Genomic DNA, 47,009 nt, shown 5'->3' on the forward strand with positions numbered 1-47,009 from the left:
GAAGTCGACCGAGACGCCCGCCTGTTCGCGCAGCAGCCCGGTGCGGTGCAGCAGGTGGCGGAAGATCTTCTCGCCGTCGCCCGCGGCCCGGGCGGAGGGGATGGCGGGCAGCGCGTGGTTCAGGACGTCGACGACGCGGCGGCGCGGCAGCTCCGAGAGGCCCTCGTCGAGCATGGCGTGGGCGAGCTTGCGCAGGAGCAGTTCGCGGGCGCCTTGCTGGAGCCGTACGTCGTCGGCGTACAGCACGTCCCGTTCGGGGTCGCGGCGCTGCAGGAGCATCTCCAGGGCGGCGTCGTAGAGCTCCTTGCGCCCTTTGGGCAGGGAGCCCGAGCGGTCCCGGTTGAGGGCGCATATGAGGCCGCACATCAAGGGGTTGGTGGCGAGCTGGCGCAGCTCGCGGTAGATCCGTACGGAGTGCAGCAGGCGCTGCTCGTACTCCTTGAGGGATTCGGTGTCCTGGCCCGCGTCGCTCATCGCCGCGGTGTGCCAGTCGCGGATGAAGCGGGTGACCTGGTCGCGGGACATCGGGGCGAGGGACAGCTCGGTGAAGCCCTCTTCGGCGAGGCGTTCCTGGGCGAGCCAGCCGTCCTCCACGGCGGAGGGCCGTGAGGTGACCAGGCAGGCGGTGCCGGAGAAGATGCGCAGGAGGCGGCGGAGCTGGTCGCGCAGGGCGCCGCGGGTCTCCTCCGGGGCCTCGTCGATGCCGTCGACCAGGAGCAGGGCGCGGCCCGCGAGGAGGGTGCGGACGACCCAGCCCTCGGGAGCCTGGCCGGCGAGCGGGTGGCGTACGGCGCGCAGGAAGTCGTCCGGGGCGGGGAAGCCCTCGCGGGCGAAGCGGCGTACGGGAAGGACGAACGGCACGCGGGCGCCCTCGCGGGCGGCGGCGACGGCGAGCCACTGCACGAGGGTCGTCTTGCCGGAGCCCGCGACGCCGCGCAGCAGGACCCGCTCGTGGCCCTCCAGGGCCCGGTCGGCGAGGAGGACGGTGCGCTGCTGCCCGCCGGCTCCCGCCACCGGGCCGCCGCTGTTCTCCTCGGCCTGGAGGCTCAGATAGGTGTCCTCCAGGGGCCAGCGGTCGGGCGCGTGCGCGAAGTCGACGCCGACGATGGTTAGCCAGCCGTGCTGGCGCACCACCTCTTGGGCGTACGCGGCCTCGAAGTCGGCGTCTTCCCGGGAGGGTTCGGGGCGGCGGGCGACGGCCGCCTCCGCGTCGTTGAGGTCGACGAGCTGGCGGATGCGGCTGGCGCGCTCGGGCATGTGCCGCTGGATGTACGGGGAGCGGCGCACGAGGTGGTGCAGGACGTGCAGGCAGACGGCGACGAGCAGTTCGTCGTGGAACCAGGCGGCGTCGGGGGTGAGGCGGCGGTCGGCGCCCTGGACGGCGCCGCGCAGCCGCCGGGCGTAGTCCTGCGGGCCGAGGCGCACGGCGTCGGCGTCGGTGAGGTCGAGTTCGCCGATGGCGAGCAGGGTGCGGGTCAGGACGTCGGCGACCGCGGGGAGCTCGGCGGTGGGCGTGGAGTGCGTCTCCGCGGCGAGCTGGATGAAGTCGGCGGCGGTGCGGTGGACGTCGTCGGGGTCGGCGGTGGCGTCGGGCCCGCGCCAGGTGGTGAGGGCGGCGATCAGGTCGGGGGTGGTGGGCGCCCGGGGCGGGATGCGGAAGAACCGTTGCACGAGGGGCATGGCGAGGGCCGAGGGGGTGCGTACTACGGGCTCCATGGGCATCGGGTCCCTGGGGTCGGGTCTTGCCGTAAGGCCAAGGATAGGTCAAGTGGCCTGCGTCCCAGGGGTGTTGAGGCGTACGCCGGACGGAATCCGCTCGGCTGTGCCCGCGCCGACCGCCACGTCCAGATCCACGTCGGTGAGGCGCGGGAAGGCCGAGAGCCAGGCGAGGCCCTCGACCGGGTGGGGTGCGTCCAGGGAGAGCCGGGTGAGCTGCTCCGGCACGATGAGTTCCGTCAGGTCCTCGACGCGGTAGGGGCCGACGACCTTGATGGTCGGCCAGCCGCCGATGGCGCGGAGGGCTCGAAGGTCGTCGGGGCCGTGCACGGGGATCATGGGCCGCTGGGACAGATGCGTGAGGATTTCCCGTACGTAGAGCTCGCGGTCGAAGGCCCCCCACTGCTGTGCCAGGGTCAGCTGGACCAGACGGGAGGGGTGGTCGCGGAAGCGGGTCAGGAAGTGCAGCGCCTGGGGGCTGCCGACCCTGGCGGCAGTGAAGACCACCAGCCGGGCGAGCTCGTGGTCGACCTCGTCGGGGCCGGGCAGCAGGCCGAGGACCAGATCGCGGCCCGCCTCCGCCAGGGTGGCGGCCTGGAGGCCCGTCAGCGGCGGAATGAGCGTCCGTACTCCCCGCTCCACCAGCTGCCGCACGGCCGGCGCCACCTCCGCCGCGTACGGCAGCGCGGCGGCCGCGAGCAGTTTGCCCCGCGCCGTACCGCCGGCCACCAGCCGCCGCAGCATCTGCTCCGCCTCCTTCGGCCGCGCGTGCGCGACGGCCAGCAGGATGACGTCCTCCCACTCGGACCGGTCCGCGTGGTTCACGAGCAGGTCGAAGTCCAGTTCCTGCACGGCGAGGCGGGCGCCGAGGTAGTCCTGGAAGGTGCGGTGCAGGAAGTGCACGCGCCCTTCGGCGGGCTCCCGCAGCAGCCCCGACCGCAGGAGCAGCCAGCGGTAGACGTCCTCGCCGTCGCCGTCGAGGTTCATCGCGGGGGCGGCCTCCCCGAGGATGTGCACGGCGTCCGAACGGTCCATCTCCGAACGGCTGTTGCGGATCAGCCACCAGGCGAGCTTCTGGAGGAGCTGGACCTGGATGGCGAACGGCAGCCGTACGGCCGTGACGTCCCGCTCGACGTCCCTGCGCTCGAGCAGCATCGTCAGCGCCGCCTCGTACAAGGACTTCCTGTCCTGCGGCAGGAAGCCGCGCCGCTCGCGGTGGAGCGCGCAGAGCATCCCGCACATCAGCGGGTTGGTGGCGAGCCGGTTCAGCTCGGACGCGGCCCGCACGGACTGCAGGAGGGCGGCCCCGACGGATTCGTCGGCGCCCGCCGCACGGTGCCACCGGCGTACGAACGTGTCGACGTCGTCGCGCGCCATCGGCGACAGCGTGAGCTCGTCGAAGCCCGTGGGGTCCAGCCACTTGTCGGGGACGGCGGAGGGGCGGGTCGTGACGAGCCACAGATTGCCCGGGAAGAAGCGGATCAGATCGCGCAGCCACCGCTTCGCCGACTCGCGCCGGTCCTCGGAGATCTCGTCCATCCCGTCGACCAGCAGCACGCCGCGCCGGCCCTCCAGGACGCGCTCCACCCAGCCCGGGGGCTGCTCCCCGGCGACGAGACACCCGACGGCGGTCAAGAACTGGTGCGGGGCGGGGAGTTCGGCTCCCGGCCGGACGATCCGCCGCATCGGCAGCACGAACGGCACCCGCCCGATGAGGTGGGTGAGCCCGTGCTCGTACGTCCGGTCGGCCGCCGTCACCGCGAGCCACTGCACCAGGGTGGTCTTGCCGGACCCGGCGACGCCGCGCAGCAGCACGTGGTCGTGCTGGGCGAGCACCCGCTCGGCCGCCACCGGGGCCCCGCCTTCCCCGGGCCGCTCCCGAGTCGCCTCCAGGCTCAGATACGCCGTGTCGAGGGGCCACTCACTGGCCCCGGCGTAGACGTCCAGACCGTAGATGGTGAGCGTGCCGTGCCGCGCGGTGATGTACGAGGCGTACCGCTCCTCGAACGCGGCGTCCTCGCTCGACTGCGACGGCAGCCGCTCCAGGAGTACGTCGACGGCGGCGACGAGCCGCGCGAGCTGCTGACTCTGCGAGGTCTGCTGCCGGGCGATGTAGGTGGAGCGCTGCGTGAAGAAGTTCAGGATGTGGAGGGAGGCGGTGTGGAGCAGCTGGTCGTAGAACAGCTCGGCGTCGCGGCTGAGCGCGAACGTCACGACGGTCACGGCCGACTGCGAGCGGAGCACGCGCGCGAACTCCTCCGGGCCGAGGGCGACGGCTTCGTAGTCCTCGATGGTGAGGGTGCCGAGGGCGGCGAGGGAGTGCGTGAGGGCGTGCTTCACGGCGACGGCCTCGGCGGCGTCCACCGGCCGCTCGCCGGGCCCCGCGGCCTTCAACGCCCTCCGGACGAGCTCGTCCGCGATCTTCTCGACGTCCTTCGGTGTGACGTTCCGCTTCTCGCCCCCGAACGACACGAGCCCGGAGATCCGCACCGGCTTGGCGACGAGCGCCGCGCCCGGCTGGTCCTTCACGAAGAGCTTCTTCACGAGGGGGGCGACTGCGCCGGACGCGAGGCGAGCACCTAGGGCTGCGGGGTCGACCATGACCTCAGATTAGGTCAATGGCCGCCAGCACAACTGCAGTTCGCCGGTCCCGAGTCCATGCCCGGGAGGCGGGCGCGGAACAATGAGGATCATGGACTACGGCGTACGGGAACCAGCGCGGCTCGGACAGTTCCAGCTGCCGGACGGACGACTCCTCGGCTGGGCGGAGTGGGGGCCGGCCGACGGCACCCCAGTGCTGTTGTGCCCTGGGGCGGCCACCAGCAGGCGGCTCGGTTTCGGCGGTGACGTAGTCGACGCGGCGGGGGTCCGGCTCATCAGCGTGGACCGGCCCGGCCTCGGCGTCTCCGGCCCGGCGCCCGGCCGGACTCTGACCAGTTGGGCCACCGACATCCGGCACCTCTTCCGGGAAAGGGCCCTACGAGCACCGTCGGCGGTGGGATTCTCACAGGGGGCACCGTTCGCCCTCGCCCTGGCGGCAGACGGTCTGGTGAACGCGGTGGCCGTGGTGTCCGGCAGCGACGACCTCGCACATCCTCGCTTCGCCCACTCGCTGATCCCGCAGGTGAGGGACATGGTGGACGCCGTCGCGGCCGACCCCGTCGCCGCCGAGGCGCGCTTCGCCGACTTCGGCAGCGCCGACGCACTGTGGGAGCTGACCGTGACGACGGCCCCCGAGGCAGACCGGGCGGTCTACACCGACCCGGTCTTCCAGGACGCCTTCCGGCACGCGCTGGACGAGGCGTTCAGCCAGGGCCCGGCCGGCTACGCCCGCGACACCGTCCTGGCGATGGGCCGCTGGCCGTTCGACCCCACCGGCATCGCCGTCCCCGTCGACCTCTGGTACGGGCAGCAGGACACCAGCCCGGTCCACTCCCCGGACCTGGGCGAATCGCTCGCCCAGCTGATCCCGACAGCGACCCGGCACGTGCTTTCCGATGCCGGGGGATCCTTGCTCTGGACACACGCCGAGGCCGTGCTGCACAGGTTGCTGGCCCACGTCCGCTGAGCTCATGACTCCGGTGTGAGGGCGCGTATGAGGGCGGCGAAGGCGGTGGGGTGGGTGGTGAGGGTGGTGTCGGGGGCGTCGCTCTCTTGGAGGTGGATCCGGCCGGTGGGGCTTTGGGCCACGTAGACGCAGTTTGCTCCGGCTCCCTCGCTGAAGGAGGACTTCTGCCAGGTGAGTTCAGTCATCGTCGGGCTCCGCTGTGGGCGTAGTGGATGTGCTGGACGAGCCCCAGGGAGTCTCGGTCTTCGAGGCGGTCCGGCGTGTTCTCGTTCACGATGGGCGCCAACGCGCTGGCGCCCAGGGCGACGATGGTCGCTTGGTACTGGGAGATCGCTTCGCTGTCGTGCAGGGTCATCCCAGCGGCGGGATGCTCGACGAAGACCGTTTCCAGGCCCTGCACTCCCGGGGAGAGGAGCAGGAACGGGGCGCTGCGCCAGGCCTGTGTCCCCTGGTCGAACGACAGGATCTGGATCGTGACATGCGGGTTGGCGGAGCAGCGGATCAGGTGCGCCAGCTGGGTGCGCATGATCTGAGGGTTGCCGACGACCATACGCAGCGCGGCCTCATGGATGACGACGTGCAGCTGGGGTGGGTGTTCACCGGTGAGGATGCGCTGGCGCGCGAGACGGAAGCGCACCAGCGTGTCGATCTCGGCGGGTCTCGCGCTGGGCCGAGTGTTCTGGAACAGCGTACGCATGTACGACTCGGTCTGGAGCAGACCGGGGACGAGCAGCGTCTCGTAACTCGCGATGCTGGTCGCCCGGTCCTCCAACTCGGCGAGATCCAGCAACTGCTGAGGCAAATCCTTGCGGTACTCGGACCACCAACCCTTGCCGTTGCTCTCGGCCAAGCGCACCAGCTCGTCGACATAAGCCCCACTAGTGCACCCGTACTTGGCCGCAAGGGTGCGGAGACGTTCCGTGGAGATGCCGGTCCTGGCCGCCTCGATGTGCGTCATGTGGGGCCGTCCCACGCCGATCAACGCGGCCGCCTCGATGAGGTTGAGCCCCGCGGTCTCGCGCAACTTTCGGAGCTCGACGCCGAGTCGTCGCTGGCGCTCGGTGATGTGCTGCCGTAGTGCCAAGGGTGGACCTCCCGGGAGTTCGGGCGTGGAGGCGTCTCATGGGCGTACCCGCGCATGACCTCAAGTCGTATGGGCCTGAGCCCGAACTACCGTCACCCCCCGAGACCTACACCCTGTTCACCCCCGGCAACGTCCACCCCGCCAAGATCGAAAGCCGCCGTCGCCGCCACCCACGTACGCATCGCCGTGTACGACGGCGGCGACCAACTGCCCCCGCCCCGCAGGCCCGACGCGGAGGAGGAGGGCGGGCGCGGACTGTTCCTCGTGACCGCACTGTCGGACGTCTGCGGGGTGACGCCCGCGAGTACGGGCAAAGGTGTGTGGTTTCAGCTCAATCGGTGAGCGGGCCGTAGATGTGTACGTCGATGTGGGCGGGGAGATTGTCCAGGCCTACCGCCACCGCGGGGACTGTCAGCTCCGCCAGGGTCGGGTGGTGGGCCAGGGCTGAGACGTCGATGAGGGCGTTCCGGTCCGGGCTGCCCTCGGGGCGGTTCTGCAGGAACAGCCGCTTCAGTCCCGGCGCGAGCGTACCCAGGCGTGCGACGGCCGCCGTCCAGGATGGATCAGGGCGGAGCTGCAGGTCGACCAGGCCGGGCACGGTCAGGTCCGGCGAGGCGAGCGTGAGGGCGTTCGCCGGGAGGTGCAGGGCGAGAGGGCCCGGCAGGGCTGCGAACACCTCCCAGTCCGCGGGGGACAGCGCATCGTCGTCGTCGAAGGTCACCCGCTCCAGCGTCGGCCACCGGGTCGCGATACGCAGGTCGGCCAGGGAGTTCCGGGAACCCACGAGGCCGAGGAACTTCAAGGGGGCCTCAGCGGGGAACGGCGCCAAACTCCACGGTTCCAGTGCGCCGACGACGCTGAGTCCGTCGAGGTGGCCGAGGGACCCTAGTGCCTCCGCCGTCAGCAGGGTCGGCGGGAACCTGTTCAGGAGCAGGAACGTGGGCTCGCAGGCCGCTATGAAGCGGGAGGCGATCTCGGGGGTGACCCCCGGCCTGATGTCCAGCTTCCGCGGGCGCAGGTCCAGCCGTTCGAGCTCGGCGACCTGCGCGTCGGTCCGGAGGGTGAAGTGGATGTCGTCGGCGTCGCCGAGGCGGGCGATGATCTGCTCGGCGTACGCGCGGCAGTCGTACCGGTGCCACCCCCACATCAGCTGGCTGCGGACGCTGATTCTTCCGTGCCGGGCGAACCGGGCGAGGAAAGGGATCGCCGCGTCCGAGTCGACCCGCGTCGCGGTGATCGTCACGTGTGTGGCCTCGTCGTCGGTCAGGCCCTCCGGGCCCGGCAGCAGGTCGAGCACCATCGCCCCGACGTTCGCCAGCGCCTTCGCGTCCGCCACGTCGTGCGGCGGGATCAGCGCCGCCGTCCGCCGCTCCACCTCCTCCCGGACGGCCGGCGCCAGCTCCGCCGCGTGTTCCAGGCAGGCCGCGGCCAGGAGATGGACACGCTTACGGGTCCCCTCATCCGGGTGGCCGTCGCCGAACGAGAGCAGGTCGCCCAGCAGTTCCGCCCGTTCGCGCGGCCGCGCCTGTGCCACCGCCATGCGGATGACGTCCTCCCACTGGTCGTCCGCGGCGTGCCGGGCGAGGACGCCGAAGTCGCCCTCGTCGACCGCGGCCCGCGCGCCGAGGAAGTCCTGGAACGTGCGGTGGACGAAGTCGACGGTGCCGGGTCCCGGCTCGCGGAGGAGGCCGCTGCGGTGCAGGAAGTGGGTGTAGACCGCTGCGGCGTCGCCGAGCGGGGCCAGCTCAGGCACCGCGGGCAGCGCGTCCGCGATGATGGCCTCCGCGCGCGAACGGTCCATCACTGTACGGCCGTTGCGGATCAGCCAGTACGCGAGCCGCTGGAGCAATTGCAGCTGCGGCTCCTCCCGCAACTCCGGGACCGCCATGTGGCGCTCACGGTCCCGGCGTACAAGCAGCATGGAGAGAGCTGCCGTGTAGAGATCCTTGCGGCCCAGCGGCAGGAAGCCCCGCCGGTCCCTGTGCAGCGCGCAGATCAGCCCGCACATGAGGGGGTTGGTGGCCAGGCGGCCCAGGTCCGGCTTCGACCGGACCGCCGCCAGGAGCTGGCTCTCGTACGCGGCGAGCGCGGCGTCCTCCTCGGGCGCACCCGTGGTCGCGGCCGCGTGCCACCGCTCGATGAACGCCGCCACCTCCGCCTTCCGCATCGCGGAGAGCGTCAGCTCCGTGAAGCCCTCCTCGGTGAGCCAGTCCTCCCGTACGGCCGAGGGGCGCGACGTCACCAGCCAGCGGTTGCCCGGGAACGCGTCGATGAGGTCGCTCAGCCAGGTCCGCGTCCGGGCGCGCTCCGCCTCCGGGACCTCGTCGATCCCGTCGATCAGGACCAGGGCGCGGCCGGCCGTCAGGACGCGCGCTTCCCAGCCCTTCGGCTGGGTCCCCGCGAGCGGGCAGTCCACGGCGGTGAGGAAGTCGGCGGGCGCGGGCAGGCGCTCGCCGTGGCGGGTGAGGGTGCGCAGGGGGAGGACGTACGGGATGCGGTCGTCCAGGTACGCCATGGTGTCCGAGGAGACAGCCACGTCCCCGCGTGCCGCGCTCACCGCAAGCCACTGCACCAGCGTCGTCTTGCCCGAGCCCGCCTCGCCCCGGAGGAGGACCCGGTCATGGGTGGCGAGCGCCTGGTCGGCGGGGAGCGGAGGCGTGCGGTCGACGACCTCCACCCCTTCCGAGTGGTACTCGGCTCCCGCCTGGTAGTGGGCCGTGGCCACGCGCCCGGGCGGCGCAGCCTCCAGCGACATGTAGGCCGCGTCCAGGGGCCATTTGCCCGGGGAGCCGGCCAGATCGATGCCGTAGATCGTCAGCTTGCCGTGCTTCTTCACGACGTACGCGAGGTAGCGCCGCTCGAAGGCGACGTCCTCCGCCCCGCCGGCGATCGGGTTACGGGAGATCAGCTCGTCGACCTTCGCGATCAGCTCGTCCTGCGCCCGGCTCTGCGCCACCAGCGTCGCCGCCACGAAGGTGGAGCGCTGCGTGAAGAACTGCAGGATGTGCAGGCACGCCCACTCGGTGACCGAGTCGAGGTAGAGGGAAGCGTCCGCGGAGAGGCCGGAGGCCGACACCTCGTACACGAGCTTGCGGGCCAGCTTCTCGTGGCCGAGGCGGACCGCCTGCACGTCGTCCATGTCGAGCTCGCCGAGGGAGAGGAGCCTCCGGGCCAGGGCGTCGACGACCGCTTCGGCCTCGTCCTGCGGGAAGGGGCGCTCGCCCGGCGAGTCCAGGGACGCCGCCACGAGCCGCTCCGCGAGCCGCCGCACGTCCCGCTCGCCCAGCGTGCGCTTCTCGCCCCGGAAGGAGACCAGCGAGGAGAGCCGCACGGGCTTGTCGACCAGTCCCGCACCCGGACCCTCCCGCACGAACAGCTTCTTGATCAGGGGGGCTACGGCGCTCGATGCCAGGCGGGTGCCTATGACCGCGGGATCCATGGGTGTGAGCGTAGTAGGTCAGGGGCGTGCTAGTCGGCGGCCATTGACGATCAGCTCGACGTTGTCGGGGAGTTGGGCGGGGTCGGGGGCCTCGTTGGTCTGGGACACGTTGACGCGCCGCAGTTGGGAGTGTGCTCGCAAGGGGGTCAGGTCGACCGCGACCGGCGCGACCACGCTGAGAGCTGTCATCGAAGGGAACGCCTCGACGGCCTGCCGTAGATCGCACTCGGAGCCGTGCGCCATGACGGTGGGGCGGCCCACCGCGTCCAGTCGGACTCCGCTCGCCGCCAGGTTGGACAGCTCCTCCGGGTTCAGGTTCAGGAACTCCAGACGCGCCAGGCCCGCTATCACCCGCCAGTCCTCGTCGTCGAGCGGAACCTCCAGGTCCAGGCCGATTTGAGTGAGCGAGGCGAACTTGCCGAGGGCCGAAAGGTCAGCCGAGTTTCTGGGCGGAAAGAGGCATCGCAGCGGTGCGGCGTCCGGTATGAGCTCAAGGACCGGCCACTCGGTCACCTCTCGTGCGCTGAGGAGGGTGAGCTGGTCGAGCGCCCGTAGCGGGCTCAGGTCGAGTCGCGGGACGTCGGCGATGATCAGTTCGCTGAGAGGGAGGCCGGTCACCGGCGCGAGTGAGGAGACGGCGGGACACCGCAACAAGCCGAGGCGTTTCAGGTTCCGGTACCGGCCGACGAACTCCAGGTCGTCGATCACGCCGTTGCCGGAGAGGGTGAGCCGCTCCAACTCCGCGTCTCCCAGGGCGTCGACTATCTGGCCGGCCGTGAAGTCGCCCACGAGGTCCATGAGCGGATGCCCACCCAGGCGGCTCAACGCGGTGAGCTCGGTCTGCGAGCGGACCAGGATCGTCGTATCGGGCTTGTTCCGCAGGTGGCGGATGATCTCGCGCGCGTACGTCTCCGTGTCGAACCGGTCCCAGTGGGAGCCGAGTTGATGGCGGACGACGGAGTCCGCGTGATCCCGGTACTTCACCAGGCACGGCAGCGCGGCATCACCTCCGACGAGAGCCGCCGTATTCGCGACGTAGGCCGCTTCCATAACGCTCGTCGCGGCCTCGGGTCCTGGTAGCAACTCCAAGACGATCGGCCCCAGTTCAGCCAGCCTCTCCGCCTCCGGATAACTCTGCGGAGGAATCAGCTCCGCAGCCCGCCGCTCCACCTCCCCCCGCACCTCGGGATCCAGCTTCGCCGCGTGCTCCAGGCAGGCCATGGCCAGCAGGTGCAGCCGCACCCGGTGCTCCGGCTGCTTGTCGCCCCGCTTCATCAGGCCCCGCAGCAGCCGCACCCGCTCGTCGGGGCGGGCGTGGGCGACGGCCATGCGGACGACGTCTTCCCACTGGTCCAGGTGCGCGTGCCGGACCAGCAGGTCGAAGTCGCGCTCCTCCACCGCCGCCCGTGCCCCCAGGTAGTCCTGGAAGGTACGGTGGACGAAGTCCACGGCCCCCGCGCCGGGTTCGCGCAGCAGCCCGGACCGGACGAGGAGGTGGCGCAGGATGTCCTCGGCCGGGCCCTGCGCGGCGACGTACGGCATGGACGGCAGCAGCCGCTCCAGCTGGCTCACGGCGTCCGCGCGGTCCATCTCGGAGCGGCCGTTGCGGATGAGCCAGTAGGCGAGCCGTTGGAGCAGCTCGATCTGGGACTCCTCGTCCAGGTCGGCCACCATGTCGCGCTCGCGGTCCCGGCGCTCAAGGAGCATCGAGAGCGCGGCGTCGTAGAGCGCCTTCCTGCCGCGCGGCAGGAAGCCACGGCGTTCCCGGTGGAGCGCGCAGATCAGGGCGCACATCAAGGGGTTGGTGGCGAGCCTGCCGAGGTCCTGCTTGGTGCGTACGGCGTCCAGGAGGGCGTCGCCGAGAGCCGCGTCCGCTCCGGCCGCCTCGTGCCAGCGGTGGATGAAGACCTGGATGTTCTCGTGGCTCATCTCGCAGAGGGTGAGGTCGGTGAAGTCGTCGCCGCCGAGCCAGTCCTCGCGTACGGCCGAAGGGCGTGAGGTGACGAGCCAGAGGTTGCCCGGGTAGGCGCAGAGCAGGTCGCGGAGCCAGCGCCGGGTGCGTTCGCGTTCCTCCTCGGGGACCTCGTCGATGCCGTCGATCAGCATGAGCGCCCGGCCCGCCGACAGCACGCGGTCCGCCCAGCCAGCGGGCTGGGCGGAGGCGATCATGGCGTCGGCCGCGCCCAGGAAGTCGCCCGGGGCGGGTAAGGACGCGCCGCCGCGCGTGAGCGTGCGCAGAGGAAGGACGAAGGGCACGCGTCCGATGAGGTGGGCCAGTTCGCCGGTGAGCCGGTCCTGGCGGGCGGTGGTGACCGCCAGCCACTGCACCAGCGTGGTCTTGCCGGAACCGGCGGCGCCGCGCAGCAGGACCCGCTCGTTGCCCGCGAACACTCCCTCGACGGGCTGGGAGAGAGGCGGGATCCAGCGCTCGGCCGGGGGGAGCCCATCGCGGCTCTCCGCCGCGAAGGTGCCGTCGGCGACGGGCTGGTGGTCGGCGTTCCGGGACGCCTGAAGGCTCAGATAGGCGGTGTCCAGGGGCCAGTCGCGGGACTCGTTGAGGTCGATGCCGTAGATCGTGAGACGGCTGTGCTTCTTCGCGACGTACGCCTCGTAGCGCTCCTCGAATCCGGCGTCCTCCGCGGACCGGTCGCAGAGGCGCTGGATGAGGATGTCCGTGCGGGTGATCAGTTCGTCGAGCTGCCGGCTCTGCTCGACCAGGGAGCGGGCGACGAAGGTGGAGCGCTGCGTGAGGAAGTGCAGGATGTGCAGGCAGGCGCTCTCCAGGATCCGGGAGTACAGGGAGACCGTGTCCTGGCTGAGGAAGCGCACGAGGTGACGGCCGCCGGCCCGCTCGTACAGCTTGTCGGCGAGCCTCTCGTGGCCGAGGCGCACCGCCGCGACATCGTCGAGGTCCAGGTCCGGCAGTGTGTACAGCGTCAGCTCCAGCGCGTCCGTGAGGGCGTCGAGCTCGATGTCGTCCGCCTCACGGGTCTCCCGGGCGGCGCGACCGGCCAGTTCCCGGACGAGCTTGCGCAGGTCCTGCTGGGACAGCGTGCGCTTCTCGCCCCGGAACGACACCAGTGAGGACAGTCGTACGGGTCTCTCCACCAGGCCCGCGCCCGGGCCGTCCCGCACGAAGAGCTTCTTGATCAGTGGGGCGATGGCGCTCGATGCCAGGCGGGTGCCGACGACCGCGGGATCCATGGGCGTGAGCGTAGTGCGGGTCACATTCGGGGTGGGGCGGATCCCGGGGGCCGGTGACATGACGCACAGGGGTTTTGGCCGGTACTAGGCGCCATAGTGGGCCCGGCCCGATCCGGGCCCGGGACCTTCGGCCCGCAACCCCCGGGACCTTTGCCGCGTCGGGGGGTGGCGGGTCGTGGACCGCCGTGGGTATGCGGCGTCTGCCCGTCCGACGTCGCCTTAAACCCGTGCGGAAGGAGAAAATCGCGGCGCATGAGCGCGGGGTAAATGTCCGGATTTGAGGGTGTCAAGAGGTCTAAATGCCGGTGCCTGGCTACGGCTTTACGTAGTAGATGGGCCCTTTGTGCCCCGGCCGGGGTGGGGGTTACCAAGGGATGGCCGACCCGGCGAAGCGCGGTCTGCGGGTGACTCGCCCGCTTCCCGCCTGCCGGGTCCACTCATGCCCCCCTCAGTCGGCCCAGCCGTCACACTCCGGAGGACATCCTCATGCTCAAGCGCACCAAGTCCCACCGTCCCGGCCCGTCGATGTTCCGTACGCGTGCGGCCGTCATCGCCGTCGGCCTCGGAGCCTCGGCGGCCCTCGGGGCCGGGGTCTCGGTCGCCGCCGCTGGGGACGCCAAGAGCGGCGCGCTGCCCGGCGTCGCCGTGAACTCCGTCCAGGCGCAGGCCGCCGCCCAGGCCAAGGCCGCCGAGAAGGCGCAGCAGGCGCAGGCGAAGAAGGCCGCCGACGCGAAGAAGGCCGCGGCCGCGAAGGCCGCCGCCTGGGTCGACCCGGTGAACAACTACACGCTCTCCGCCAGCTTCGGCCTCGGCGGCAGCATGTGGTCCCACAAGCACTCGGGCCAGGACTTCGCCGTGCCGGTCGGCACCGCGGTCGAGTCCGTGCACGGCGGCACCGTCGTCAAGGCCGGACCGAACGGCGCCGGTGACGGCCCCGCGTACGGCAACGCCGTCGTGATCAAGCACAGCAACGGCACGTACTCCCAGTACGCGCACCTCTCGCAGATCGACGTCCGGGTGGGCCAGAACGTCGGCACCGGCCAGCGCATCGCCCTCTCCGGCAACACCGGCAACTCCAGCGGTCCGCACCTGCACTTCGAGATCCGTACGACCCCGAACTACGGCTCGGCCGTCGACCCCGTCGCCTTCCTCGGCTCGGTGGGCGTGAAGGTCTGACGAAGACCTGACGATGGACTGACCCGCCCCAGCCGCTGGGCGTGACTACGCGCCCGTGTGGGCCCGCGTCACCAGATCGATGGCGACCTCCAGGATGGCCTTGCGCTTCTCCTCGGGGTCGCCTTCGACGTCCTTGAGCACGAACATCCCGCCGTGCATGGTGAACAGCGCGCTGAAGCAGCGCACCTGGTCGGCCATCGGCGCGTCCGGGTCCTTGAGGATCTCGTAGAGCCCCAGCATGCGGTCCTTGAAGCTCTCGCCCGTCTTCAGGTCGCGCATCGTCGCCTGGTTCTCCTGCATGAAGCGGAAGAGCGGCGCCGCGTCGACGAGGATCTCGTTGTACCGGCGCAGGGTCGTCTTCTTGGTCTCCAGGGAGACCGGCCGCGGCTGCTCGTGACCCCATGCGATCAGCTCGTCGATGGGCCGCGTGACGTCATCGAAGATGCTGGTCAGGATGTCTTCCTTGGTCTTGAAGTGGTAGTACAGCGCCGCCTTCGTGACCTCCAGACGCTCCGAGATCTCGCGGAGTGACGTCTTCTCGTAGCCCTGCTCGGCGAAGAGTTCGAGGGCCACGTCCTGGATGCGCTGACGGGTGTTCCCGCGGCGCTGCTGCTTGCCCGTGCCTGTGCCCGTGCCCATCGGGGTGCTCCTCGGCTTCATGCCAATAACTTACTTGACGCCCGGCTAGTAGGGGGTCTACCTTCCCTCAGTGTAGTCAACTAGCCGGGCGGCAAGTAAGGGCCCGGTGCGATTCCGGGAAGTCCGGGATGTGCGGCGAGCACGGGACGTGCGGGGAGTGGGGAACATGGCGGAGAAGACCATCGAGAAAGCCGGGCGGGCGGCCGGCCCGGGGACACAGGAGACGGCCCCGCCACCCACCGGCACCGGTACGGCGGGGGCCGGGACCGGCAAGGCCGAACCGCAGCCGCGCAGCGTGCGCGTCGTGCTGTTCGCCCTGATGATCACCATGCTGCTCGCGATGCTCGACAACATGATCGTGGGCCCCGCGATGCCGACGATCGTCGGCGACCTCGGCGGCATGGAACACCTGTCGTGGGTCGTCACCGCCTACACCCTGGCCACCGCCGCCTCCACCCCCATCTGGGGCAAGCTCGGCGACATGTACGGGCGCAAGGGCTCCTTCCTCACCGCCATAGTCATCTTCCTCGCCGGGTCCGTGCTGAGCGGCATGGCGCAGGACATGGGCCAGCTCATCGGCTTCCGGGCCGTCCAGGGGCTCGGCGCGGGCGGTCTGATGGTCGGCGTCATGGCGATCATCGGCGACCTCGTGCCGCCGCGGGACCGCGGCAAGTACATGGGCATGATGACCGGCGTCATGGCGGTCGCGATGATCGGCGGTCCGCTGGTCGGCGGCTCCATCACCGACCACCTCGGCTGGCGCTGGGCGTTCTACATCAACCTGCCGCTCGGCGCCGTCGCCCTCGCCATGGTCACCAGCGTCCTGCACCTGCCGAAGAAGAAGGCGGAGGGGCGCATCGACTATCTCGGCGCGGCCCTGCTCACCGTCGGCATCAGCGCGCTCGTGCTCGTCACCACCTGGGGCGGTACGGAGTACGCCTGGGACTCGGCCGTGATCATGGAGCTCATCGGCATCGGCGTCGCCTCGCTGATCGGCTTCCTCTTCGTACAGAAGAAGGCCGCCGAACCGATCCTGCCGCTCCACATCTTCGCCAACCGCAACTTCTCGCTGATGGCCGTCATCGGCTTCATCACCGGCTTCGTGATGTTCGGCGCGATGCTGTTCCTGCCGCTGTTCCAGCAGTCGGTGCAGGGCGCGTCGGCGACCAACTCCGGTCTGCTGCTCCTGCCGATGCTGCTCTCGATGATGGCCGTCTCGATGGTCGCGGGCCGCGTCACCACCGCCACCGGCAAGTACCGCCTCTTCCCGATCGTCGGCACCGTCCTGATGGTCGCCGGCTTCTACCTGCTCGCGCAGATGGACACCGGCACCTCGCGCCTCACCTCAGGCCTCTACATGGCCGTGCTCGGCGCCGGCATGGGCTTCCTGATGCAGGTCACCATGCTGGTCGCGCAGAACAGCGTCGAGATGAAGGACATGGGCGTCGCCTCGTCCTCGGCCACGCTGTTCCGTACGCTCGGCTCCTCCTTCGGCGTCGCGATCATGGGCGCGCTCTTCAACAACCGCGTCCAGGACGTCATGGACGACCGCGCGGGAGCCCTCGGCGGCAAGGTCACCGAGACCTCGGCGCAGCTGGACGCGGCGAGCCTCGCCAAGCTGCCGGAGGCCGTCCAGGACGCCTACCAGCACGCGGTGTCGTCCGGCACGCACTCGGCCTTCCTGCTGGGCGCCGCCATCAGCGTCGTGGCGCTGCTCGCGTCGTTCTTCGTGAAGGAGATCCCGCTGCGGGGTTCCGGCCCCGAGGACAGGCCGGCCGTGAGCGCGGAGTAGCCCTCGACCAGCCGCGGACGTCGACGGCAGACACAGAGCGGCCCCCCGGCGCATCGCGCGCCGGGGGGCCGTCGGCACTCCATCGGGAGCATTCTCCCGACCTGCGAGGCAAGGGCTGCCCGCGGCGGTGCCCGGCAGCGATACGTTGCCGGGCAGCAATGCCGTGAAAGGAACAAGGATGACATCGCAGGGCAAAGGCGCCACGGGAGATGTGCGAACGGACGAAGACGCCTACAGCGCCGCGTTCGACCTGTTCCTCGCCGGAACGGACCAGAAGACCCGCACCCAGGAGTACCTCGCCCAAGTGGCCGGCCGACTGGCCACGCGAAGGGTGTTCCTGGACGTGGGCCCGGCCGAGGGCACCATCACCCGGCACATCGGCCGGCTCTTCGAACGTACGGTGTGCATCGAGCCGAGCCGGCCCATGCGTGACGCACTCGCCCGTACGTGCCCCGACGCCCGCGTGCTGGCCGAACCGGTGCTGGAGGCGGACCCCGGCGTCACCGTCGACCTGGCCCTCCTTTCCCACGTGCTCTATTACGTCCCCCGCCCGCAGTGGACGGCCGCCGTGCTGCGCGTCATGGGCTGGATCGCCCCGGGCGGTCTGCTCCTGGTGCTCATGGAGAAGTCGGACAGCAGCTGCATGCGCATGGTGCGGCACTTCACCGGCAGCCGTTTCGACCTGCGCGAGCTCGCGGACGAACTCGCCACCGCTCCGCCCGGCCTGGTCGGGGACGTCCGGCTGGACACCGTCCCCGCCCGGTACCGAACCCAGGACCTGAACGAGGCCGTCACCGTTGCCGACTTCCACCTGGGCGTCCCCTCGACCGCGCCCGGCGGAGACGCGCCACCGAGCCGCAAGGCGCTGGAGGACTACGTACAGGCTCACTTCCTCGACCCCGACGGCGGCTACACCATCAGCAACGATCAGCACGCGCTGCGCGTCGAACGCCTGCGGGACAGCCGGGACAGCCGGGACAGCCGGGACAGCCGGGACAGCCGGGACAGCCGGGACAGCACCGGAGCGGGGCCCGGCGGGCGCACACCGCCGATCGGGTGACGCGGCGCGGGCGGTACCTCGCCCGGCATTCAAGGGGAGCCGCCGATGTTCCCGCAGGTCAGAAGGGTACGCAGGGGGTGGTGGCCCCGAGCGGAGACCGGACGCGGGACCTACCGTGAGGGGCATGGGACCTGAACTATGGGCGACCGTGCAGGCGATGCCCGGCGTACACGAGGCCCCGGAGCTGGAGGCGGCCGGCTGGGACGGGCTCACCTTCGGGGACTCCCAGTGCCTGATGGGAGACCCCTACGTCGCCCTGACCGCGGCAGCCCTGGAGACCAGCCGCATCCGTCTGGGAGTCGGCGTCACCAATCCCTGGACGCGGCACCCCGCAGTGACCGCCGCAGCCGTCATGTCCGCGCACATGGAGTCCGGGCGGCGCGTGGCGCTCGGCATCGGCCGGGGAGACAGCTCCCTGAGCCGGCTGGGCCTCGCCCCCGTCCCCCTTCCGCAGCTCATTTCGTACACCACGGCCGTGCAGACCTACCTCCGAGGCGGCCAGGTGCCCGTGACCACGGCACGCCGTGGGGCGCCGCAGGTCTTCCAGGACCGGCTGGTGCCGCTCCCGGACGACAGCCGTCTCACGTGGCTCGCCGGCGTCCCCGAGGGCTCGGCGCCGGAGGTGTTCCTCGTCGCCTCCGGCCCGCGGACCATCCGGGCCGCGGCCTCGACGGCCGACGTGACGGCCCTGTCCGTGGGAGCCGACCGCGACCGGCTGCGTGAGGCGGCCGAGACCGCCCGCGAGACGCGGGCCGACGTGCGGCTGGCCGCTTTCGTCCATGTCGTCGTCGATGACGACATCGACAGGGCCCGCGCCATGGCGATCAAGGGCATCACCCGTTTCGCCCGTTTCTCGCACCGCGGCTCGTCGGAACCGGATCCGCGGTTCCTCGACTCCTTCGCCGTCCTGGGACCGGCCGACTACTGCCGGGACCGGCTTCTCGAACTCGCCGACATCGGTCTCGAACGCTTCCACGTCGTCACCGGCTGCTCCGGGGAGTACCGGAAACGCTCGTACCGGGCGTTCATCCGGCAGGTCGCCCCCGCCCTGCGGGAGCACCGCCGCGTCCGATGAGACGGACTCAGAGGTTGTCCGGCAGCTTGAGCACCGGATAGCTCCCCGTGTTCGTCGGCGCGTGCTCCGGCAGCCACAGCACGGCGACCGCGCCCTCGGCCGGCACGTCGGGCGCCGCACCCGCGGGCCGTACGTTGCGGAAGGTGAGCCGCGCGCCGAGCACCCGCGCCTGGCCCGCCGCGATCGTCAGACCGAGACCGTGCCCGTGGCCCGCCCGGTCGGCGCTGCCCGTGCGGAAGCGGCTCGGTCCCTCGTCCAGGAGCGCCTCGGGGAAGCCGGGCCCGTGGTCGCGCACCCGGACCACGCGGCCCTCGACGCTGACCTCGATGGGCGGCTTGCCGTGCTTGGTGGCGTTGGCGACGAGGTTGCCGAGGATGCGCTCCAGGCGGCGCGGGTCGGTGGTGACCTCCGACTCGTGCACGACGGTCACCGTCACGTCCGTGGTCAGGATCGACATGCGCCGGGTCACGAACTCGCCGAGGGTGATGTCCTGCAGCTCGGCCCGCTCGGCGGCGGAGTCCAGGCGCGCCACTTCGAGGACGTCCTCGACGAGCGTGCGCATCGCCTGCGCGCGGTCCTTGACCAGCTCGCTCGGCCGGCCCGGCGGCAGCAGCTCGGCGGCCGTGAGCAGCCCGGTCACCGGCGTGCGCAGCTCGTGCGCGATGTCGGCAGTCACCCGGCGCTCGGCCTCAAGGCGCTGCTTGAGCGCGTCGGCCATGGCGTCCACGGCGCTCGCCACGTCGTCGGTCTCGTCCCTCACGACACCGCCGATCGCCTCGCGGACGCTCACGTCCGAGTGCCCCTGGGCGACCTCGCTCGCCGCCGTCGCGGCCTTGCGCAGCCGCCGCGACAGCTGCCCGCCGATCAGCACGCCCAGCGCGCAGCCGCCGAAGACGACCGCGATGGAACCGATGACCAGGGCCTGGTCGAGGTCCTTCATGACGGTGGCGCTGCGGTCGGTGAAGCGGGAGTGCAGCGAGAGGACGTGCCCGTCGGCGAGCGGCACGGCGGCCCAGATGTCGGGCACGCCGTCGGTCTTCTCCTCGACGAAGGTGGCGCGGCGGCCCTTCAGGACCTTCTGCCGCAGCTCCTCGGGCAGCTCGGGGTCGTCGACCTTCGTGCCGAACTGGAGCGTCTGCCGCTGGGACGCGGAGGAGTAGAGCCGCAGGGCGAACTGGATGCGCTCGTCCTGCACGTCGCGCGCGTTGTCGAGCATCGAGACCCGCGCGGCGTTGTGCACGACCAGGCTCAGGGCGATCGCGACCAGCGCGCCGACCAGCGCGATCGCCGCGGCGATCTTCCAGCGCACGCCGGTGCGCAGGTGCACGCCGGAGCGGAACCTCTCGCGCACGCGCTCGACGGCCCTGCGCCCCCCGTTCATATACGTCGTCCTCTGGGTGCTGTGAGAGCTGATGAGGCTCCCGTGGATGTCCTGATCGTGTTCACGCCTTGAGCTTGTAACCGAAGCCGCGGACCGTCTCGATGCGGTCCTGTCCCACCTTCGTGCGCAGCCGCTGCACGTGGACGTCGACGACGCGGGTGTCGCCGCCCCAGCCGTAGTCCCACACCCGCTCCAGGAGCTTGTCGCGGGAGAGGACCGTGCCGGGCGCGGACGAGAACTCCAGGAGCAGCCGCATCTCGGTCGGCGTCAGTGCCACGGGCGCACCGCCCCTGCGCACCTCCATGCCGACCGTGTCGATCTCCAGATCGCCGAAGTTCAGCACCCCGCCGTCCGCCGCGGAGCTCTCCTCCTGGCCGGACGACGCCGAGCCGTGCCCGCCGGCGTGCCCGAAGCGGCGCAGGACGGCGCGGATGCGGGCGACCAGGACGGCGCCGTCGAACGGCTTGGTCACGTAGTCGTCGGCGCCCGCCTCCAGGCCGAGCACGACGTCGATGGAGTCGGCGCGCGCCGACAGCATGATCACCGGGACCGTCGACTCGTCACGGATGCGGCGGCACAGCGAGACGCCGTCCAGGCCCGGCACCATCACGTCGAGCAGCGCGATGTCCGGCTGGTCGGCGCGGAACGCCTCCAGGCCCGCGAGGCCGTCCGGCATGGCGGTGACCGCGAAACCGTCGCGCTCCAGGGCCAGCTGGGTGGCCTCGCGGATGACGTCGTCGTCCTCGACGAACAGGACGTGGGTCTGCTCTGCCATCGGGTGCTCTCAGTCCTTTTCGCTGCGTCTTTGCGTCTTCGCTACGTCTGTGCGTCGGTCGGGATCAGCCCGCGGTCGCCGGCTCGGACGGCTCCCCGTCCACCGCGTTGCCGAAGTCGTTGCGGGTACGCCCCGACTCCGTGAAGCGGTTCGCGGACCAGCGGTACGTGATCACTTCCTCGCCGGAGGGGTAGGCCACCGAATCGCCCGACTCGTACAGCTGCTTCGTCACGACCAGGTCGCCCCGGTCGATCTCGGCGTAGACGGAGGCCGGCTCCTCGGCCTTGAAGACATTCTCGTACCGACCGCCTTCGGCGCGATACACGTAACTGCCGATGCCCACCGCGTCGCCGCACGTCAGCACGTTCACGACCACGTCGGAGGCGGTTCCTCCGGTCAGGTTCCCGTACGACACGTCGACCGGGTACGCCTTCCCGACGCACGGCTTCAGGTCCCGCTTGATCGCCGGGCTGACCTTCGGGTCCTCCTTGACGAGCCGGACCGCGTCGATCTTCTTCGTCGGTACGGAGGCCGAGGCCGAAGGGGACGGTGCCGTGGACACCACGGGCTCGCTGCGGGCCGGGCCCTCGTCGCGCGCGCCGGATCCGCCCGTCGAACAGGCGGAGAGCAAAAGGCCGACGGCGGCGACCGCGGCCGTCGCCGCGCTCACCGCCTTCACGCTTCTCGTGACCCGAGGGCCTAGGCCGCGCAACTCTCCCGCTCCTCACGTTCGAGCGCGCTGGCGACCAGCTCTTCGCGGTCCCGGCTCTCCAGCTCCTGCCGGAGCCGGGCGAGCGCCCGGTGCAGCGTGCTCTTGACCGTTCCGGCCGACATACCGAGGGCGGCGGCCGTCTCCTCTGTGGACATCTGCTCCCAGTGTCGCAGCACGACCACGCTGCGCTGCTTGGGTGCGAGCACCTTCATGATGTCCATCAGCAGCGCGCGGTCCGCGTGCTGCTCGGTGGAGTCTTCCACGCTCGCGTCGGGCAGCTGCTCGGTGGGCACTTCCTCCAGCTTGCGGGCGCGCCACCACTCCGTACGCGTATTGATCATGACGCGGCGCAGATAGGCGTCCGCCAGCCGCTTGTCGGCTATGCCGTCCCAGCGGCCGTACGTCCGCACGAGCGCGGTCTGCAGCAGGTCCTGGGCGTCCACGGGGTCCGGAACCAGGCGCCGGGCACTGCGCAGCAGGGCGTCCTGCCGAGTGCGGACGTACTCTTCGAACTCGAGCACCTCGCCGTGCGCCATACCAAACCGCCTCCGTTCCATCCCCATTGCCGACCGCCGTCCCTGCTGTGCGGTACGGGTATGAAGTTACGGAGGCGTTGTCACGGGGTTGTGCGGAGCAGCCAGCGGCGGACGCACGGCTGTACGTCGGTTGTGTAACAGACGAAAGACTTGGGCGAATACCTACGATTTGCAGGGCACCCGGCGCCTGCACCTCAGGTCAGCGGGAGCCGGTACCTGCCGCCGGGCAGCGGCTCGACGAGGCCGTCCGCGACGAGACCGTCCAGCGCACGGGCCCGCTGCACGGGCTCGTCCCACACCCGGTCCAGCGCCGCCTGCGGCACAGGTGTCACAGCCTCGCGGAGCACGGCGAGCAGCTTGCCCCGCACCTGCCGGTCCGTCCCCGCGTACGTCTGACCGCGACGGGCGGGCCCCTCGTGCGCGGGCTTCCCCGCGAGACGCCAGGCGCACTGCGCGGCGATCGGGCACGCCCCGCAGTTCTCGTTCTTCGCCGTGCAGACCAGGGCGCCCAGCTCCATGGAGGCCGCCGCCCAGCGGGACGCGGTGCGCTCGTCCTCGGGCAGCAGGGCGCGGGCGAGCTTGCGCTCGGCGGCGGTCGTCGCGTTCGGCGGGTACTGCACGCCGGTCACGGCCCGCGCGAAGACACGGCGCACGTTCGTGTCGAGCACCGCGTGGCGCTGCCCGTACGCGAACGAGGCGACCGCGGCCGCGGTGTACTCCCCGATGCCGGGCAGCGCGAGCAGCTGCGCGTGCTGCGTGGGTACGTCGCCGTTGTGCCGCTCCGTTATGGCGAGGGCCGCGCCGTGCAACCGCAGGGCGCGGCGCGGATAACCGAGCCGCCCCCAGGCGCGCACGGCCTCACCGGGCGGCTCCTTGGCGAGGTCGGCGGGGCGGGGCCAGCGGGCCAGCCACCGCTCGTACACGGGCAGGACACGGCTGACCGGCGTCTGCTGGAGCATGAACTCGCTGACCATCACGCCCCACGGGCCGGCGTCCGCACGACGCCACGGCAGGTCGCGGGCGTGCGTGTCGAACCACGCGATGACGGGGCTGTGCAGGGTCTCACCCGCGGGCTCGGCAGCGCCCGCGGGGGCGTTGGCGAGGCCCGCGGGGGTGTGCCCGCTGAGGGGACTGTCGGAACTGTTCGGCATGGGCTTCGTGGGCGCAGTCATGGCACACCCGATCCTGCCACGGGCACGCCGGGGCGCGGGCCAACCGCGCGGTTCGCCTCGACGGTTTCCCGGGGGCGGGGGTATCGGGTGGGGCCGGATGGGCTCCCGGGCGCCGGGGAGGGGCGGGTGGACGACCGGCCCGGGCCGCGGGAGTTCGGCCGGTGGGAGGAGCGCGCACCTGACGATCGGCAGGGGTGCCGTGGCGTGGGGGGACAGTAGCGTCGGGGGAGTGGAGAGACGTACACGGAGCGCGCTGTTGTGGGTGGCGCTGGCCGCTCCCGTCGTGTCGGTCGACCGGCTGGGCCTGAATGAACCCCGTTCCGCCGCGGAGCAGCTGGCCGGCCTCGCCGTCCTCGCCGGCGCCGTCGCCGTCTCCCGGACGCGTCCCCTCCTCGCCTTCCTCCTCGCGGCCGCCCTCGGCCTGGTCACCGCCCCGTCCCTCTTCACCCTCTCCTTCGGCCCGGCCCTCGCCGTCTTCGTCCTGCTCCTCGGCCGCCGCGCGGACCACGCCCGCCCGGCCCTGCTCGCCTTCGCCGGTATCGCCGTCGTCGGCACCGTGAAAATCGCCGCACGCGACGTCGACCCGGTCGTCGAGTGGCTCGTGCTCATGGGGACGCTGCTGTTCGGCGCCGTCTTCCCCTGGCTCGCGGGCCGCTACTGGCGGCAGGGCCGCGAGCTGGCCGCCGCGGGGTGGGCCCGCGCCGACCAGCTGGAGCGCGAGCAGCGGATCGTCGCGGACCGCGCCCGGCTGCGCGAACGGGCCCGTATCGCCCAGGACATGCACGACTCGCTGGGCCACGAGCTGAGCCTGATCGCCGTACGGGCCGGCGCCCTCCAGGTCGCCCCCGACCTGCCCGCACCGCACCGCGCGGCCGCCGCCGACCTCCGCGCGGCCGCCTCACAGGCCACGGACCGGCTGCACGCCATCATCGGCCTGCTCCGTGACGAGGACGACGAGCAGGCGCCGCTGGCCCCGGCGGGCGAGAGCGTCGCGGCACTCGTCGCGCGCGCCGCCGAGTCGGGGCTGGACATCACGTACGTGGACGGGGAGGACGAGGGGGAGGGCGAGGCGCCGGGTGCCCCGGCTCGGCACGAGGTGACCGACGACACGGTCGAGCGCACGGTCCACCGTGTCGTCCAGGAGGCGCTCACCAACGCGGCGAAGCACGCGCCGGGCGCGCCTGTCACTGTCGTGGTGGCGCGCGGCAACACCGCTGAGACGGCCACCGCGACGACGGCTACCGCTGAGACGTCCACCGCGAAGACGGCCATCGCGAAGACGGCCGCCGTGACGACGGTCACCGTCACCAATGGACGCCCCGGTACGGGAAGTTCACGCGCCCCCGGCAAGCTCTCCGGCGGCGGCTCCGGCCTGCGCGCCCTGCGCACCCGCGTCACGGACCTGGGCGGCACGCTCGACGCGGGCCCCCACGGCGACGGCTTCCGGGTCGTCGCCCGCCTCCCGGCCGGGGGAAGCGCCCCCGTACCGCCGCCGCCCCCGCCGGGCGGCCGCCTCGCGCACGCCCGGCACCGCACCGCCCTGGCCTTCGGCATCGCCGTCACCACGGGCGTGCTGCTCATCGGCGGAACCTTCGCCTGGTACGCGTACTCACGCACGCACTCCGTCCTCGACCCCGCCGACTACGCACGCCTGCGCATCGGCGAGACCCGCGCCGATGCCGACCGCGTCCTGCCGGACCGGACCGTCGCCGACCCGCCGCTGGAGCGCGCGCCCACCCCGCCGCCCGCCGGCGCCGACTGCGCGTACTACCGGGCGAGCGATGAACTCTTCACCTCCGTGACGCACTTCAGGCTCTGCTTCGCCGAGAGCGGCCGCCTCGTGGACAAGGCCGTCATCCCCACGGCGAGCGAGGCAGACACAGACACAGACCGAGACCCAGACCCAGACACAGGCATAGAGGAAAAGGAGCAGGTGCGGTGAATGAGGAGCGAGCGTCGGACGGGGCCCCCGGGACCGTGGCGGGCCCCATCCGCGTCCTGCTGGCCGACGACGAGGCCATGATCCGCGCGGGCGTGGCCGCCATCCTCGCCGCGGGCCGGGGCATCGAGGTCGTCGCGGAGGCCGGCGACGGGCGCGAGGCCGTGTCCCTCGCGCAGGCCCACCGCCCCGACGTGGCGCTGCTCGACATCCGCATGCCGCGCCTGGACGGCCTCGCCGCGGGGGAGGAGATCGTCCGGACGGTGCCCGGCACGGCGGTCGCGATGCTGACGACGTTCTCCGAGGACGCGTACATCGCGCGCGCCCTGAGCGGCGGCGCCACCGGCTTCCTGCTGAAGTCCGGCGATCCGCACGAACTCATCGCGGGCGTACGGGCGGTGGCGGGCGGCGCCGCCTTCCTCTCGCCCAAGGTCGCCCGGCACGTCATCGACGGCTTCGGCGCCCGGCGCATGGGCCGCGGCGCCACCGCCCGCGCCAGGACCGAGGCCCTCACCCCGCGCGAGCGCGAGGTGCTCGGCCTGGTCGGCGCGGGCCTGTCCAACCCGGAGATCGCGGCCCGGCTGCACCTCGTCGAGGGCACGGTCAAGGCGTACGTGAGCGCGGTCCTCGACCGGCTCGGGGTCAAGAACCGCGTCCAGGCGGCGATCGTCGCGTACGAAGCGGGGCTCGCCCCCGAGACCGGGGTGAGCTGAGCGTTAGCGGGGCCGGGTGTCGTCCCGGCGGAACGTCATGGTCGGCGAGTCGTACGCGGCCGGGTCGTAAGGAGCGGCCTCGTGCGGGGCGGGCTCGTGAACGGCCGGGTCGTACGGGGCCTGGTCGTACGGGGCCGTGTTCTGGTGGTGAGCCGGGTACGCCGCCGGGTCATAGGCCCTCGGGTTCGGCACCGGAGCGTGTGCGCCGGCGGGGGCCGGGACGGAAGCGGCACGGGCGTGGGCGGGGCGCGCGGGGCCCGGCCCGGCGAACCACTGCACGATCCCCGTGGACGACCCGCGCATCGCGAGCGTGACCCGCGCCACCGGCCGCGTGGTGATCCGTACGAGGACGAACACGATCACCGCGCCGAAGACGAGCCCCACCGCCACGTCGTGCGGGTAGTGCACACCCACGAACACCCGCGAGAACGCCATGAGCACGGCCATCGGCACGGTCAGCGCGGCGATGCGCGGCCAGGCGAGCGCGAGGCCGATGGCGGCGGCGCCCGCGATCGCCGAGTGGTTGCTGGGGAAGGACCAGTCGCCGTGCGGCGGGCACTCGACGAGCGGTTTCAGCGCCCCTGACACCGCCCGGCAGGGACGCTCCTCCTCTATCCCGGACTTGAGCAACTCGCTGCACACGTACGCCACCGCCGTGGCGAGCGGAGCGAGCACCGCGACCGCGAGCGCGCGGGGATCACCGTGCCTGGCCCGCCACCAGGCGACGATGAAGAGCACCCCGAAGAGCAGCAGGCCGAGCTCCGTCCACACCTCCGCGAGGTGCTGGAACCACGACGGCGTGTCGTGGGCGAAGTCGGTGATGTCGCGGTAGAGATCGTCCGTCATGGTGTCCATGATTACGGACGGTACGGGTGACGCCGAATCGTCACATCCGGCGATCGTCCCGTCACACCCCTGACGATGGTCAGGGGGGCCGGGGACGGTCCCGGGATGATGATCCGCAAACTTTGTCGTTCAAGGCGGCGGGTGGGGCGGGAGAAGCAGCGGATCTCTCGTAAGGTTTGGGCGTGGGATCTCTGCGCAATCCGGTCGGGCCGCTTCCCTCCACCATCTACTGGCGTCGGAGGGCCGTTCTGCTGTCCGTACTCGGCCTTCTGCTGCTCCTTGTCGTATGGGTCATCACCTCAGGTGGTGGCGGCGGCAAGAACAACGCCGACGGGCCTGGCGGCAACGGACCCGCCACGTCCATCACGCCGGGACCCACCGGGTCCGGGCCCGCGATCAGTGAACACCCGGGCGGGCGGGACGAGTCGGGCGACGGCTCCGGCTCCGGCTCGGGCGGTTCCGGTGGCGGTTCCGGCGGCTCGGGCTCCGGCTCGGGTGGTTCGGGCGGCTCCGGCGGCTCCGGCGGCTCGGAGGACTCCGGTGGCGGCGGTTCCGACGACGGCGCCAAGGGCGGCGGCGGTTCGGGCGACCGCCTCCCTGCCGGTACGCGGCTGCCCAACTGCACCAGCGGCGCCGTGAAGTTGAAGCTGCGCAGCGTCCAGAACACGTACGCCATCGACGAGAAGCCGAAGTTCGAGCTGATCGCCGAGAACAGCGGCGGCAAGGCCTGCAAGGTCGATCTGGGCGGCAAGGGAACGGTCCTGACGATCACTCAGGCCGAGGACGACGACGAGTTCTGGTCGTCGGCGGACTGCCCCGGCGGCAGCGGCAGCCTGCTGCTGCGCGTGCCGGCGGACGGGCGGATCACGCACGCGGTCCAGTGGGACCGGCGGCCCAGCGCCCCGCGCTGCGCGACGCCTCCGGCGGGCTCGGCGAAGCCGGGCACGTACCTGGTCGAGGCGAAGACCCCGGGCCTGGGCACGGCACGGGCCTCGTTCGTCCTGGAGAAGGACTGACTGTCGGCGTATAGCGCCTGTCCAGCCTGTCCATCGGACAGGCGCTATACGTAGCGCTCCAGGATCGACGACTCGGCCAGGCGCGACAGCCCCTCGCGCACGCTGCGCGCCCGCGCCTCGCCGACGCCGTCCACCGTCTGGAGGTCGTCCACGCTCGCGGCGAGCAGCTTCTGCAGGCCGCCGAAGTGCTCCACGAGCCGGTCGATGATCGCTCCGGGGAGCCGGGGGACCTTGGCGAGGAGGCGGAAGCCGCGCGGGGACACCGCGGAGTCCAGGGCCTCGGGGGAGCCGGTGTAGCCCAGGGCGCGGGCGACGGTGGGCAGTTCGAGGAGCTCCGCGTGCGTGAGGGAGTCCAGCTCCGCGAGCGCCTCGTCCACCGTGCGGGAGCGCTTGGCGGTGGGCTCGGGGACGTAATCCCGGACGACGAGCTCGCGCTCGGGCTCGACGCCCGCGATCAACTCGTCAAGCTGGAGGGCGAGAAGGCGCCCGTCCGTGCCGAGCTCCACCACGTACTCGGCGATCTCCGTGGCGATGCGGCGCACCATTTCGAGGCGCTGGGCGACGGCGGTGACGTCCCGGACCGTCACCAGGTCCTCGATCTCCAGGGCGGAGAGCGTGCCCGCGACCTCGTCGAGGCGGAGCTTGTACCGCTCCAGGGTGGCGAGCGCCTGGTTCGCGCGGGAGAGGATCGCCGCCGAGTCCTCCAGGACGCGGCGCTGCCCGTCCACATAGAGCGCGATGAGCCGCATCGACTGGGAGACCGACACGACGGGGAAGCCGACCTGCTTGCTCACCCGGTCCGCGGTGCGGTGCCGCGTGCCCGTCTCCTCCGTGGGGATCGTCGGGTCCGGCACCAGCTGCACGCCCGCGCGCAGGATTTTGGTGATGTCCTTGTCGAGGACGATGCCGCCGTCGAGCTTGCACAGCTCGCGCAGCCGCGTCGCGGTGAACTCGACGTCCAGGATGAAGCCGCCGGTGCACATCGACTCGACGGTCTTGTCCCAGCCGAGGACGATCAGACCGCCGGTGTTGCCCCGGAGGATGCGCTCCAGGCCGTCGCGGAGCGCCTGGCCGGGTGCGACGGCGCTCAGGGAGGCGCGCATCAGCCCATCGGCAGCGGAGCTGCCGCCGGACTTGCCGGGGTTCGCTGCCCGGTCGTTGGCTGCCACTGCACTCCCTCGGTCGCAGGTTGTCCAAGCCTCTGCCGCGAGCTTGCTCCGTGCGGAGCGCACGCCTTGCCCCGCACGGAGCGGACACCTTGCTTCGTACGGATGGGCGAGACCAGGGCAAAGTCTACCGGCGCTCTTCCTCCTCCCGTGGGGCCTCTCGGCGACGGGATCTCGGAAGGACACGGAGGGCGTCCCCCATGTCGGCGACTTCGATGACCTTCATACCGGCGGGAACCCTGCCGGGGTCGGACGGCACGAGGGCGTGGGTGAAGCCCAGGCGGTGGGCCTCGGCCAGTCTGCGCTGGACGCCCGTGACCCGTCTGACCTCGCCCGCCAGGCCGACCTCGCCGATCGCGACGAGGTTCTTCGGCAGCGGGGTGTCGCTGGCCGCGCTGGCCAGGGCGAGGGCGACGGCGAGGTCCGCGGCGGGCTCGGAGAGCTTCACGCCGCCGACCGTCGCGCTGTAGATGTCGCGCTTGCCGAGGGCCGTGATGCGGCCGCGCTGCTCGAGGACGGCCAGCATCATCGAGACGCGGGAGGTCTCCAGGCCGGAGGTGGTGCGCCGGGGGCTGGGGATCTGCGAGTCGACCGTGAGCGCCTGGACCTCGGCGACCAGGGGGCGGCGGCCTTCGAGGGTGACGGTCAGGCAGGTGCCGGGGACGGGCTCGGCGCGGCGGGTGAGGAAGAGGCCGCTGGGGTCGGCGAGGCCGGTGATGCCCTCGTCGTGGAGCTCGAAGCAGCCGACCTCGTCCGTCGTCCCGTACCGGTTCTTGACGCCTCGCACGAGGCGCAGGCGGGCGTGCCGGTCGCCCTCGAACTGCAGGACCACGTCGACGAGATGCTCCAGGAGGCGGGGGCCCGCGATCGCGCCGTCCTTGGTGACGTGGCCGACCAGGAGCGTGGACATGCCGCGCTCCTTGGAGGCGCGGATCAGCGCGCCCGCGACCTCGCGGACCTGCGCCATGCCGCCGGGCGCCCCGTCGATCTCGGGCGAGGCGACCGTCTGGACCGAGTCGAGGACGAGGAGCGAGGGCTTGACCGCGTCCAAGTGGCCGAGGACGGCGGACAGGTCGGTCTCCGCCGCCAGATACAGATGGTCGTCGATCGCGCCGATGCGGTCGGCGCGCAGCCGGACCTGGCTCGCGGACTCCTCGCCGGTCACATAGAGCGTGCGGTGCGCCTCGCTGGCCGCCTTCGCCGAGACGTCGAGGAGCAGCGTGGACTTGCCGACGCCCGGCTCGCCCGCGAGCAGCACCACGGCGCCGGGGACCAGGCCGCCGCCGAGCACGCGGTCCAGCTCGGGCACGCCGGTGGAGCGGGCGGTGGCCTGGCGGCCGTCGACCTCGCCGATCGGGACGGCGGAGGAGGTGACCCGGCCGGGGGCGGTGGTGCGGACCGCGGGCGCGCCGTACTCCTCGACCGTGCCCCAGGCCTGGCACTCCGGGCAGCGGCCGAGCCACTTGGCCGTCTGCCAGCCGCACTCGGTGCAGCGGTAGGACGGCCGGTCCTTGGTGGATTTCGTACGGGCAGCCATGGTCGGAACCGTAGCCGAGCCCACTGACATCGCCGCCCCGGCAGCGGACTCCGGCCACTCCGGCCGTGGGTCGAGGCGGCCCCGTCCACGGAATCCGGGGTTCCTGTCCCCTTTTGAGGGATCTGTTCACCCGTAAGGGTTAAATGTGCCGGAGAGGGCAGAAGGGACCTGCATCATCCGCCTAACTTCGCACGGGTGATGAGCAGCAGGCCGGAAACTCCCACGAACGCAACCGGCGCACACCGGGCGCACCGTGTCGCGCGCAAGCGCGTGGTGCCACGCCCGGCGCCCCGGGCCACCCCGTCCGCGCGCTACGAACCGTGTCTGGACGGCCTGTTCACGTACTGCCTGTCCGTGCTCTGCGACCACGACGCGGCGACCGCGGCGCTGGGGGACGTGCTCCACCACGCCGAGCGCCGCGGCGCCCGCGGCCCCGAGGCGGAGGGCGACCTCAGGGCCTGGCTCTACGCCCTCGCGCGCTGGGTCTGCCTGCGCCGGCTGGCCGAGGCCAAGCGCAGCCGCGAGGGACGGCACGCACACGGCGGGGACCAGTCCCCGAAAAAGCCGACGCAATCCCCGAAAGAGCCGACGCGACCGGCGGAGCAGCCGTCGCCACGGCAGGAGACCGAGCCGTCGCGGGAAACCGAGCCGTCGCAGGAGACCGCGCGGCAGCGGCGCGGGGAACTGGCCAAGCTGGCCTGGCCGGAGGCCGCGGGCACCACCCCCGAGCAGCGCGAGGCCCTGGAGCTGGCCGTGCGCCACCGGCTCACCCCCGCCGAGGTCGCCGCCGTCCTCGGCATGGACCTCACCAAGGCCCGCGGCCTGCTCGCCTCCGCCGCCTGCGAGGTGGAGCGCACCCGCGCCGCACTCGCCGTCGTGGAGACCGGCAGCTGCCCCATCGTGGCCCGCATCACCGGCGACAACCAGCTGCTGCTCGGCACCGCCCTGCGCCGCGAGCTCGTCCGGCACGTCGACGACTGCCCGCGCTGCCGCCGCACCGCCGAGCGCGCCGGCGCGAGCGCCTGGCCGGGCACAGCCGTCAGCCCGGCCGCGCTCCCCATCGTCGAGGCGCCCCGAGCCGCCCTCCACATGGCGATGGCGCACGTCCCACGCGCGCGTGGCGGCGGCCCCCGTTACGACAGGCGCGGCTTTCCGATGGACCCCAAGGACCACGCCGCCCGCCGCGACCGCCTCCGCGCGCGTGCCGTCACGACGACCGTCGTCGCCACCGTGGTGGCCGCCCCGGTGCTCGCGCTCTGGGCCGCCTACCGAGGAGCGCCGCTCACCGGCGAGGGCCACGACGGCCGTTCGGTCAGCGCGAGCGAGGGCGGCCCCGGCAGCGGCCACGCCCGCGACGACTACGAGAACGCGGGCAACGCCCGCAAGGGCCCCCAACCTCGATTCTCCGCTGACAGCCGTTCGTCCGACGTCTCCGTAGAGGTCATCGGCGGCGGATCCAAGTCCCGCTCGTCGACCGGCCCCGGCCGCCTCACCGTCGAGGCCAGGCCGAGCGGCGACACCACCCTCATCACGCTGACGGCGTCCGGCGGTTCACCGGTCCACTGGTCGGCGAGCGAAAGCGCGTCCTGGCTCTATCTGAGCCGCTCGTCGGGGACGCTCGCGCCGGGGGAGTCGGTCACGGTCCAGGTGTACGTCGATCACACCCGCGAGCCGTCGGGGCACTGGAGCGCGCGGGTCGCCATCGCGCCCTCCGGCGCGATCATCTCGATCGACGGCCACGGAGACGGGCGTCCGCCGGGCCGTCCCGGTCCGGGCCCGCGGCCCACGCACCCCGGCCCCTCCGTCCCGGGACCGTCCTACCCCGGCCCGTCGGATCCGGGCCCCTCCGACCCGGGCCCGTCCGACCCCGACCCCACACCGACCCCCACGGACCCGACGCCCACACCGTCCGAGCCCGGCCCGGGCGACTCGTCACCGCCTCCCGGCGACGGCAGCGGCGAGCCGGGCACGAGCTGATCTCAAGAGGACTCGGGGTCCGCCGGATGCGGTGCCAGGAGCGGCAGTTGCGAGGCCAGCCGCTCCTCGCACAGCTCCACGAGCCGGTCGTACCCCGCCTTGCCCATCAGCTCGATCAGCTCCGGGCGGTAGGAGACGTACACCGGGTCGCCCGCGCCGTGCGCCGACGTCGCCGACGTGCACCACCAGTGCAGATCGTGGCCGCCGGGGCCCCAGCCCCGCCGGTCGTACTCACCGATCGACACCTGGAGGACGCGGGTGTCGTCGGGCCGGTCGATCCACTCGTACGTCCTGCGCACCGGCAGCTGCCAGCAGACGTCCGGCTTCGTCTCCAGCGGCTCGCGGCCCTCCCGCAGCGCCAGGATGTGCAGCGAGCAGCCGGCGCCGCCCGCGAAGCCGGGGCGGTTCTGGAAGATGCACGAGCCGTTGTACGGACGGGTCTGGCGGTCGCCGTCCTCGTCCGTGGCGACCCAGCCGGTCTCCCGGCCCACGTCGTGGTGCTGCCAGATGTCGGGCGTGAGCCGGTCGACGTACTCCGCCACCCGCTTCTCGTCGTCATCGTCCGAGAAGTGGGCACCCAGCGTGCAGCAGCCGTCGTCCGCGCGGCCCGCCTGAATGCCCTGACAGCCGCTGCCGAAGATGCAGTTCCAGCGAGAGGTCAGCCATGTCAGATCGCAACGGAAAAGCTGCTCGTCGTCCGCGGGATCAGGGAACTCCACCCAGGCGCGGGCGAAGTCAAGACCCTTCTCGTCCGGAGCGGCCTTCTTGGTCTTTGCCGGCTTCCCGGACTTTCCCACCTTCTCGTTCTTCTCCGGCCTGCCCACCTTCTCGGCCTTCGCCGACTTCGATTTGTCGGCCTTCGTCTTTTTCGTCTTTGGCACGTCTCCAGGGTATGCGGGCAGTGGACCGCCCGAGGCCAGACGATCGGCCCGCGCGGCGTAGCGTTCCTTATATGAGACTCGGTGTCCTCGACGTGGGGTCGAACACGGTGCATCTGCTCGTGGTCGACGCCCACCCCGGTGCGTGCCCGCTGCCCGCACACTCGCACAAGGCCGATCTGCGCCTCGCCCAACTCCTCGACCCCGCCGGGGCCATCGGGGCGGACGGCGTCGACCGGCTGGTCGCCGTCGTCCGCGAGGCGATGGAGGCCGCGGAGGACAAGGGCGTCGAGGAAGTGCTGCCGTTCGCCACCTCCGCGGTGCGCGACGCGACCAACGCCGACGCGGTCCTCGCCCGCGTCACGGAGGAGACCGGGGTCGACCTCCAGGTCCTGTCCGGCGAGGAGGAGGCCCGGCTGACCTTCCTGGCCGCCCGGCGCTGGTTCGGCTGGTCCGCGGGCAAGCTGCTCGTCCTCGACATCGGCGGCGGCTCCCTGGAGATCGCGTACGGCATGGACGAGGAGCCGGACGCCGCGACGAGCCTGCCGCTCGGCGCGGGCCGCCTCACCGCCGCCTGGCTGCCCGCGGACCCGCCGGACCCCTCCGACGTGAAGGCGCTGCGGCGGCACGTGCGCGCGCAGATCGCCCGCACGGTGGGGGAGTTCGCCCGCTTCGGCACCCCCGACCACATCGTGGCGACGTCGAAGACGTTCAAGCAGCTCGCCCGGCTGACGGGGGCCGCCCGCTCGGCGGAGGGCCCCTACGTACAGCGCGAGCTGAAGCGGAAGTCCCTGGAGGAGTGGGTGCCGCAGCTCGCCGCGATGACCACGCGCGAGCGCGCGGAACTGCCCGGCGTCTCCGAGGGGCGGGCCGGCCAGCTGCTCGCGGGGGCGCTCGTCGCGGAGGGCGCGATGGACCTCTTCGGGGTCGAGGCGCTGGAGATCTGCCCGTGGGCCCTGCGCGAGGGCGTGATCCTGCGCAGGCTCGACCACCTGCCGCCGTCGTGAGCGGGCGCGATGCGCTCTGACCAGGGCGACGGGAGGCCACCTCCCCCGCGCCAGGACGGGGCCCGTACGCTGTTCCTCGTGGCAGAACCAGTGGTGCGCATCCCGGATGCGAAGGTCGCCCTGTCGACGGCCTCGGTCTATCCGGAGTCGACGGCGACGGCCTTCGAGATCGCCGCGCGCCTGGGCTACGACGGCGTCGAGGTCATGGTCTGGACCGACCCGGTCAGCCAGGACATAGAGGCGCTGCGCAGACTGAGCGACTACCACCAGATCCCGATCCTCGCCGTCCACGCGCCCTGTCTCCTCATCACCCAGCGCGTCTGGTCCACGGACCCGTGGGTCAAGCTGCAGCGCGCGAAGGCCGCCGCGGAGAAGCTCGACGCCTCGACCGTCGTCGTGCACCCGCCCTTCCGCTGGCAGCGGCAGTACGCCCGCGACTTCGTCGACGGAATCTGGCGGATGGCCGACGAGACGGACGTGCGGTTCGCCGTCGAGAACATGTACCCCTGGCGCTACCGCGACCGCGAGATGCTCGCGTACGCCCCCGACTGGGACGTCACCAAGGACGACTACCGCCACTTCACCGTCGACCTCTCGCACACCGCGACCGCCCGCACGGACGCGATGGAGATGATCGACCGCATGGGCGACCGGCTCGGCCACGTCCACCTCGCCGACGGCAAGGGCTCCGCCAAGGACGAGCACCTCGTCCCCGGCCGCGGCACGCAGCCCTGCGCCGAGCTCCTGGAGCGCCTGGCGGTCAGCGGCTTCGACGGGCACGTCGTCATCGAGGTCAACACGCGGCGCGCGATGTCCAGCGCCGAGCGCGAGGCGGACCTCGCCGAGGCCCTCGCCTTCACCCGGCTGCACCTGGCCTCCGCGGTGCAGGTGCCCCGCTCATGACCCCCGGCGCGCCGTCGGAGGCGACCGCCCCGCGCCGCCGGGGACGCCCGTCCCGTACGCAGTCGGAGAACGGCCCCGCGACGCGCGACCAGATCCTGCGGGCCGCCCGCGAGGAGTTCTCCGCACGCGGGTACGAGAAGGCGTCCGTGCGCGGCATCGCCAAGGCCGCCGGGGTCGACCCGGCGCTCGTGCACCACTACTTCGGCACGAAGGAACAGGTCTTCGAGGCCGCTGTCACCGTCGCCTTCGCGCCCGCGCTGGAAGCGCCTGCCGCCATCGAGGAGGGCCCGCTCGACGGGGTCGGCGAGCGCCTGACCCGGTTCGTCCTCGGCATCTGGGAGAACCCCGCGACGCGCGCCCCGCTGCTCGCCATCGTGCGCTCCGCGGTGAACAACGAAACCGCCGCATCGATCTTCCGCCGCCTCGTCGCCACCCAGCTCCTCGAACGGATCGCGCGCCGTCTGGAGCTGCCCGACGCTGAGCTGCGGGCCGAGCTCGCCGCCGCGCAGCTGGTGGGCGTCGCCATGCTGCGGTACGTGATCCAGGTCGAGCCGCTGGCCTCGGCGGACGTGGAGCAGCTCGTGGCGCGGCTGGCTCCGGTGGTGCAGGGGCATCTGACGGGGGCGTGAGAGGGCGGCCGGGCGGGAGAGGGCCGAGCGTGAGACGGCCGAGCGTGAGACGGCCGTCCCGCCATCCGGACACTCTGTCCGGATCGTGGAGCCGCGGCGTACGCTCGACATCAGTCTTGTCCCTCCGTATATCGCCGGGATCCCTGCCGCACATCGCCGGAGTCCCCGCCATTCTTTGAAGGAGCGAGCGACCATGCCCGAGCTCAGGTCCCGCACAGTCACCCACGGCCGCAACATGGCGGGCGCCCGCGCCCTTATGCGCGCCTCCGGTGTACCCGGGGCCGACATCGGGCGGAAGCCGATCATCGCGGTGGCCAACTCCTTCACGGAGTTCGTGCCCGGCCACACCCACCTGCAGCCGGTCGGCCGCATCGTCTCCGACGCGATCCGCGAGGCCGGCGGCATCCCGCGCGAGTTCAACACCATCGCGGTGGACGACGGCATCGCGATGGGCCACGGCGGAATGCTGTACTCCCTGCCGTCCCGCGACCTCATCGCGGACTCCGTGGAGTACATGGTGGAGGCCCACTGCGCCGACGCCCTGATCTGCATCTCCAACTGCGACAAGATCACCCCCGGCATGCTGATGGCCGCCCTGCGCCTCGACATCCCGACGGTCTTCGTCTCCGGCGGCCCGATGGAGGCCGGCAAGGCCACCCTCGTCGACGGCACGGTCCGCAAGCTCGACCTGGTCAACGCGATCAGCGACGCCGTGGACGAAAGCATCTCGGACGAGGACATCCTCCGCATCGAGGAGAACGCCTGCCCGACCTGCGGCTCCTGTTCCGGCATGTTCACCGCCAACTCGATGAACTGCCTGACCGAGGCCATCGGCCTCTCCCTGCCGGGCAACGGCTCGGTCCTCGCCACGCACACCGCCCGCAAGGCGCTGTACGAGCGGGCCGGACAGACGGTCGTCGACATCACCAAGCGGTACTACGACGGCGACGACGCCTCCGTCCTGCCGCGCTCGATCGCCACGCACGCCGCCTTCGAGAACGCCATGGCCCTCGACATCGCCATGGGCGGCTCGACGAACACGATCCTGCACCTGCTGGCCGCCGCCCAGGAGGCCGGCGTCGACTACGACCTGACCGACATCGACGCCGTCTCGCGCCGCGTCCCGTGCCTGGCCAAGGTCGCTCCGAACGTCGCGGGCGACACGACGTACTACATGGAGGACGTGCACCGCGCCGGCGGCATCCCCGCGCTCCTCGGCGAGCTGTACCGCGGCGGCCTCCTCAACGAGGACGTCCACACCGTCCACTCGCCCTCCATCAAGGAGTGGCTGGACGCCTGGGACATCCGCTCCGGCTCCGCGTCCGCCGAGGCCGTCGAGCTGTGGCACGCGGCGCCCGGCTGCCGCCGCTCCGCCGAGGCGTTCTCGCAGTCCGAGCGCTGGGACACCCTCGACACGGACGCCGCGGGCGGCTGCATCCGCGACGTCGCCCACGCGTACTCGAAGGACGGCGGCCTCGGCGTCCTGAAGGGCAACATCGCCGTCGACGGCTGCGTCGTGAAGACCGCCGGTGTCGACGAGTCGATCTGGACCTTCGAAGGCCCCGCGGTCGTCTGCGACTCGCAGGAAGAGGCCGTCGAGAAGATCCTCAACAAGGCCGTGCAGCCGGGCGACGTGGTCGTCATCCGCTACGAGGGCCCCAAGGGCGGCCCCGGCATGCAGGAGATGCTCTACCCCACCTCCTTCCTGAAGGGCCGCGGCCTCGGCAAGGTCTGCGCCCTGGTCACCGACGGCCGCTTCTCCGGCGGTACGTCGGGTCTGTCGATCGGCCACGCGTCGCCGGAGGCGGCGGCCGGCGGCACGATCGCGCTCGTCGAGGACGGCGACCGCATCCGCATCGACATCCCCGGCCGTTCGATCGAGCTCCTCGTCCCGGACGAGGAGCTGGCCGCCCGCCGCGAGGCCCTCGGCGGTGTGTACGAGCCGAAGGGCCGCGAGCGCAAGGTGTCCGCCGCCCTGCGCGCGTACGCGGCGATGGCGACGAGCGCCGACAAGGGCGCGGTCCGGGACGTGTCGAAGCTCGGCTGACGCGGACGGCTGGTTCGCCGGGTCGCCGGTTCGCCGGTGCACGGAAACCTTTTGGGGCGCGGGCGCGTCCTTGGTGTGGAGAACACGCCAGGGGCGGCCCGCGCCGCCGTTTACGGGGGGAGAGCACAGTGAGCGAGAACGTGATGGTGCCGGAAGTGACCGCCGAGCCGGCCGAGGCAATCGAGCCGGCCGAGGCCGTGGAAGCCACCGCCACGCGGACGTACGCCATCGCCGCGGACGTCAACGTCCGCTCCGGCCCCGGCACTTCGTACGGCAAGGTCGGCCGGCTCCGCGCGGGCACCCGCGTCACCATCGCCTGCCAGAAGCCCGGCGAGACGGTCACGGGCCCGACCGGCACGTCGAACCTGTGGGACCGGATCGGCAGCGGCCGCTACGTCTCGGACACGTACGTCCGCACGGGCAGCGACGGGTACGTGGCGCCGCGCTGCTGAGCGCCGCACGGGTGGTGCGGCCGCCGGAGTCCGCGCGGTTCCCGGAGCCCCGGGAGCTCAGCCGGACTTCGGCGGCTTCGTCGCGTCGAAGGCGAACACCGTGTTCTTCGCGGCCGCCACGACCACCACGCTCCCGGCGACGGTCACGCGCGGGCTGGCGTTCATCTCGCCCGCCAGGCCGTCGGCCCTCGGATCCGTCGTCCACAGCGGCTTGCCCGCACGGGACGAGAGAGCGACGACCCGGCCGCTGGCCGAGCTGAAGTACAGAGCGCCGTCGCCGTCCCCGGCCACCGGCCCCGACACACCTTCCACGCTCGTCTGCCGGGACCACTTCTTCCTGCCCGTCGCCGGGTCGAGCGCCGTGACGAGCCCGGTCTGCCCGCTGACGAAGACGGTTCCTTCGGCCATGCCGGGCGTCCCGTCGTACGTCTTCGGGAGCCGGGAGTACGTCACCTTCTGCGAGGCCCGGTCCACCCGCGACACCTCGTCGTAGCCCACGATCGCGGGCCCCTCCTGACGCGGGTGGAGGAGGACGAGGCTGCCGTCCGCGGTGCCCACCGGCACGGCGGGGCCCTTGACGGTGATGGCCTTGCCGAGGCTTCCCGAGGAGAGGTCGACGGTGCGCAGGACGGGGTGGCGCACCTCGCTGTCCGCCAGTTCCGCGGCCGGCGCGCACATCGCGTACAGCCGCGTGCCCGAGGGGACCGGGGCGCACTGCGTGCCCGAGGGGAATGGTTCCTGCCAGGCGACCTTCCCGCTGTGCGCCCGCCGGGCCTCGAAGCGGGTGTTCGACGCGTCGACCGTGACGACGGTCGAGCCGATCACCACGGCGTCCTGCGTACGTCCCGTCACGGCCGTCGACTGAGCGCCGGACGGCACCGACCAGAGCTCCCTGCCCTTGTCCGCGTCGACGGCGACCACCTCGCTCTGCGGACTGGCCGCATCGCCCTCGGCCGCGAAGCGGTAGCCGAGCACCGTGTCGTCGGTGACGCCCACCAGATGCATGCCCTGCACCGGGACACCGGGGCTTTTCTCCGTCCAGACCCGGGAGCCGTCGGAGAGCCTGAGCCGGGCCGCGACGACGCCACCGCCCCCGCAGAACAGCGCGTCACCGCGCGCCTCACAGCGCAACTCGTCCGGAATGTCCGCGCGGCCGCCCGGCACGGTCTTGCGCCACGGCGCGAAACCGCCCGGCAGCCGCGCCCCGGCCGCCGCGATGTCGGTCCTCTTGCCGCCCGAGCCGCCGGGACCGTCCGAGCCGCCCGCCCGCATCACCGCGACCCCGCCGCCGATCGCAGCCACGGCCACGACCGCGGCGAGCACCGGCCGCCAGCGCCGCCGCATCCGCCCCCCGCCGGCGGTTGCCTTGGCACGGCCGGCGTCCTCGGCGCCCCCGTCCACCGCGAGCGGCGGGGAAGCGGCACCCGGCGCCGGAGTGTCGTCGTCCGTCGAGAGGTGGTGCTGCGTATCCGTCTCCCGCATGCTGCGCGGGCCGTCCGCCGGACCGGTGGCGGGACCAAGATCGGCCGGCAGATCCCGCAGGCGTACGAGGAGTTCGTCCGCCGAGGGCCGGTCGTCGGGGTCCTTCGCCAGGCAGGGCTCGACCACCCGCCGCAGCGCGTCCGGCACCGCGCCGAGCGCCGGCGCCTCGTGGACCACCTGGTAGGCCGTCATGTACGGGCTGTCCGCGTCGAAGGGGCCCTGCCCCGTAGCCGCGTAGACCAACAGCGTGGCCAGCGAGAAGACATCGGAACGCGGCCCGACCCCGCGCGGCGTCTGCAACTGCTCCGGCGACATGAACGGCGGCGTGCCGATCACCCGCCCCGTCATCGTCAGCGTCTGCTGGTCCGCGGCGCGCGAGATGCCGAAGTCGATGACGCGGGGGCCCTCGGGGGAGAGGACCACGTTCGACGGCTTCAGGTCCCGGTGCACGACGCCCGCGCGGTGGATGTCGCGCAGCGCCTCCGTGAGCCCGATGGCGAGACGGCGCAGCTCGACGCCGTCGATGGGGCCCTTCTTCGCGATGTGCTGCGCGAGCGTGTGGCCCTCGATGAAGGTGGTGGCCATCCACGGGTGCTCGGCCTCGGGATCCGCGTCGATCACCGCCGCGGTGAAGGCGCCGCTGACCCGGCGGGCCGCCGCGACCTCCTGCCGGAAGCGGATGCGGAACTCCTCGTCACCCGCGAACTGCTGATGGATCAGCTTGATCGCGACGGGACGCCCCGAAGCCGTACGCGCCAGGAAGACCGTGCCCATACCGCCCGAGCCGAGGCGCGCCTCGAGCGGATATCCGCCGATCTCCTCCGGGTCTCCCCCACGGAGCGACATGCTCACCGACCTCCCCCGTGTTCCCCGCTGCGGACCCTCGCCGCTTACGCAGCCCAAACTAACCGCCGGGCGGTGCGCCCTGGCAAGGCGGGGGACGAATAGGGCGTGCCTGTACGCGTGGGACGCACACGAAACCACCGGGACGGTGGGTATCCCGCAACCGCAAACCGCAGCCCATCGCCAACCGGGACGGCGGACGTCCCGAAACCGCAGGCCATCGCCAACCGGGACGGCGGATGTCCCGTAACCGCAGGCCATAATCAAACGGTGAGCGAAGAATCCGGCACCCAAAGCCCCACCGGCACAGACGGCCCCACCGCTCCGGCGCGCCCTTCCGGCGCCACCGAACCCGGCCCGCGGCCCGAGCCGATCCGCTTCTTCGGGACGACCTGGGTCGCCCACGACGGCGGCTACGGCGCCCGGCGGGTCGGCGTCGCCGTCGGCTCCCTGGCCGCGGCGGTCGCCGGCTGCTTCGTGCTGCGCTTCGCCTACGAGGGCCTGACCATCGCCGACGTCGGCCAGTTCGTGAACCTCCTCGTCGTCCTGATGTTCGCGATCTGCAGCGCCGTCGCTTTCCGCCGTACCTGGGAAGGGTTCAGTCGCCGCCACGACCCGGCATCCCAGGCCTCGGCCCGCTCCCTGATGACCATCGGCTTCGTCGGCACCCTCCTCGCCCACTTCTTCCGCTCCTTCTCGGAAGCCCCCGGCGAGAAACTCCACCGCGAGGAGTACGAGGCGGCCCGCGCCCAGTACGAAAAGCGCACCTCCCGCCGCACGGGCAACCCCTCCCGCAAAAAGCGGAAGCGCTGACACCGACGTCGCCGCTCCGGGAGCAGCCCGGGCCCCGGCCCCGACTGGACTCGACTCGACTCGATTCGACTCGACCCGACCAGTGAGGCCGGGCGCGCGGGGGCTGGATCATTCGTTGCTGCGCACGCGACGATGACCCATGACTTCCACCACCCCCTCCTCACGCGCCCGGGCCCACTCCTTCAACGCGGCCGCCGCCCAGTACGCGGCGTACCGCCCCTCCTACCCGCCCGCCCTCTTCGACGCCGTCGAGCGCCTCGCGGGCCGCCCCCTTGCGGGCGCACGCGTGGTGGACGTCGGCGCGGGCACCGGCATCGCCACCGCCCTGCTGGCCGAGCGGGGCGCCGAGGTTCTCGCGGTCGAACCGGGCACGGGTATGGCACAACAGTTCCGCCGCACACTCCCGCACATCCCCCTCGTACGCGGTGACGGCAACGCCCTCCCGCTGGCCGACGCCTCAGCCGACTTCCTCACGTACGCCCAGGCCTGGCACTGGACGGTCCAGGAACGCTCCGTACCCGAGGCCATACGCGTGCTGCGCCCCGGCGGCGCCCTCGCCCTGTGGTGGAACATCCACGACCACGAGACCCCGTGGCTCGACGCACAGACCGCCCGCATCGCCCGCTTCCTCGGTATGGACGACGAGGCCCGCCACACCGCCGACCGCACGGCCGCCCGCGCCGGCGAGCGCGGTGACCTGACGACCGCACTCGCCTTCCGCCGCGACCGGCTCCGCTGGAGCCGCCGCGTGCCGCTCGACACCCACCTCGCCAACCTCGGCACGCACTCCGCGTTCCTGGTCCTCGACGAGGACCGCACCGCCGCCTTCCTCGCCGCGGAACGCGCCGAACTGCTCAAGGTCTTCCCCGACGCGATCGTCGAGGAGAGCTACGTCGTGGACCTCCTCGTCGCCACCCGTCCCACGACCTGAACAGCCCCCCCATGTCGCCTTGACGGAGCCGGCCGCCGGGAGCACTATTCATCACATGATGAATAAAAGGCCCCCGACGGCCCGCCCCAACACTTCACCGACCCACCCGGCCCACCCGGCCAACCACCGGCCGACCCCGACGGACCCCAGAACCGGCACCCCCGAGCCACCATCGGGCACCCGGGAAGCACCACCCGGCACTCCCGAGCCACCATCAGGCACCCCGGAAGCGCCACCCGGCACCCCCGAACCACCCCCCAGCACGCCGGAGCTCCCTGAACCACCCGGGTCCACCCCCGGAAGCCGGAACCAGACGGACAACCAACCACCCCCCGGCACCCCCGCCCGCGCCGCCGAGAGCCCGGCCGTGCTGGCCCAGGGACTGACCGTCGTCCGAGGCCCCCGCACCGTCCTGCGCGACCTCGACTTCACCGTCCCCCGCGGCCAGATCACCGGACTCCTCGGCCCCTCCGGCTGCGGCAAGTCCACACTCATGCGGGCCATCGTCGGCACCCAGGCCAAGGTCACCGGCACCCTGAACGTCCTCGGCCACCCCGCGGGCGCCCCCACCCTCCGCTCCCGCGTCGGCTACGTCACCCAGCACCCCTCCGTCTACGACGACCTCACCGTCCGCCAGAACCTCGACTACTTCGCGGCCGTCCTCGACCCCGGCCACGGCACCGCCGCCGAACGCCGCCGCGACCACGTCACCCGCGTCCTCGACGACGTCGCCCTCGCCTCACACGCCGACTCCCTGGCCGGCAACCTCTCCGGCGGCCAGCGCAGCCGCGTCTCCCTCGCGGTCGCCCTCCTCGGAACCCCCGAACTCCTCGTGCTCGACGAACCGACCGTCGGCCTCGACCCCGTGCTCCGCCGCGACCTCTGGAACCTCTTCCACACCATCGCCGCCGACCGCGGCGCCACCCTCCTCGTCTCCTCCCACGTCATGGACGAAGCGGAACGCTGCCACCACCTCCTCCTCATGCGCGAAGGCCGACTCCTCGCCGACGACACCCCCGACGCCCTGCGCGACCGCACCCACTCCGACACGGTCGAAGCAGCCTTCCTCCACCTGGTCGACGCCGCCGACACCGGCCAGCCCGTCCCGCCCAGGAGCCCCCGATGAGCACCTACCGCACCCTTGCCTCCGCCGCCCGAGTCCTGCGCCAACTCCGCCACGACTCGCGCTCCATCGCGCTGATGATCCTGGTCCCCTGCGTGATGCTGCTCCTCCTGCGCTACGTCTTCGACGGCAGCCCGCAGACCTTCGACTCCATCGGCGCCTCGCTCCTCGGGATCTTCCCCCTCATCACGATGTTCCTGGTCACCTCGATCGCCACCCTCCGCGAACGCACCTCCGGCACCCTCGAACGCCTCCTCGCCATGCCCCTGGGCAAAGGCGACCTCATCGCCGGCTACGCCCTCGCCTTCGGCGCCCTGGCCGTCGTCCAGTCGACCCTCGCCACCGGGCTCGCCCTGTGGGTCCTCGGCCTGGACGTCACAGGTTCCGCCTGGCTGCTGCTCCTGATCGCTCTGCTCGACGCCCTTCTCGGCACCGCGCTGGGACTCTTCGTCTCGGCCTTCGCCGCCTCCGAATTCCAGGCCGTCCAGTTCATGCCGGCGGTGATCTTCCCCCAACTCCTCCTCTGCGGCCTGTTCGCCCCACGCGACACCATGCAGCCGGTCCTCGAATGGTTCTCCAACGTCCTCCCCATGTCGTATGCCGTCGACGGCATGAACGAAGTCCTCCACCACCCCGACATCACCGGCGACTTCGTACGCGACGTCGTCATCGTCGCGGGCTGCGCACTCCTCGTCCTCGCCCTGGGCGCGGCCACCCTGCGCCGCCGCACCGCCTGACCCCCGGACCCCCGGACTGTCCCGGGTGTCCCGCCCACCGGACACCACCGCTGCCCCCGGCACCCCAATGCGAGGATGGTCCCCGGACGACGCAACCCCGGAGGCCACCGTTCATGAGCAGCAGCACGAGCCAGAAAGTCGCAGTCCTCGGCACCGGAAAGATCGGCGAAGCCCTGCTCAGCGGCATGATCCGCGGCGGCTGGGCACCGGCCGACCTCCTGGTCACCACCCGCCGCCAGGAGCGCGCCGACGAGCTCCGCACCCGCTATGGCGTCACCCCCGTCAGCAACGCGGACGCCGCCAAGCAGGCCGACACCCTGATCCTCGCCTGCAAGCCCCAGGACATGGCCAAGCTGCTCGACGAACTCGCCCCGCACGTCACCCCCGACCGCCTGGTCATCAGCGCCGCCGCCGGTATCACCACCGCCTTCATCGAAGAGCGCCTCGCCGAGTCCACCCCGGTCGTCCGCGTCATGCCCAACACTCCTGTCCTCGTCGACGAAGGCATGTCCGTCATCTCCGCCGGCAGCCACGCCTCCGCCGCCGCACTCGCCCACGCGGAGGCCATCTTCGGAGCCGTCGGCAAGACGCTCCGTGTCCCCGAGACGCAGCAGGACGCCTGCACGGCCCTGTCCGGCTCCGGCCCCGCGTACTTCTACTTCCTGGTCGAGGCCATGACCGACGCGGGCATCCTCCTCGGCCTCCCCCGCGACAAGGCCCACGACCTGATCGTCCAGGCGGCCATCGGTGCGTCCGTCATGCTCCGCGACAGCGGCGAGCACCCGGTGAAACTCCGCGAGAACGTCACCTCCCCCGCAGGCACGACGATCAACGCCATCCGCGAGCTCGAGAACCACGGTGTTCGCGCGGCCCTCATCGCGGCCCTCGAAGCGGCCCGCGACCGCAGCCGCGAACTCGCCACCGGCAACAACAGCTGAGGCCACCGCCGCAGCCGCAGCCACTGCTCGCCACCGCCACCGCCACCGCCGCCATCGCCGCTTGCCCCAGGGGCTTCGGCGGCGAGGCGGCGAACGCGCGGCGCCACGCGTCCTCCCGCCTCGCAGCCGGCCCCCACGCCTACCGCGCGTCGCTCACCGGCGGCAGCAGCCCGATCGCCCGATAGGCGCCGTCCACCGTCGGCTTGGCCATGCCCCGTGCCCGCTCAGCTCCCCGCCGCAACACCTCCTCCACATACATGGGGTCCGCCACCAGATCCTTGTGCCGCTCCTGTACGGGCCTGAGCAGCTCCACCACGGCCTCGGCGGTGTCCTTTTTCAGTGCGCCGTACGACTCATATACACCGCTCAAGGCCTCCGGGTTCCCACCTCGGCAAGCCGCGAGGATCTCCAGCAGATTCGAGACCCCCGGCTTCGACTCCCGGTCGAACGCGACCTCGCTGCCGCTGTCCGTGACGGCCCGCATGACCTTCTTGCGCACCACGTCCGGCTCGTCGAGCAGATAGATGATCCCGGCCCCCGTGTCGTGGGACTTGCCCATCTTCGACGTGGGGTCCTGCAGATCCATGACCCGCGCCGCGACCTTCGGCGGCGTGGCCCGCGGCACCACGAACGTCTGGCCATAGCGCTGGTTGAACCGCACCGCCAGGTCCCGCGTCAGCTCCACGTGCTGGGTCTGGTCCTCACCGACCGGCACCTCGTCGGCGTCGTACGCCAGGATGTCCGCCGCCATCAGCACCGGATAGGTGAGCAATGACAGCCGCACGCTCCCGCCGCGCGCCTGCTCAAGGACCGACTTCTCCTTGTACTGGATCATCCGCCGCATCTCGCCGTCCGACGCGACGCACTCCAGCAGGTACGAGAGACGGGCGTGCTCGTCCACGTGGCTCTGCACGAAGACGGTGGCCCGTTCGGGATCGATGCCCGACGCGAGCAACAGGGTCGCCGCCTGTCGACTCAGCCTGCGCACCCGCCCGGGATCGTGCTCCACGGTCAGGGCGTGCAGGTCGACAATGCTGAAGAGGGACTCCGCCCGGTACTGATCGACCTCAGCCCACTGCCGGATGGCTCCCAGGTAGTTGCCCAGGGTCAGGTGTCCCGTCGGCTTGACCCCGCTGAAGATCCTCGTCATCTCTCCGCCTCCTGGTCAGGACCGCCGGCCCGACGACCGGGCTCCGGGTCCTCCAGGGGGAGAAACGAGAACGGCCGCCGAAGCGGCGGCCGTCGAGTACATGCGTATGTACGGCCGCCGTCAGGCGGCCCACCACAGTTGGGCGTACGCACGTGTAGTCACGTCCGCCAGAGTAGCCCTCCAGGGCCCCGTCGTCAGGAGTTGACACCCCCGGAGCCGCTACGTAGTGTTCTCCGAGTTGCCCGACGTGAGCGTCGACCACATGGTCGGTCCCCGGGCAGCCATTCCGCAAGAACCATTCAAGCGATCGACGTCGTGCGCCCTCAGGGGACTCGCCTTCGATTCGTTTTCATGCGTATTTGCGAAATGAGGAATCCGCGTTCGAAGGAACGCCCCCGATTAGCTCGGGAGCCAGGAATCCGCTAAAGTCTCACTCGTCGGAACGGCCCAACAGCCGGGAAGACACCTCCCGCTGACTGGGAGTCAGGCCCGAAAGGATCTGATAGAGTCGGAACCGCCGGAAAGGGAAACGCGAAAGCCGAAAGGCCGGAGC

At 71.9% G+C, this 47,009-nt stretch carries 37 protein-coding genes and 1 pseudogene (1 of these 38 only partly in view); 20 read left to right on the forward strand and 18 right to left on the reverse strand.

Translation table 11 applies throughout. The features are described from left to right. Window positions 1-1,716: the 5' portion of an NACHT domain-containing protein gene (locus tag ACH4D5_RS16020; RefSeq protein WP_398302527.1), read on the reverse strand. Its footprint begins 846 nt before the window's first position; the window shows 1,716 of its 2,562 coding nt (coding positions 1-1,716); its start codon is at window positions 1,714-1,716; the stop codon falls past the left edge of the window. 48 nt (window positions 1,717-1,764) lie between these two features. Continuing rightward, the gene (locus tag ACH4D5_RS16025; protein WP_398302529.1) at window positions 1,765-4,317 is read right to left on the reverse strand and encodes an NACHT domain-containing protein; all 2,553 of its coding nucleotides are present in this window, start codon (window positions 4,315-4,317) and stop codon (window positions 1,765-1,767) included. 91 nt (window positions 4,318-4,408) lie between these two features. Between ACH4D5_RS16025 and ACH4D5_RS16030 the strand changes: the two genes are divergently transcribed. After that, a complete protein-coding gene (locus ACH4D5_RS16030; RefSeq protein ID WP_398302531.1) occupies window positions 4,409-5,284 on the forward strand; it encodes an alpha/beta fold hydrolase in 876 nt (291 codons plus the stop codon). Window positions 5,285-5,286: 2 nt separating this feature from the next. Here ACH4D5_RS16030 and ACH4D5_RS16035 read toward each other — a convergent pair whose 3' ends face one another. Both ACH4D5_RS16035 and ACH4D5_RS16040 read right to left on the reverse strand, forming a co-directional pair. Continuing rightward, window positions 5,287-5,469 carry a DUF397 domain-containing protein gene (locus tag ACH4D5_RS16035; RefSeq protein ID WP_398302533.1) on the reverse strand — a complete coding sequence of 61 codons (183 nt, stop codon included), beginning with the start codon at window positions 5,467-5,469 and terminating at the stop codon, window positions 5,287-5,289. Further along, complete coding sequence (locus ACH4D5_RS16040) at window positions 5,466-6,368, reverse strand: helix-turn-helix domain-containing protein (protein WP_398302535.1); 903 nt, start codon at window positions 6,366-6,368, stop codon at window positions 5,466-5,468. The genes ACH4D5_RS16035 and ACH4D5_RS16040 overlap by 4 nt, the downstream gene beginning before the upstream one ends. A 69-nt stretch (window positions 6,369-6,437) precedes the next feature. Between ACH4D5_RS16040 and ACH4D5_RS16045 the strand changes: the two genes are divergently transcribed. Next, complete coding sequence (locus tag ACH4D5_RS16045; protein WP_398302652.1) at window positions 6,438-6,710, forward strand: ATP-binding protein; 273 nt, start codon at window positions 6,438-6,440, stop codon at window positions 6,708-6,710. Here ACH4D5_RS16045 and ACH4D5_RS16050 read toward each other — a convergent pair. Next, window positions 6,700-9,807 carry an NACHT domain-containing protein gene (locus tag ACH4D5_RS16050; RefSeq protein ID WP_398302537.1) on the reverse strand — a complete coding sequence of 1,036 codons (3,108 nt, stop codon included), beginning with the start codon at window positions 9,805-9,807 and terminating at the stop codon, window positions 6,700-6,702. The two genes, ACH4D5_RS16045 and ACH4D5_RS16050, sit on opposite strands and share 11 nt — an antisense overlap. An 18-nt stretch (window positions 9,808-9,825) precedes the next feature. Beyond that, a complete protein-coding gene (locus ACH4D5_RS16055; protein ID WP_398302539.1) occupies window positions 9,826-13,011 on the reverse strand; it encodes an NACHT domain-containing protein in 3,186 nt (1,061 codons plus the stop codon). 486 nt (window positions 13,012-13,497) lie between these two features. On the opposite strand from ACH4D5_RS16055, the gene ACH4D5_RS16060 reads away from it, so the two are divergent. Next, a complete protein-coding gene (locus tag ACH4D5_RS16060) occupies window positions 13,498-14,187 on the forward strand; it encodes a M23 family metallopeptidase (RefSeq protein WP_398302541.1) in 690 nt (229 codons plus the stop codon). A gap of 45 nt (window positions 14,188-14,232) precedes the next feature. Here the strand turns inward: ACH4D5_RS16060 and ACH4D5_RS16065 are convergent, their stop codons facing one another. Beyond that, complete coding sequence (locus ACH4D5_RS16065) at window positions 14,233-14,847, reverse strand: TetR/AcrR family transcriptional regulator (protein WP_398302542.1); 615 nt, start codon at window positions 14,845-14,847, stop codon at window positions 14,233-14,235. 145 nt (window positions 14,848-14,992) lie between these two features. Here ACH4D5_RS16065 and ACH4D5_RS16070 point away from each other — a divergent pair, with 145 nt between their 5' ends. From ACH4D5_RS16070 to ACH4D5_RS16080, 3 genes are all read left to right on the forward strand, one after another. Next, window positions 14,993-16,618, forward strand: a complete 1,626-nt coding sequence (locus ACH4D5_RS16070) for an MDR family MFS transporter (RefSeq protein ID WP_398302544.1) — start codon at window positions 14,993-14,995, stop codon at window positions 16,616-16,618. 211 nt (window positions 16,619-16,829) lie between these two features. After that, the gene (locus ACH4D5_RS16075; RefSeq protein ID WP_398302546.1) at window positions 16,830-17,678 is read left to right on the forward strand and encodes a class I SAM-dependent methyltransferase; all 849 of its coding nucleotides are present in this window, start codon (window positions 16,830-16,832) and stop codon (window positions 17,676-17,678) included. A 124-nt stretch (window positions 17,679-17,802) separates the two neighbouring features. After that, on the forward strand, window positions 17,803-18,753 hold the full coding sequence (locus tag ACH4D5_RS16080; RefSeq protein ID WP_398302548.1) for an LLM class flavin-dependent oxidoreductase: 951 nt from the start codon (window positions 17,803-17,805) through the stop codon (window positions 18,751-18,753). Between the two features lie 7 nt (window positions 18,754-18,760). Here ACH4D5_RS16080 and cseC read toward each other — a convergent pair whose 3' ends face one another. The 5 genes from cseC to ACH4D5_RS16105 all read right to left on the reverse strand — a co-directional run bounded on the left by cseC (window position 18,761) and on the right by ACH4D5_RS16105 (window position 23,329). After that, window positions 18,761-20,134 carry a two-component system sensor histidine kinase CseC gene (gene cseC, locus ACH4D5_RS16085; protein ID WP_398302550.1) on the reverse strand — a complete coding sequence of 458 codons (1,374 nt, stop codon included), beginning with the start codon at window positions 20,132-20,134 and terminating at the stop codon, window positions 18,761-18,763. Between the two features lie 61 nt (window positions 20,135-20,195). Next, window positions 20,196-20,909 (reverse strand): two-component system response regulator CseB, encoded by a 714-nt coding sequence (gene cseB / locus ACH4D5_RS16090; RefSeq protein WP_362997150.1) that lies wholly within the window; start codon window positions 20,907-20,909, stop codon window positions 20,196-20,198. A gap of 64 nt (window positions 20,910-20,973) precedes the next feature. Continuing rightward, on the reverse strand, window positions 20,974-21,579 hold the full coding sequence (locus tag ACH4D5_RS16095) for a hypothetical protein (RefSeq protein ID WP_398302552.1): 606 nt from the start codon (window positions 21,577-21,579) through the stop codon (window positions 20,974-20,976). Between the two features lie 29 nt (window positions 21,580-21,608). Further along, window positions 21,609-22,157 (reverse strand): SigE family RNA polymerase sigma factor, encoded by a 549-nt coding sequence (locus ACH4D5_RS16100; protein WP_362997146.1) that lies wholly within the window; start codon window positions 22,155-22,157, stop codon window positions 21,609-21,611. 194 nt (window positions 22,158-22,351) lie between these two features. Next, on the reverse strand, window positions 22,352-23,329 hold the full coding sequence (locus ACH4D5_RS16105; protein WP_398302554.1) for an A/G-specific adenine glycosylase: 978 nt from the start codon (window positions 23,327-23,329) through the stop codon (window positions 22,352-22,354). 229 nt (window positions 23,330-23,558) lie between these two features. Here ACH4D5_RS16105 and ACH4D5_RS16110 point away from each other — a divergent pair, with 229 nt between their 5' ends. Next, window positions 23,559-25,271 (forward strand): sensor histidine kinase, encoded by a 1,713-nt coding sequence (locus ACH4D5_RS16110; RefSeq protein ID WP_398302556.1) that lies wholly within the window; start codon window positions 23,559-23,561, stop codon window positions 25,269-25,271. Window positions 25,272-25,348: 77 nt separating this feature from the next. Then, window positions 25,349-25,981, forward strand: coding sequence for a response regulator (locus tag ACH4D5_RS16115; protein WP_398302654.1), 633 nt, complete (start codon window positions 25,349-25,351; stop codon window positions 25,979-25,981). 237 nt (window positions 25,982-26,218) lie between these two features. On the opposite strand, the pseudogene ACH4D5_RS16120 reads toward ACH4D5_RS16115, so the two are convergent. Beyond that, window positions 26,219-26,836 (reverse strand): annotated as a pseudogene (locus ACH4D5_RS16120) (phosphatase PAP2 family protein); the annotation flags it as partial. Between the two features lie 173 nt (window positions 26,837-27,009). Between ACH4D5_RS16120 and ACH4D5_RS16125 the strand changes: the two are divergent. Next, the gene (locus ACH4D5_RS16125; RefSeq protein WP_398302558.1) at window positions 27,010-27,843 is read left to right on the forward strand and encodes a hypothetical protein; all 834 of its coding nucleotides are present in this window, start codon (window positions 27,010-27,012) and stop codon (window positions 27,841-27,843) included. A 44-nt stretch (window positions 27,844-27,887) separates the two neighbouring features. Here the strand turns inward: ACH4D5_RS16125 and disA are convergent, their stop codons facing one another. Continuing rightward, window positions 27,888-29,012 carry a DNA integrity scanning diadenylate cyclase DisA gene (gene disA, locus ACH4D5_RS16130; protein ID WP_362997138.1) on the reverse strand — a complete coding sequence of 375 codons (1,125 nt, stop codon included), beginning with the start codon at window positions 29,010-29,012 and terminating at the stop codon, window positions 27,888-27,890. 124 nt (window positions 29,013-29,136) lie between these two features. After that, window positions 29,137-30,546, reverse strand: a complete 1,410-nt coding sequence (gene radA / locus ACH4D5_RS16135; protein WP_398302560.1) for a DNA repair protein RadA — start codon at window positions 30,544-30,546, stop codon at window positions 29,137-29,139. 198 nt (window positions 30,547-30,744) lie between these two features. Here radA and ACH4D5_RS16140 point away from each other — a divergent pair, with 198 nt between their 5' ends. Continuing rightward, complete coding sequence (locus ACH4D5_RS16140) at window positions 30,745-32,523, forward strand: hypothetical protein (RefSeq protein WP_398302562.1); 1,779 nt, start codon at window positions 30,745-30,747, stop codon at window positions 32,521-32,523. 2 nt (window positions 32,524-32,525) lie between these two features. Here the strand turns inward: ACH4D5_RS16140 and ACH4D5_RS16145 are convergent, their stop codons facing one another. Beyond that, entirely contained in the window at window positions 32,526-33,404 is an 879-nt protein-coding gene (locus tag ACH4D5_RS16145; protein ID WP_398302564.1) for a hypothetical protein, read from the reverse strand. Between the two features lie 71 nt (window positions 33,405-33,475). Here ACH4D5_RS16145 and ACH4D5_RS16150 point away from each other — a divergent pair, with 71 nt between their 5' ends. The 5 genes from ACH4D5_RS16150 (at window position 33,476) to ACH4D5_RS16170 (ending at window position 38,439) form a co-directional block, all read left to right on the forward strand. Beyond that, window positions 33,476-34,408: a Ppx/GppA family phosphatase gene (locus ACH4D5_RS16150; protein ID WP_398302566.1), complete on the forward strand. Its 933-nt coding sequence runs from the start codon at window positions 33,476-33,478 to the stop codon at window positions 34,406-34,408. 78 nt (window positions 34,409-34,486) lie between these two features. Then, the gene (locus ACH4D5_RS16155; RefSeq protein WP_398302568.1) at window positions 34,487-35,311 is read left to right on the forward strand and encodes a sugar phosphate isomerase/epimerase family protein; all 825 of its coding nucleotides are present in this window, start codon (window positions 34,487-34,489) and stop codon (window positions 35,309-35,311) included. Then, window positions 35,308-35,940 (forward strand): TetR family transcriptional regulator, encoded by a 633-nt coding sequence (locus ACH4D5_RS16160; protein ID WP_398302570.1) that lies wholly within the window; start codon window positions 35,308-35,310, stop codon window positions 35,938-35,940. The genes ACH4D5_RS16155 and ACH4D5_RS16160 overlap by 4 nt, the downstream gene beginning before the upstream one ends. Before the next feature lie 193 nt (window positions 35,941-36,133). After that, on the forward strand, window positions 36,134-37,987 hold the full coding sequence (gene ilvD / locus ACH4D5_RS16165; RefSeq protein ID WP_398302572.1) for a dihydroxy-acid dehydratase: 1,854 nt from the start codon (window positions 36,134-36,136) through the stop codon (window positions 37,985-37,987). 143 nt (window positions 37,988-38,130) lie between these two features. Further along, on the forward strand, window positions 38,131-38,439 hold the full coding sequence (locus ACH4D5_RS16170; RefSeq protein WP_398302656.1) for an SH3 domain-containing protein: 309 nt from the start codon (window positions 38,131-38,133) through the stop codon (window positions 38,437-38,439). 57 nt (window positions 38,440-38,496) lie between these two features. Here the strand turns inward: ACH4D5_RS16170 and ACH4D5_RS16175 are convergent, their stop codons facing one another. Beyond that, window positions 38,497-40,767 carry a serine/threonine-protein kinase gene (locus ACH4D5_RS16175; protein ID WP_398302574.1) on the reverse strand — a complete coding sequence of 757 codons (2,271 nt, stop codon included), beginning with the start codon at window positions 40,765-40,767 and terminating at the stop codon, window positions 38,497-38,499. A 267-nt stretch (window positions 40,768-41,034) separates the two neighbouring features. On the opposite strand from ACH4D5_RS16175, the gene ACH4D5_RS16180 reads away from it, so the two are divergent. From ACH4D5_RS16180 to proC, 5 genes are all read left to right on the forward strand, one after another. Beyond that, window positions 41,035-41,577: an EamA/RhaT family transporter gene (locus tag ACH4D5_RS16180; RefSeq protein WP_398302576.1), complete on the forward strand. Its 543-nt coding sequence runs from the start codon at window positions 41,035-41,037 to the stop codon at window positions 41,575-41,577. A gap of 139 nt (window positions 41,578-41,716) precedes the next feature. Next, window positions 41,717-42,508, forward strand: a complete 792-nt coding sequence (locus ACH4D5_RS16185) for a class I SAM-dependent methyltransferase (RefSeq protein ID WP_398302578.1) — start codon at window positions 41,717-41,719, stop codon at window positions 42,506-42,508. A gap of 367 nt (window positions 42,509-42,875) precedes the next feature. Further along, a complete protein-coding gene (locus ACH4D5_RS16190) occupies window positions 42,876-43,634 on the forward strand; it encodes an ABC transporter ATP-binding protein (protein WP_398302580.1) in 759 nt (252 codons plus the stop codon). Then, window positions 43,631-44,368: an ABC transporter permease gene (locus tag ACH4D5_RS16195; RefSeq protein WP_398302582.1), complete on the forward strand. Its 738-nt coding sequence runs from the start codon at window positions 43,631-43,633 to the stop codon at window positions 44,366-44,368. The genes ACH4D5_RS16190 and ACH4D5_RS16195 overlap by 4 nt, the downstream gene beginning before the upstream one ends. Window positions 44,369-44,481: 113 nt before the next feature. Next, on the forward strand, window positions 44,482-45,306 hold the full coding sequence (proC, locus tag ACH4D5_RS16200) for a pyrroline-5-carboxylate reductase (RefSeq protein ID WP_398302584.1): 825 nt from the start codon (window positions 44,482-44,484) through the stop codon (window positions 45,304-45,306). 139 nt (window positions 45,307-45,445) lie between these two features. Here proC and trpS read toward each other — a convergent pair whose 3' ends face one another. Further along, window positions 45,446-46,456 (reverse strand): tryptophan--tRNA ligase, encoded by a 1,011-nt coding sequence (gene trpS, locus ACH4D5_RS16205; RefSeq protein ID WP_398302586.1) that lies wholly within the window; start codon window positions 46,454-46,456, stop codon window positions 45,446-45,448. Window positions 46,457-47,009 lie beyond the last annotated feature (553 nt).

The sequence above is a fragment of the Streptomyces sp. NPDC018029 genome, from assembly GCF_044327655.1.
Taxonomy (GTDB): domain Bacteria; phylum Actinomycetota; class Actinomycetes; order Streptomycetales; family Streptomycetaceae; genus Streptomyces.

What these genes read in the sequence shown, in the direction of transcription:
- ACH4D5_RS16025 (WP_398302529.1), bottom strand. Translation starts at nt 4,317, where the DNA reads ATGGTCGACCCCGCAGCCCTAGGTGCTCGCCTCGCGTCCGGCGCAGTC.
- ACH4D5_RS16030 (WP_398302531.1), top strand. Translation starts at nt 4,409, where the DNA reads ATGGACTACGGCGTACGGGAACCAGCGCGGCTCGGACAGTTCCAGCTG.
- ACH4D5_RS16035 (WP_398302533.1), bottom strand. Translation starts at nt 5,469, where the DNA reads ATGACTGAACTCACCTGGCAGAAGTCCTCCTTCAGCGAGGGAGCCGGA.
- ACH4D5_RS16045 (WP_398302652.1), top strand. Translation starts at nt 6,438, where the DNA reads ATGGGCCTGAGCCCGAACTACCGTCACCCCCCGAGACCTACACCCTGT.
- ACH4D5_RS16050 (WP_398302537.1), bottom strand. Translation starts at nt 9,807, where the DNA reads ATGGATCCCGCGGTCATAGGCACCCGCCTGGCATCGAGCGCCGTAGCC.
- ACH4D5_RS16055 (WP_398302539.1), bottom strand. Translation starts at nt 13,011, where the DNA reads ATGGATCCCGCGGTCGTCGGCACCCGCCTGGCATCGAGCGCCATCGCC.
- ACH4D5_RS16060 (WP_398302541.1), top strand. Translation starts at nt 13,498, where the DNA reads ATGCTCAAGCGCACCAAGTCCCACCGTCCCGGCCCGTCGATGTTCCGT.
- ACH4D5_RS16065 (WP_398302542.1), bottom strand. Translation starts at nt 14,847, where the DNA reads ATGAAGCCGAGGAGCACCCCGATGGGCACGGGCACAGGCACGGGCAAG.
- ACH4D5_RS16070 (WP_398302544.1), top strand. Translation starts at nt 14,993, where the DNA reads ATGGCGGAGAAGACCATCGAGAAAGCCGGGCGGGCGGCCGGCCCGGGG.
- ACH4D5_RS16080 (WP_398302548.1), top strand. Translation starts at nt 17,803, where the DNA reads ATGGGACCTGAACTATGGGCGACCGTGCAGGCGATGCCCGGCGTACAC.
- cseC (WP_398302550.1), bottom strand. Translation starts at nt 20,134, where the DNA reads ATGAACGGGGGGCGCAGGGCCGTCGAGCGCGTGCGCGAGAGGTTCCGC.
- cseB (WP_362997150.1), bottom strand. Translation starts at nt 20,909, where the DNA reads ATGGCAGAGCAGACCCACGTCCTGTTCGTCGAGGACGACGACGTCATC.
- ACH4D5_RS16100 (WP_362997146.1), bottom strand. Translation starts at nt 22,157, where the DNA reads ATGGCGCACGGCGAGGTGCTCGAGTTCGAAGAGTACGTCCGCACTCGG.
- ACH4D5_RS16105 (WP_398302554.1), bottom strand. Translation starts at nt 23,329, where the DNA reads ATGACTGCGCCCACGAAGCCCATGCCGAACAGTTCCGACAGTCCCCTC.
- ACH4D5_RS16115 (WP_398302654.1), top strand. Translation starts at nt 25,349, where the DNA reads ATGATCCGCGCGGGCGTGGCCGCCATCCTCGCCGCGGGCCGGGGCATC.
- radA (WP_398302560.1), bottom strand. Translation starts at nt 30,546, where the DNA reads ATGGCTGCCCGTACGAAATCCACCAAGGACCGGCCGTCCTACCGCTGC.
- ACH4D5_RS16140 (WP_398302562.1), top strand. Translation starts at nt 30,745, where the DNA reads ATGAGCAGCAGGCCGGAAACTCCCACGAACGCAACCGGCGCACACCGG.
- ACH4D5_RS16150 (WP_398302566.1), top strand. Translation starts at nt 33,476, where the DNA reads ATGAGACTCGGTGTCCTCGACGTGGGGTCGAACACGGTGCATCTGCTC.
- ACH4D5_RS16160 (WP_398302570.1), top strand. Translation starts at nt 35,308, where the DNA reads ATGACCCCCGGCGCGCCGTCGGAGGCGACCGCCCCGCGCCGCCGGGGA.
- ilvD (WP_398302572.1), top strand. Translation starts at nt 36,134, where the DNA reads ATGCCCGAGCTCAGGTCCCGCACAGTCACCCACGGCCGCAACATGGCG.
- ACH4D5_RS16170 (WP_398302656.1), top strand. Translation starts at nt 38,131, where the DNA reads ATGGTGCCGGAAGTGACCGCCGAGCCGGCCGAGGCAATCGAGCCGGCC.
- ACH4D5_RS16175 (WP_398302574.1), bottom strand. Translation starts at nt 40,767, where the DNA reads ATGTCGCTCCGTGGGGGAGACCCGGAGGAGATCGGCGGATATCCGCTC.
- ACH4D5_RS16185 (WP_398302578.1), top strand. Translation starts at nt 41,717, where the DNA reads ATGACTTCCACCACCCCCTCCTCACGCGCCCGGGCCCACTCCTTCAAC.
- ACH4D5_RS16195 (WP_398302582.1), top strand. Translation starts at nt 43,631, where the DNA reads ATGAGCACCTACCGCACCCTTGCCTCCGCCGCCCGAGTCCTGCGCCAA.
- proC (WP_398302584.1), top strand. Translation starts at nt 44,482, where the DNA reads ATGAGCAGCAGCACGAGCCAGAAAGTCGCAGTCCTCGGCACCGGAAAG.
- trpS (WP_398302586.1), bottom strand. Translation starts at nt 46,456, where the DNA reads ATGACGAGGATCTTCAGCGGGGTCAAGCCGACGGGACACCTGACCCTG.